50 protein-coding genes and 3 tRNA genes (2 of these 53 only partly in view) are annotated in these 57671 nt (G+C 59.7%); 29 read left to right on the top strand and 24 right to left on the bottom strand.

The features are described from left to right. The 9 genes from dapE to AB6Q56_RS05250 all read left to right on the top strand — a co-directional run. Nucleotides 1-203: the final stretch of a succinyl-diaminopimelate desuccinylase gene (dapE, locus tag AB6Q56_RS05290; protein WP_434516063.1), read on the top strand. 931 nt of this gene lie to the left of the window's left edge; only the last 203 of its 1134 coding nucleotides appear in the window; its start codon lies beyond the left edge, outside the window; its stop codon occupies nt 201-203. Further along, on the top strand, nt 200-1096 hold the full coding sequence (prmB, locus tag AB6Q56_RS05285) for a 50S ribosomal protein L3 N(5)-glutamine methyltransferase (RefSeq protein WP_434516062.1): 897 nt from the start codon (nt 200-202) through the stop codon (nt 1094-1096). The genes dapE and prmB overlap by 4 nt, the downstream gene beginning before the upstream one ends. Nucleotides 1097-1105: 9 nt before the next feature. Further along, on the top strand, nt 1106-1585 hold the full coding sequence (locus tag AB6Q56_RS05280) for a hypothetical protein (RefSeq protein WP_434516061.1): 480 nt from the start codon (nt 1106-1108) through the stop codon (nt 1583-1585). 287 nt (nt 1586-1872) lie between these two features. Further along, nucleotides 1873-2973 (top strand): hypothetical protein, encoded by a 1101-nt coding sequence (locus tag AB6Q56_RS05275; RefSeq protein ID WP_434513435.1) that lies wholly within the window; start codon nt 1873-1875, stop codon nt 2971-2973. Then, entirely contained in the window at nt 2970-5036 is a 2067-nt protein-coding gene (locus AB6Q56_RS05270; RefSeq protein ID WP_434513434.1) for a hypothetical protein, read from the top strand. The genes AB6Q56_RS05275 and AB6Q56_RS05270 overlap by 4 nt, the downstream gene beginning before the upstream one ends. Then, nucleotides 5033-7177, top strand: coding sequence for a hypothetical protein (locus tag AB6Q56_RS05265; RefSeq protein WP_434513433.1), 2145 nt, complete (start codon nt 5033-5035; stop codon nt 7175-7177). The genes AB6Q56_RS05270 and AB6Q56_RS05265 overlap by 4 nt, the downstream gene beginning before the upstream one ends. Then, nucleotides 7174-7683, top strand: coding sequence for a hypothetical protein (locus tag AB6Q56_RS05260; RefSeq protein ID WP_434516060.1), 510 nt, complete (start codon nt 7174-7176; stop codon nt 7681-7683). Before AB6Q56_RS05265 ends, AB6Q56_RS05260 begins: the two co-directional genes overlap by 4 nt. After that, nucleotides 7683-8174, top strand: a complete 492-nt coding sequence (locus AB6Q56_RS05255; protein WP_434513431.1) for a hypothetical protein — start codon at nt 7683-7685, stop codon at nt 8172-8174. Before AB6Q56_RS05260 ends, AB6Q56_RS05255 begins: the two co-directional genes overlap by 1 nt. Continuing rightward, a complete protein-coding gene (locus tag AB6Q56_RS05250) occupies nt 8171-10336 on the top strand; it encodes an ATP-dependent DNA helicase (protein ID WP_434513430.1) in 2166 nt (721 codons plus the stop codon). Before AB6Q56_RS05255 ends, AB6Q56_RS05250 begins: the two co-directional genes overlap by 4 nt. Before the next feature lie 95 nt (nt 10337-10431). Here the strand turns inward: AB6Q56_RS05250 and AB6Q56_RS05245 are convergent, their stop codons facing one another. The 5 genes from AB6Q56_RS05245 to AB6Q56_RS05225 all read right to left on the bottom strand — a co-directional run bounded on the left by AB6Q56_RS05245 (nt 10432) and on the right by AB6Q56_RS05225 (nt 15352). After that, on the bottom strand, nt 10432-12333 hold the full coding sequence (locus AB6Q56_RS05245) for an ATP-binding cassette domain-containing protein (RefSeq protein WP_434513429.1): 1902 nt from the start codon (nt 12331-12333) through the stop codon (nt 10432-10434). Between the two features lie 384 nt (nt 12334-12717). Beyond that, nucleotides 12718-13422 (bottom strand): cytochrome c biogenesis CcdA family protein, encoded by a 705-nt coding sequence (locus AB6Q56_RS05240; RefSeq protein ID WP_434513428.1) that lies wholly within the window; start codon nt 13420-13422, stop codon nt 12718-12720. A 3-nt stretch (nt 13423-13425) separates the two neighbouring features. After that, nucleotides 13426-13818 (bottom strand): thioredoxin family protein, encoded by a 393-nt coding sequence (locus tag AB6Q56_RS05235; protein ID WP_434513427.1) that lies wholly within the window; start codon nt 13816-13818, stop codon nt 13426-13428. 11 nt (nt 13819-13829) lie between these two features. Then, on the bottom strand, nt 13830-14972 hold the full coding sequence (locus AB6Q56_RS05230; RefSeq protein WP_434513426.1) for a tetrahydromethanopterin S-methyltransferase subunit A: 1143 nt from the start codon (nt 14970-14972) through the stop codon (nt 13830-13832). After that, entirely contained in the window at nt 14969-15352 is a 384-nt protein-coding gene (locus tag AB6Q56_RS05225) for an ArsR/SmtB family transcription factor (protein ID WP_434513425.1), read from the bottom strand. Before AB6Q56_RS05225 ends, AB6Q56_RS05230 begins: the two co-directional genes overlap by 4 nt. 264 nt (nt 15353-15616) lie before the next feature. Here AB6Q56_RS05225 and AB6Q56_RS05220 point away from each other — a divergent pair, with 264 nt between their 5' ends. After that, complete coding sequence (locus AB6Q56_RS05220) at nt 15617-16084, top strand: hypothetical protein (protein WP_434516059.1); 468 nt, start codon at nt 15617-15619, stop codon at nt 16082-16084. Nucleotides 16085-16091: 7 nt separating this feature from the next. Here the strand turns inward: AB6Q56_RS05220 and AB6Q56_RS05215 are convergent, their stop codons facing one another. Beyond that, entirely contained in the window at nt 16092-17561 is a 1470-nt protein-coding gene (locus tag AB6Q56_RS05215) for an aminoacyl-histidine dipeptidase (RefSeq protein ID WP_434516058.1), read from the bottom strand. Between the two features lie 57 nt (nt 17562-17618). Then, nucleotides 17619-17694, bottom strand: a tRNA-His gene (locus AB6Q56_RS05210). Between the two features lie 166 nt (nt 17695-17860). Here AB6Q56_RS05210 and tig point away from each other — a divergent pair. The 9 genes from tig to AB6Q56_RS05165 all read left to right on the top strand — a co-directional run bounded on the left by tig (nt 17861) and on the right by AB6Q56_RS05165 (nt 27648). After that, nucleotides 17861-19165, top strand: a complete 1305-nt coding sequence (tig, locus tag AB6Q56_RS05205; RefSeq protein WP_434516057.1) for a trigger factor — start codon at nt 17861-17863, stop codon at nt 19163-19165. A 67-nt stretch (nt 19166-19232) separates the two neighbouring features. Continuing rightward, the gene (clpP, locus tag AB6Q56_RS05200) at nt 19233-19862 is read left to right on the top strand and encodes an ATP-dependent Clp endopeptidase proteolytic subunit ClpP (protein ID WP_434516056.1); all 630 of its coding nucleotides are present in this window, start codon (nt 19233-19235) and stop codon (nt 19860-19862) included. Nucleotides 19863-19875: 13 nt separating this feature from the next. Then, nucleotides 19876-21138, top strand: coding sequence for an ATP-dependent Clp protease ATP-binding subunit ClpX (gene clpX, locus AB6Q56_RS05195; RefSeq protein WP_434516055.1), 1263 nt, complete (start codon nt 19876-19878; stop codon nt 21136-21138). 70 nt (nt 21139-21208) lie between these two features. Beyond that, nucleotides 21209-23623, top strand: coding sequence for an endopeptidase La (gene lon, locus AB6Q56_RS05190; RefSeq protein ID WP_434516054.1), 2415 nt, complete (start codon nt 21209-21211; stop codon nt 23621-23623). A gap of 167 nt (nt 23624-23790) precedes the next feature. Further along, complete coding sequence (locus tag AB6Q56_RS05185; protein WP_434516053.1) at nt 23791-24063, top strand: HU family DNA-binding protein; 273 nt, start codon at nt 23791-23793, stop codon at nt 24061-24063. Nucleotides 24064-24154: 91 nt separating this feature from the next. Then, nucleotides 24155-24230: transfer RNA gene (locus AB6Q56_RS05180), tRNA-Val, on the top strand. Nucleotides 24231-24424: 194 nt separating this feature from the next. Beyond that, nucleotides 24425-25552, top strand: coding sequence for an ABC transporter substrate-binding protein (locus AB6Q56_RS05175; RefSeq protein WP_434516052.1), 1128 nt, complete (start codon nt 24425-24427; stop codon nt 25550-25552). Nucleotides 25553-25564: 12 nt separating this feature from the next. Continuing rightward, complete coding sequence (locus AB6Q56_RS05170) at nt 25565-26605, top strand: hypothetical protein (RefSeq protein WP_434516051.1); 1041 nt, start codon at nt 25565-25567, stop codon at nt 26603-26605. 167 nt (nt 26606-26772) lie between these two features. After that, entirely contained in the window at nt 26773-27648 is an 876-nt protein-coding gene (locus tag AB6Q56_RS05165; RefSeq protein WP_434516050.1) for a hypothetical protein, read from the top strand. A gap of 45 nt (nt 27649-27693) precedes the next feature. Here AB6Q56_RS05165 and AB6Q56_RS05160 read toward each other — a convergent pair whose 3' ends face one another. The 4 genes from AB6Q56_RS05160 to istA form a co-directional block, all read right to left on the bottom strand. Continuing rightward, the gene (locus AB6Q56_RS05160; protein ID WP_434516049.1) at nt 27694-28917 is read right to left on the bottom strand and encodes a ligand-binding sensor domain-containing protein; all 1224 of its coding nucleotides are present in this window, start codon (nt 28915-28917) and stop codon (nt 27694-27696) included. 22 nt (nt 28918-28939) lie between these two features. Next, on the bottom strand, nt 28940-30004 hold the full coding sequence (locus tag AB6Q56_RS05155) for a ligand-binding sensor domain-containing protein (protein WP_434516048.1): 1065 nt from the start codon (nt 30002-30004) through the stop codon (nt 28940-28942). 259 nt (nt 30005-30263) lie between these two features. Next, entirely contained in the window at nt 30264-31064 is an 801-nt protein-coding gene (gene istB, locus AB6Q56_RS05150) for an IS21-like element helper ATPase IstB (protein WP_434517117.1), read from the bottom strand. After that, nucleotides 31054-32550, bottom strand: coding sequence for an IS21 family transposase (gene istA / locus AB6Q56_RS05145; RefSeq protein ID WP_434517118.1), 1497 nt, complete (start codon nt 32548-32550; stop codon nt 31054-31056). Before istA ends, istB begins: the two co-directional genes overlap by 11 nt. Before the next feature lie 230 nt (nt 32551-32780). On the opposite strand from istA, the gene AB6Q56_RS05140 reads away from it, so the two are divergent. From AB6Q56_RS05140 to AB6Q56_RS05100, 9 genes are all read left to right on the top strand, one after another. Further along, complete coding sequence (locus AB6Q56_RS05140; protein WP_434516047.1) at nt 32781-34931, top strand: MtrB/PioB family decaheme-associated outer membrane protein; 2151 nt, start codon at nt 32781-32783, stop codon at nt 34929-34931. 4 nt (nt 34932-34935) lie between these two features. Further along, nucleotides 34936-36597 (top strand): methyl-accepting chemotaxis protein, encoded by a 1662-nt coding sequence (locus tag AB6Q56_RS05135; protein ID WP_434516046.1) that lies wholly within the window; start codon nt 34936-34938, stop codon nt 36595-36597. 12 nt (nt 36598-36609) lie between these two features. After that, the gene (locus AB6Q56_RS05130; protein ID WP_434516045.1) at nt 36610-37401 is read left to right on the top strand and encodes a cytochrome b/b6 domain-containing protein; all 792 of its coding nucleotides are present in this window, start codon (nt 36610-36612) and stop codon (nt 37399-37401) included. Between the two features lie 322 nt (nt 37402-37723). After that, nucleotides 37724-38149, top strand: a complete 426-nt coding sequence (locus AB6Q56_RS05125) for a bacteriohemerythrin (protein WP_434516044.1) — start codon at nt 37724-37726, stop codon at nt 38147-38149. Beyond that, nucleotides 38149-38448 carry a hypothetical protein gene (locus tag AB6Q56_RS05120; protein ID WP_434516043.1) on the top strand — a complete coding sequence of 100 codons (300 nt, stop codon included), beginning with the start codon at nt 38149-38151 and terminating at the stop codon, nt 38446-38448. The genes AB6Q56_RS05125 and AB6Q56_RS05120 overlap by 1 nt, the downstream gene beginning before the upstream one ends. Then, a complete protein-coding gene (locus tag AB6Q56_RS05115; protein ID WP_434516042.1) occupies nt 38448-38810 on the top strand; it encodes an ArsR/SmtB family transcription factor in 363 nt (120 codons plus the stop codon). The genes AB6Q56_RS05120 and AB6Q56_RS05115 overlap by 1 nt, the downstream gene beginning before the upstream one ends. A 68-nt stretch (nt 38811-38878) precedes the next feature. Next, on the top strand, nt 38879-39853 hold the full coding sequence (gene bioB, locus AB6Q56_RS05110; RefSeq protein WP_434517133.1) for a biotin synthase BioB: 975 nt from the start codon (nt 38879-38881) through the stop codon (nt 39851-39853). A gap of 171 nt (nt 39854-40024) precedes the next feature. Further along, nucleotides 40025-42160, top strand: coding sequence for a TonB-dependent receptor (locus tag AB6Q56_RS05105; RefSeq protein WP_434516041.1), 2136 nt, complete (start codon nt 40025-40027; stop codon nt 42158-42160). 113 nt (nt 42161-42273) lie between these two features. Beyond that, nucleotides 42274-43152 (top strand): HDOD domain-containing protein, encoded by an 879-nt coding sequence (locus AB6Q56_RS05100; protein ID WP_434516040.1) that lies wholly within the window; start codon nt 42274-42276, stop codon nt 43150-43152. Between the two features lie 7 nt (nt 43153-43159). On the opposite strand, the gene AB6Q56_RS05095 is transcribed toward AB6Q56_RS05100, so the two are convergent. After that, a complete protein-coding gene (locus tag AB6Q56_RS05095; protein ID WP_434516039.1) occupies nt 43160-43921 on the bottom strand; it encodes an RNA methyltransferase in 762 nt (253 codons plus the stop codon). Between the two features lie 65 nt (nt 43922-43986). On the opposite strand from AB6Q56_RS05095, the gene AB6Q56_RS05090 reads away from it, so the two are divergent. Further along, nucleotides 43987-44790 carry an inositol monophosphatase family protein gene (locus tag AB6Q56_RS05090; protein WP_434516038.1) on the top strand — a complete coding sequence of 268 codons (804 nt, stop codon included), beginning with the start codon at nt 43987-43989 and terminating at the stop codon, nt 44788-44790. Between the two features lie 673 nt (nt 44791-45463). Here AB6Q56_RS05090 and AB6Q56_RS05085 read toward each other — a convergent pair. The 12 genes from AB6Q56_RS05085 to AB6Q56_RS05030 form a co-directional block, all read right to left on the bottom strand. Then, nucleotides 45464-45697: a hypothetical protein gene (locus AB6Q56_RS05085; protein WP_434516037.1), complete on the bottom strand. Its 234-nt coding sequence runs from the start codon at nt 45695-45697 to the stop codon at nt 45464-45466. A gap of 76 nt (nt 45698-45773) precedes the next feature. Beyond that, a tRNA-Ser gene (locus AB6Q56_RS05080) sits at nt 45774-45864 on the bottom strand. Nucleotides 45865-45900: 36 nt separating this feature from the next. Further along, complete coding sequence (locus AB6Q56_RS05075) at nt 45901-46167, bottom strand: hypothetical protein (protein WP_434516036.1); 267 nt, start codon at nt 46165-46167, stop codon at nt 45901-45903. 5 nt (nt 46168-46172) lie between these two features. Beyond that, nucleotides 46173-46424: a DUF4212 domain-containing protein gene (locus tag AB6Q56_RS05070; protein ID WP_434516035.1), complete on the bottom strand. Its 252-nt coding sequence runs from the start codon at nt 46422-46424 to the stop codon at nt 46173-46175. Next, on the bottom strand, nt 46424-48457 hold the full coding sequence (locus tag AB6Q56_RS05065; RefSeq protein WP_434516034.1) for a sodium:solute symporter family protein: 2034 nt from the start codon (nt 48455-48457) through the stop codon (nt 46424-46426). The genes AB6Q56_RS05070 and AB6Q56_RS05065 overlap by 1 nt, the downstream gene beginning before the upstream one ends. A 9-nt stretch (nt 48458-48466) precedes the next feature. After that, complete coding sequence (locus tag AB6Q56_RS05060; RefSeq protein WP_434516033.1) at nt 48467-49132, bottom strand: hypothetical protein; 666 nt, start codon at nt 49130-49132, stop codon at nt 48467-48469. A gap of 2 nt (nt 49133-49134) precedes the next feature. Continuing rightward, on the bottom strand, nt 49135-51075 hold the full coding sequence (locus AB6Q56_RS05055; protein WP_434517132.1) for a DUF294 nucleotidyltransferase-like domain-containing protein: 1941 nt from the start codon (nt 51073-51075) through the stop codon (nt 49135-49137). Nucleotides 51076-51122: 47 nt separating this feature from the next. Continuing rightward, nucleotides 51123-52178, bottom strand: a complete 1056-nt coding sequence (locus AB6Q56_RS05050; protein ID WP_434516032.1) for a DUF294 nucleotidyltransferase-like domain-containing protein — start codon at nt 52176-52178, stop codon at nt 51123-51125. A 5-nt stretch (nt 52179-52183) separates the two neighbouring features. Continuing rightward, a complete protein-coding gene (locus tag AB6Q56_RS05045) occupies nt 52184-54334 on the bottom strand; it encodes an exonuclease domain-containing protein (RefSeq protein ID WP_434516031.1) in 2151 nt (716 codons plus the stop codon). A gap of 69 nt (nt 54335-54403) precedes the next feature. After that, a complete protein-coding gene (locus AB6Q56_RS05040) occupies nt 54404-54775 on the bottom strand; it encodes a response regulator transcription factor (RefSeq protein ID WP_434516030.1) in 372 nt (123 codons plus the stop codon). Between the two features lie 18 nt (nt 54776-54793). Next, entirely contained in the window at nt 54794-57508 is a 2715-nt protein-coding gene (locus tag AB6Q56_RS05035; RefSeq protein WP_434516029.1) for an ATP-binding protein, read from the bottom strand. Further along, nucleotides 57509-57671 carry the 3' portion of a hypothetical protein gene (locus AB6Q56_RS05030; RefSeq protein ID WP_434516028.1) on the bottom strand. 32 nt of this gene lie beyond the right edge of the window, so the window shows 163 of its 195 coding nt (coding positions 33-195); the start codon falls outside the window, past its right edge — the gene reads right to left on this strand; it ends in the stop codon at nt 57509-57511.

Here is a 57671-nt window from a genome sequence, read left to right as displayed (position 1 = left end):
AAGTGTGCGGCATCGAAACCGAACTATCGACCACCGGCGGCACCTCCGACGGCCGTTTCATTGCCGACATCTGCAAACAGATGCTGGAAATCGGCCCGGTCAACGCCACCAGCCACAAGATAGACGAGTGCATCGCTGTCGACACCTTCCCCAAACTCTCCGCGATCTATCGCCGCATCCTCGAACAGACCCTGACCGCATGAGCACCACCGCTTCCGCCGAACTGATCACCGTCCGCGACTATCTCCGCTACGCAGTCAGTCGCTTCACCGCCGCCCGCCTTTTCTTCGGCCACGGCAGCGACAATGCCTGGGATGAAGCCGTTTACCTCACCCTGCATACGCTGAACCTGCCACTCGACCGCCTGGAGCCCTTTCTGGATGCGCGCCTGTTGCCGCATGAACGCGAAGCGCTGCTCGACATCTACCACCGTCGCTGCCAGGACCGCCTGCCGGCCGCCTATCTCACGCACGAAGCCTGGCTCGGTGAGCACCGTTTCTATGTCGACGATCGCGTCATCGTCCCGCGTTCCTTCATCGCCGAACTACTCGACGAACAATTAGCTCCGTGGGTCGACGACCCGTGGGCCATCGAGTCGGCGCTCGATCTGTGCACAGGCTCCGGCTGCTTGGCTATCCTGACCGCCCTCGCCTTCCCCAATGCCGAGGTCGCCGCAGTAGACCTGTCGCCCGAGGCCATCGCAGTGGCGGAGCGCAACGTGGCCGACTACAGTCTGTATGAGCGCATCGAACTGATCCGCTCCGATGCCTTCACCAAGCTCGAAGGCCGCAAATTCGACCTGATCGTCTCCAACCCACCCTACGTCAACGCCGAATCGGTCGCCGCGCTGCCGCCGGAATACCTGCATGAGCCGGAACTGGCGCTCGGCTCCGGCGAAGACGGTCTTGATTTCACGCGCATCATCCTGCGCGAGGCAAAAAAGCACCTAACCGACAACGGCATTTTGGTCGTCGAGATCGGCCACAACCGCGACGCCCTGGAAGCATCCTACCCGACGCTCCCCTTCACCTGGCTCGACACCGCAGCCGGCGACGAATACGTCTTCCTGCTTCACGCCGCCGATCTACCCGGCTAAGCCTGTCGCTTGGCCCTTCTGTACAAACTGCCCAGCCCGTTCGAGGTCGAAACGGGCACGGTGTTGATGCATGAGCCCCCCTGGGCGCGCGCTGGCGAGCTGCGCGCCCAATTGCTTGACGAGAGCTATCCCAAACCCTTCGTCATAGATAACGGGAAGTCGCGCTTCCTGTATTTCAATGTCCGCCTGATGCAGAGCGAAATGTCGCTCAAGGCGCCGAACGACCTAGCCATCCGCTATACGCAGAAAATGATGGCCTTCCTGCTCTTTCAGCCGCGCCCGAAACGCATCGCGCTGATCGGCCTGGGTGGCGGCTCGCTGGTCAAGTTCTGCTACCACCGCATGCCCGGCACACACATGACCGCCGTCGAGCTCGATCCTGAGGTCATTGCCTTTCGCGACATTTTACGGCAAATTGTATTTCGCTTGACGAGCGTTTTTTTTGCGGGACATAATAAGGTCTACAGCATAACGTATTGCATACTATGAATGTTGAGGAGAAGCGCTACAGCTACCAGGTGTACTACCCGAACGAAGACTCTCTCGTGAGGGCTGGGTTTGCACGGGTGGCTCACTTGCCCTGCATTCTTGACTCTCGTCTGCGTTACCACCGACTGGCATCTCGCTTCATTCAGGATCGCGCACTTGGCCTATGGGAACCGGTTAATCATGGTGAGGTGCCCCGCGCCCGTCCCCTTGCAGATAAGTCAGTTCGAGGTATTGCATTCGCACTTGCCAATTGCTTGGAATGGGGGGAGATCCGAGGAGTGGACTTCTTGACTGCCGAGTACGTCCAGGACCTCCTCGGACGCTACCAGCACGAAATGCTGAAGGGGAGTTGGTCTGCCACTGGGAAGGGCTTGGAGGCCTCTACGATCAACTTCAGGGTTGGCATCGGGACCCAATACTGTACTTGGCTCGCCGACAAAAAGTTGCGAGGTCCATTTGTAATTCCTACCGAAATCCGCAAGCTTCCTCCAAATGGTGGGCGCTTTGGCGCTCCCCCAAAACGTGACCAATACGAGACGCGCCAAGGTAAGGTGCAGGTGAAGAAGACTCGTCTCGCATTTCCTTCAGAGCAGGACATCGGCAGATGGCTCCATTCAGCCTATTCCAAACCAGAAGTTGGCTCGACCGTGGGCTTGATGGCCGAGACGGTACTGGATACGGCCCTGCGCGAGGCGGAGATATGCGGCCTGAGAATCGACACGCTTCCCTGGGAGCCTTCGGAGTGGAGGGTCGCCAGCCGTGATGTTCCTCTGGAACAACAGATGGTGCTTCTTGACGTCCGGTTCGGCGCCAAGGGTCCCCAGTACGGAACGGACCACGGCGACAAGATCGGGCCAGAGAAGCCCTTCAGGATACCAATGCCGCTCGCATTGAAGCTGCACGAGTACCGCGAAAAAATCCGCCCGAAGGTACTCGCCAAGGCGATCAAGAAGGGGAGAACCCTTGCTGCGCAGCAGCAGATTCGTGACGAGGCTGTCCAGCTCTTTCTCAACCCCAAGACCGGCCGTAAGTACACAACAAGCCAGTTTTACGATGAGTGGCGGCGTACCCCTGGCTGCCCGAAAGGCTGGTCGCCCCACAAGGGACGGCACTGGTGGGCGTGCCAGACCTTGTGGAAGAGGATGGAACAGCAGCGGGAAGCCTGGCTCGCCGCTGTCGGCAGGGGGCTGGAGGATACGGTCCGGCAGTCTGTTCATGCCAGTGTGATGTCTGTCATTCAGATAGAAATCAAGTCGCAGCTGCGCCATGTCAGCTGGGAAACCTCAATGATTTACCTTCAGTGGGTGTTTGATCGACTTGGAATTGCTCACAACGTACATGACAAGTATCTGCAGAGCATCGCTGACGATGAGGATGACTCGGATTGAGCCTGAGAGACGTCAACAAGGACCATCTTGCCGAACATATGGAGGAGCCCGGTCGGCTGACGCTTGTCTCGTCCGGGGCTGAATTACCCGATCATCAAGACCCGCTCAAATTCTGGACGCTTCATCCGAAGGAGAACACCTTCGTTGATCTGGCCATTTTCGCGCTGGGTCAGAATGAGCCAAGAGGAAATGGAGGCGGAACCTGGCATGGCGCTTTCTCGGGTCGCCCACAGTTGATCCATCAACTCGCTCCCGCCATACGTACGAACCTTCAAGGCAAGGCGAGCCGTACCGCCAAGGAGGCATTGATCAGCTTGCGCGAATGGTGGCGTGTGCTCGACACCGTCGAAAGGGACGCTGCACTGGCCGGGCAGCCGATGGATCGGGTGGAGGATGTACGTCAGCTTACGCGGGTACATTTCTTGTACGCCTCTGGCGAAAAACATGGGGCACGCGCGCTACAGCCAAACAAGCTTACTGCTTTTAGGTATTGGGTGAACCTGACCCTGAAGTCTATCAATGAGCGGCAGATCCATAACTGGGTAGTGCGCAAGAAAGCCGCCCCCCAACTGCCTCTACCGCCTGAGGATCAGTGTACCGACCTGCGCATTGCCCTGAAGCAGGAGTGGTACGCCGTCCTCAAGCAATGGGCGGTCATGGACCGAGTCATGGCTGACAGTCTCTGCCCGACCACCACCGAGGAGGAAGATTTCCTGAAGCATTGGCGTTGGTTACAGGACGCACAGCGACGCACTGGCAAGGTACTTCCCACACCTGTCGAATTGCGGAACGGGCTCGACGACAAATACTTCACTGCCCAGACTGGGCTCAGCCTCGTCACGATGCGCGCTGTTCAGTTTCCGAGCCGCTGGGAAGTTGACGCGGCCTTCCACCAATGCCTGGTGAATACCGGATGGAACCTAGCCACGCTATTCTCCCTGGACGCGCTTACGGATTTCCTCCGCGACAACGAATGGGACCCCGCTCGCTACTTGCTGATCGGGTCGAAGGCCCGTGCCGGTGGAAAGGAGCAAGTAGTAGATGGCCTCTGGAAAACTCGCTACGGTCCCGGCTACATCATTAAGACGCTACTGGACCGCAACGCACCTCTGCGCGCTCAACTTCAGAATAGGTTAGCAGCAGAGCGTGCCACGTACGAGCGGATGCTGCAGGAAGGGGCTGGTGCCGAAGTTCTGACGCAACAACTGATTGCTATTCAGACCCTTGAGGAAGGCTGTCGCAGCGTCTGGCTCTACGTTGATCATTACGGGGAGATCAATTGGCTGATTCATGGGCAGTCAAGTTACACAATAGATGGTACGCAACGACCGTTCCTCACTGCCTTCCTGAATCGCCTTAACCGAATCCGCGATGCCAATGGGAAGGTGGCGATTCCCCATGTCAGGCCGAAGGACTTCCGCAACATGTTCGCCCTCTACGTTTGGCGGATCAGTGGGGGCAACATCCTTGACGTCATGGCAGCTCTCAACCACGCTTGGCTGAAGACAACTGACGACTATCTCAATCAGAACATACTGAACGAGGAACGCGATGCCGCGATCCTGATGTTCCTCAATCTCCTCTTCGCCCAATTAGGCGATGGCCGCCTTGACCTGACGATCCTCGCCCACCAACTCCGCTATGGCACTGTAACGCCAGAAATGGATCGGCGTCTGGCTGAGTACCGCTCGCTGCCGCGTGCATGGCCAGGTATTGGCTGCAAGGATCCTCGCCACCCACCCGCAGAGATTCAAGGCACCTCCCTCGTGCCGGTTTGCCCAGGTGAGCGCTGCCTGCTGTGCAAGCCCAACGCCGTGATTCTTCCGGAGGCGCTGGACTTCGTGTCCCGGCGTGTCGAGGAACTGCTCGCATACCAGTCTGCCGTTCCGATCACGGCCTTCCAAGGCGTGCCTGCCGACGAGTTGGCCAACGCTCTCCTCGTTTTGCGGCTGTTCCCGCCAGAGGCGGTAGAGAAGGCGCGCACACGTTGGGCGACAGCTATCGAAAACGGACAACATCGCGTGCCCGGTCTACGGCCGCACGCAGAAAAGAGGATTGTATGAGCGAAGAAACCCTTCCCGTCATGCCTCCAGCCCCAGCAGCTTCCGGATTTGACAGTGGACGGATGCAAGTATCCTTGCTGTTTCCCGAAGAGTCACTGCAACACCTGTCCCGCGAAGATGCCGCACGCTGCCAAGCCCTTCTGGGGCACGGCGAGGTTTGTGGTGTTTGGGAAACATCCGAGGCAATGATTGGAGATCGCCGTCTGGCGGATCACGCAAAGCGAGTCCGTCTACGCGACCGGATCAACGCCTTTATTCCAGAGGACATCGAGTCGTCGGCAGAGCTCGATATTCTCCTTGATGAGGGCACCCTTCAGCTTACTCGCTATGCGCTGCTTTTGAGGCTCGCACCTTGTGGGATGCGCCATGGCAAGGGTCGCCCGCTCGACGCCACGGTTGTGTTGAACAGGGTGTACGCCGATGTTCCCCCTATTCTCGCCAGGGCTATCATCCGCAAGCTCGCAGCGGCCAATCCTGCCGCCACGGGACTTCTCGTCCACCTGGCTGCGGAGGACGTGATCGAGTTTCAAAAGGTCAGAAGCCGCCGGAATGAATTCGACCGGATGCGGATGATGATGGAAATGGGGCTTTGGCATGACGTCCCACCGAAGAATGATATTACCCGCACCACAAACCCCAAGGGGGAGCGCGAGACCCCCGTGCCCCTCGAAGATTCCTCTGAGTACCAGCCAATCCCCGACGATTACCTCGAAAAAATGGGGCCGCGGGTCCTCTGGGTCGTGGAGGAACTTGGTCCCAACCTGATTCACTTGCTAGAAGCCATCCCGGAACTCTTGGCAGGCAGCGCTCGCCATGGAAAACAGGTGCCCGGGAGAAATGTCGTAAGTAGTACGACGGGAGCAATGATCCGCCTCGCCAACTACTTCGAGCAAAACGTATGGCGCGACAGTAACGGCGATCCGCTCGCGGCCCCGTGTTTCCCGCTAAAGATTGGCGATGCCTACGGATTTGCGAAAAATTGCAATGTCTACGAATGGCCGCCTCGTACCTTGGCGCATGTGCATAACCTGTCCGTTACCCTCCAGGCGGCACACCTCTGGATCGCCCTGCTGGCCATGGCCGGCCGAGACAGCGAGGTCCAAACGCTAACACGTGACTGCGTTTCTTGGAACCGCAACTGCAAGCAGTACGTGAAAGGCAAAACCTACAAGTTAAGCCCGCTCCTGGCCGGCGAAGAGCGCGACTGGCCAGCGCCGGAGGCCCTGGTGCTCGCCTTGGGCCAGCAGCGGCGCCTAGTCGAAGCGTGGGAGCGAATTGCTCCCGTCTGGCCAAAGAAGACGAAAAAACGGGATTTCACAGTCATCGAGGGCGACCACCTCTGGGCGTCACTGGGGCGAAGCGGCAACGGCGTGGACGAGCCTCTCGTTGTTTCAACAGCGGCGCTTATGCAGTTAGCCAGGCGTGTCGGCCTGACGGACAGGCCGGGTGACATTAACCTTCACGCACATCGGTTTCGCAAGACTACCGCCCGGCTCGTAGCCATCGCCGCAGTCGATTCTCCTCGCATCCTCAAGAAGCTACTGGGCCATAAGGACATTGCGATGACGCTACATTACATCCTGGCCGACAAGGCCATCCAGGCGGAAATACTCAAGGTGGAGAACGAGCTACGCATCATGCGGGCCAAGGGTCTCATTGAGGACATCCATGCTTCCTTGCACAATCCTGGATCCACACCCTACGGTGGCCACGGCGGTGGCGCCATGCCTCGTCTCACGAAGATGGTCGCCGAGTATGAGCAGGAGTTGCACCGCCAGGGTAAGGAGTGGGATGCCGAAGACGCCTACGAACTGGCGCGCGTCATGACCGTCAATGGCCGCTACTGGCGCATCACGGCACCCGGCGTGATCTGCCTCAAACCCGCCGCTCGCAAATCTGGCCCCTGCACCTGCGATTCCAGCTGTGAGAACCGTGTGGAGGACGAAACCGCCCGGCGGGATGTCCTCGAAGTCATCGAGGTGCTGATCGACCATGGTCGGCGCGCTCTCGCAGAGAACGATCTGATCTTGCTGTCCCGCACAGTTACCGACCTGGACAGGGATCTGCAGCGTTTCGGGGACATCGCTGCCCAGTACAGCAACCATCACGACATTCGTAGCTTCCGGGAGGCGCTTGTATGACCAACCGATACGTGGAGGCGGCGCGCAAGCGCGGCGAGGCACGAACCGCCGAGGTGGAACGCAAGGTCAGGACGGCTATGGAAACCATCGTGGCCGAAATCCAAGACAACGATGGCATCTACCCCCATGCCAAAGGCAGACTAAGCAAGAACGAGTTTGCGCGCCGGGCCGGCATTAGCCTGACAACCTTGTTCACCCCGAAGCAGAAAGAACTCGCTGAAGAGGTTAACCTATGGCTCGAAAAGCTTCGGAAAACCGAGACGATAGGGACGAAACGTGTGCGCCGCGAGTACAAGGAGCGGGCGGCGGACTGGGAGGAGCGCTACAACCTGATTGCAGACAACCTCTGCAAGGCTGAGCTGGAAACCCAGGCGGCCGAGGCCGAGCGTGACAAGGCACTCGCCAAGGTGCAGGAACTCGAACAGCAGATTGCCGCCCTCCTCGAACAGTTGCGCCTCGCCGGTGCGTCGAATGTGAAGCCTTTCCCCAAGGGAGGAAAATCCTGATGCCACGCCCTTCCGTGATACCGGGCATCAAGGCTCGCCTTGAGGAATATCTCGACCAAAGAGAGGCCGAATTCCTCGCGCAAGGAGATGATGCCATGCCGACCCTGCCGGTGACGCCGGACGGCAAGGTCAATGTGCGGGCCTTGGCCGAAGCGATTGGCCTCAAGCAAACCCAGGAGAAATATCTCTACGAGCGCAAGGAACTGACCGATCTCATCAACTGCATCGCCGAGGGGCAGGGGGTGCTGACCATCGGGTCGCGGGTCAACCAGACGGATGCGGACAAGGCGATCAAGGAGCGCTTGATTCGGCAAGCGAAGAGTGTTCAAGAGTCATCCCAGGCGGCGGTGGAAGCCGTGGCTGCCCAGGAGGAGCTACTGGAGCGCATCCGCACACTTTCGGCCGAACTGGAGGCATCCAAGGCCGAAATCGGTCGGCTGCGTGCTCGATTGCAAGCCGTCGAAAACGGTATCTGGGTAGCCGTGCAATGACCGGCGGCTTTGCCTTCGACTCCGAAGTGACAGTCACGCGCGTGGTCTCCACGCTGGAGTACGGCACGATCTTCGTCGGAGAAACCCCTGTCGGCGAGAAGGTGCGCGTGCGTTACCTTGGGCGGCGTGAGATGCCCGTCGTGGGTGATACCTTCACCATTAAGGGGCAATGGGCAACCTTCACCGACAAGTATCGTCGTGTCCACCACCAGGTCGAAACCAAGGTGATGAAGCGCAGGGCGGTACTTGGAGACCTGCTCGCGCCTTTCCTCCAGCGTATCCCCAACGTTGGCCCACAGAGGGCGGAACGCTTGATGCGACGCTACGGTCATGATCTCATCGAGGTCCTGGACGACCCTGCGCGCATGGCCGAGGTCGCCGAGGTCCTGGAGCCGGGCAAGCCGGCGCTCGCAGCACGTATTGCCGCGCAACTGTTCTCCTCTATGGCCGAGAAGTCGGCGGCCGACCAGATCAAGCTCGCCGAGGCCGACTTCCTTGTCATGCTGGAGAAGGTCGGGCTGCGCGAACCACGTGTCGCCAACCAGCTCTGGCGCTTCTGTGCAGGCATCGACGCCATCGAGCGACTACTGCGCAACCCCTATCTTGCCGCTCATCTTACCTCCTGGAAGGTGGCGGATCGCGTGGGCAAGCTGCTGTTGCGCAAAGATCACCCGGATGCCGATCTCGACAATCATCCCGCACGCTTCATGGGTGCGCTGGCAAGCGTCTGGCGCGAATTGCTGGCCAATGGCGATAGCGCCGTCACCGAAGCAGCCTTGCGCGAGATGCTAGCCAAGCGCGGCGTAGATGCCGACTTGGCCCTTCGCCATGCCGAAGGGATCGGCAATCTCAGGCGTAGCGGCAAACTTGTCCGCGCGCCAGGTGCCGCTTGGATTGAGGACGAGGTCGCAAGGATGCTCCGGATCATCGAGGCGACCCCGGCCAGCCTGGCCATCCCTGACGAACAGCGGCTCGACCAATTGATCCGCGATGCCGAGATGGCATGCGAACTGCGCCTGACCGTCGAGCAGGCCGGCGCGTTGCGCCGGCTCATCTGCTTGCCGCTTGGAGTGCTGCAAGGCGGTGCCGGCGTCGGCAAGACCACGGTGATGAAGGTGCTGGCCTACATTTGGGAGCGGCAACGTGGCAACGTGGTGTTTGGCGCCTTGGCAGGCAAAGCAGCGCTGCAGCTTTCGCGCGGGGCTTCGACCCACGACGCCCCTCGTCTGGCGCATACGCTGGCGCGGCTGATCGGCATGCTGGAGCAGCAGGCCGCCTACGAGGAGAACCCGCAGAACGGGCGCCGACCCGACGTGGAGTTCAACAGCAGAACCCTGCTGGTTATCGATGAGGCGGGCATGATGGATACCCCCACCTTCTACCAGCTGCTAAAGCTCCTGCCCAAGGGCGTACGCATCCTGCTTGCCGGCGACGACGGTCAGTTGTTCCCTGTGGCATTTGGAAAGATATTCCACGACCTTGTCGCAGAGGGGTCGCGTGTTGCAACGCTGACCAAGGTGCTGCGCCAGGCGGAAGACAGCGCGATTCCTCTGGTTGCCTGGCAGGTCAGGAGCGGCCATGCCCCGGTCCTGCCGGCCTGGAATGGGGAAGCCAAGGGGGTATTCCTGATCGACTCCCAACGCCTGGCCAGGCTGGCGCGCACGGACGACTTCATGCTGATTGCAGCTCGCCGGCAGACCGTTGACGAATGGAACCACAGCGAGGCCATGAAGCGGCGGAATGATGCCACGCCAACCCGCCGGCTCGGGCCTCTGGCCACTGTGGCGGTGGGTGACCCAATCATCATCACGCAGAACAGGTACAGGCATGGTCTCTTCAATGGCCTGCTCGGCACGGTAATCGACATCGCCGGCGAGCGGGTCCAGATCCACTTTGACGGCGAAAACAGTCCGCGTGACTTGCCGGAGGAAGCGGAGGCAGATGTCGATCTGGCCTACGCTATTACCTGCCACAAGGCCCAGGGAAGCGCCGCTGCCACGGTTGTTCTGATGGCAGACGATGGTGCGCTGGTGACCCGGGAATGGCTGTACACGGGCATCACACGGGGCCGCGAGTTGATCCTGCTCAATGTCGAGGATCAGGGGAGGCTTGTCGAGGCGGTGGCACGGCGAACCGAGAGGACGACCGGGTTTGCTTTCTAAGAAGCGGAGGCGGGGTCAAGCGGCGTGGAATAAATGGGAGGGTATTGGGTCCGCTCCTGAATTATTGTTCTGAGTTCGCCAGACTTGGATCGTTCTTACGCAGAACGCATCCTCTCCAGCACTTCCCAGCGCTCCAGCAATTCCAGAAGTTCGAGCTCAATTGCATCGAGCCGAGCCTTCAACTCTGACACAATTTGCGGCGTCTCGCGGTAGAGGGCGGGGTCGGCGAGGCGCTCGTTTAGCCTGGCCTGCTCCAGCTCCAAGGTTTCGATGCGCTCCGGGATCGCCTCAAGTTCACGGCCTTCCTTGTAGGAGAGCTTGGTCTTCGGCTTATCCGCTTTCACGGCCGACACTGATGCTTCTTTTGGTTTCTCGGCCTTAGCTTTTGCAGGCGTGGCATGTCGGGCGCGATACCCCTGCCAGTCGGCGTAACCGCCGGCAATCCCGATCCATCGACCTTCGCCCTCGTAGCACAAGGACTGCGTGGCCACATTGTCCAGAAAGGCACGGTCGTGCGATACGAGGATCACCGTGCCAGTGTAGTCTTGTAGCAACTGTTCCAACAGTTCGAGCGTATCGATGTCGAGGTCGTTGGTGGGTTCGTCCAGCACCAGTAGATTCGCAGGCCGTGCGAAAAGCCGGGCCAGGAGCAAACGGTTGCGCTCGCCTCCAGACAGGGCGGAAACCTTAGCCCTTGCACGCTCGCTCGGGAACAGGAATCCCTCCAGATAGCTAATAACGTGTTGGCGGTGACCGGCAATTTCTACGTAATCTGAGCCCGGTGAAATGGTGTCGATCAGGCTCTTCTCGTCGTCGAGCTGGTTACGAAACTGGTCGAAGTAGGCCACCTCCAGTTGGGTGCCTTGGTGAATACGGCCGGAGTCGGCCTTGAGGTCACCGAGAATAAGGCGGATAAGCGTGGTCTTGCCGCAGCCGTTCGGGCCGATAAGGCCAAGCTTGTCGCCGCGCATGACGGTAAGCGAGAGGTCCTTGATGAGGTGGCGCCCGCCGAAACCGTGGCTCACCCCTTCCAACTCGGCAACCAGTTTGCCAGAGCGCTCACCGGCATCGAGGGCAAAGCCTACCTGGCCCACGCGCTCCAGACGCGCGGCGCGTTGCCGCCGCAGATCCTCAAGACGCCGCACGCGCCCCTCGTTGCGGGTGCGGCGCGCCTCGATGCCCTTGCGGATCCAGACTTCTTCCTGTTTCCAAAACTTGTCGAACTTGCGATTGTGAATGGCCTCAACCTCAAGCTGCTCCGCCTTCTTCTGCTGGTAGGCGCTGAAGTTGCCTTGGTACTCGCGTAACTGACCGCGATCCAACTCAATGATGCGGTTGGCGACGTTGTCGAGGAAGCGGCGGTCATGGGTGATGAAGAAGAGTGCACCGGTGAAGGCGACGAGCAGTTCTTCTAGCCAGGAGATTGCCTCGAAATCGAGGTGGTTGGTAGGTTCGTCGAGCAGCAGGAGTTCCGGCTCGCCAACCAAGGCCCGGGCCAGCGCCACGCGTTTCTTCTGACCACCGGAGAGGGCATCGACCTGTGCGTCGGCGGGCAAATCGAGGCGGCCCAGGGTCTCCTCCACCCGGCTGTTGAGACGCCAGGCGTCGGCGGTTTCCAGTTCGTGGCTGAGTCGATCCAGTTGTGCGAGATCGGCCGCCTCGGCTGCGTGGCCGACACGGTGGGCCACGGCGTGGTATTCGGTGAGCAATCGGTGAGCATCGCCGACGCCCTCGGCCACTGCCTCGAACACCGTGTGGCCGGGCTTGAATACGGGCTCCTGCGGCACGTAGGCCAGCCGTAGACCGGGCTGGCGCCAAACATCTCCCGCATCTGCATGAATCTCGCCTGCAACAATCCGCAGCATGCTAGATTTTCCCGTGCCATTACGGCCAATTAACCCGATTCGTTCCCCCTTCTCCAGGACCAGAGACGCACCATCCAGCAGGGGCCAGTGACCAAAAGCCAACTCTAGTTTGCTCAAAGTAATAAGAGGCATAAATGTCTATCCCTGCTACGCTGCCAAAACCATCGAAGGGCTGGATTTTACAGGCCATCTTGTGCCTCATCCCAATAACTGCCGACTCAGCCAGCCCTAACGCCGTATCGGTCGAGGTCACATCACCCTACCCACCTTGCTGAACGAAATCCGGCACTGAGCGGAGGGCTGTCAAGGGGACCGTGGAATAAATGGAGGGGACCCGCCCTGCGGGGAGGGGCCGTTTATGCCGCGAAAGCCCCTTTACAGGCCGTAGCGACCCCATGCTCTGTGGCAAGGGGTGGGGTTCGTTTCAATAACCCCACCCCCTGCCACGCGGCGAGCGCGGGGTATGGGGCGGAGCCCCATGGTTCTATGACCGCTCGTTTCCGGGCAGGGTGTCGGCTAGGCTTGCCAAACGAGGAAGAGGCCCAGGGCAACCAGCATGCCACCCAGGATCGCATTCATGACGCGACGGGCCCGGGATGAGATCAGCCGTTGCCCCAGAAGATGGGCGCCCCGCGCAATGGCGAGTAAGGGCAAACCGGCGCCAAGGCCGTACAGGAACATCAGCGCCGCCCCAAAACTGGGGCTGCCGTTCATGGCGACGGCACTTAGTATGCCGATGAGAATGGGCGTCGCACAGGGTGCGATTGCCAAGGTGAAGAGGAAGCCGACCATGAAAGCGCGACCCATCCGAGGGACGAATTGCTTCAGGGTCGAAGCGCGGGACAGCCAGGGGATGTACAAGGTAGGGTGCAGCCGGACCACACCGAGAAGGTCCAGTCCCATGATGAGCGGCACCGACGCGAGGAGCAGCCGCAGCGTCACCGGCATCTGCCCGAAGACCCAACCGAGCGAGGCTGTCACCGCTCCCATGGCCGTCGTGGCACTTGCCATGCCAGCGATGAAAGCGAAGGCGATCCGGCCGGAGCGGGAACCCCCTTCCGGGTGCAAGCCCGCCTGCCCCAGGTAGCCGAGGGCGGCTGGGTACATGGGCAGGCAACATGGATTGAGGGCAGTGGCCAAGCCCCCGAGTAGCACGAGGGGAATCAATAGCGGGGAACCGCTCTGGAGCCAAGGCGTCAGCCACTCGGCAATGCTATCCATCGCCTACTGGCGCAGCAGTGTTTCGGCTTGGGCCAGCGCTTGCCGAAGCTCGGCCTGCACGGCGTCGCTCTCGCCCACAATGCGCTTGCGCTCCCGGCCGGTACTATCCACGAACACCACGGTAGGCAGGAAGCGCACCTGGTACGCCTGGATCAGGGGATTCTCGGGGGACCAATCAACCTTGGTGACGCCAATACGTTCTCCGTAACGCGCCTCTGCCTCTTCCACAATCCGTAGGATCGCCCGGCAGCTTGCACTGTCGTCACCCTTGAAGAGGACGACCTGGGGGCCGCTAACGGCTGCGGTAGCGACCGCGGCGGGGTGGCTTTGAGGCCATTTTGCCCAGATGAGCGCGGCAACGGCGGTGAGAGCGATGATGAGGAGTGCACGGCGCATTCTTGTTCCTTTCAGTGGCAGGCGCCCGAGCAGCCACACTTGGCCTCGGGTGCGGGGGATTCTATTTCTCCAGGAGCCCGGTCCTGCACGTAGTCGTGCCCTTCCCGAAGCGCGGTCTCGGCCCGTGCCAGCTCCCTACCCAGGTAGGCAGCATGATCCAGGCGGCTGATGAGTCCTTCCGCAATGAACGTGCTGTAGAGCGCGGTTGGGGTGGCTCCCTCGACCACCCGGTCCAAAGTGCCATTATTGGCATAGTGTTCGAGCACGAGGCATTTCCGACGCCTGTCCGGATAGAGCACCAGGTAGCCGGCGGGGTCCGACACCAGGCGCGAAGGTTCCTGGGCCTGCTGGACCGGGATTGTGTTCCCATGGGCGAAGGTTGCTGTCGCCGGCCCTGGATCGTTGGCAGCCGCCTTGGCAATTTCACCGGCAATGGCCTCCAGGTCTGTCATGCCGATGCAGTCCATCACCTGTACTTGCCGGCGGAACGCTTCGACCTGCTCAAGGGAGACATTCTTGATGACGGGGCGTTTCCCCTCGGCGCCGCTTATCCGACCCCTGTCTTCCAGACCGTTCATCATGAGGGCAACGAGGGACTGCCCTGGCAGGTGGCCTATAGCCTTCTGGGTGTCTTCGCCGCAGACGATGAGGAAGCGGATGTGGGGATTGGGCAACAGGTTGCGGATCAGGTGCTCGATGCCCAGGTTCTCGGTGTGCAGGCTTCCGACGATGGCCAAGCCAGGCGCTTGGGTTCCGGCCAGGCGGGGCATCAGATCGTCGGAGTTGAGGGTGCAGACGGCGACCGGCGCCTGATAGCGCACCACGCGATAGTCACCGGGCAGCGGCGGCCAGCCCTCGCGCTCCTCCGGGTCGGCAGTCGCGCAGTGGGCCATTTCCGCTATGGCCGGGTCGATCTCGGCGGTAGCGTTGGTAGCGACCGCCGGCCAGCACACCTCGCAGCCCAGGCATTCGTAGCGCTTCGGCTCGAAGAGAGCCAGGGCCTCCTTGATGAGTTCCGGCAATAGCTCTCGAATAGGATGCGATTGCTCCAGCGCCTGCACGGTATCCTGGAAGCAGCCACAGCGGTGGCACTTGGTGGCGGCCATGGCGAGGCGTATCTGTTCCTCTGCTGCTTCAAGTCCCCGGGCGCTCATGCGATACGCTCCTCAAGTAGGCAAAGATCGCCCCTCAGGGCTTCAAGCAGCCCCGGGCTGTTCAGACGGTAGTAGACCATCTTGCCGTCGTTGCGCATGGCAAGCCAGCGCTGGTCGCGCAACAGCTTCAATTGATGCGACGTGGCGGCGACGGTAAGGCCCAGCACATGGGCTACGTCGCAGACGCACAATTCGCCCTGGGCCAGCGCCAGGAGGATCTTGAGGCGGGTGGCGTTGCCGAGCAACTTGTAGAGTTCGGCAAGTTGGGGCAGCGCCCCTTCATCCTTGGCCAGTTCCGCCTTGATGCGGGCAACCTTCTCCTGCTCGAAGCAGGTGACGTTGCATATCGGACTCTGGATGATATTGGAAGCCGCTTTCAAGGTCGCCCCTCATTTCGATGATTTCGAAAATGATAATGTGAGGCAGACAGGTTGGAAAGCGTCGCGTTCCTGAGAAGCCGCAGGAGGATTCTTCCTTCACTGTAAATCAAAGTGGCATGCAGTCATCCGTCCTGGCGCTCTACGGAAGTTGCGCATTTTATTTTCCGTAGAATGTATTGACGCTATATTAGCGACAGTCCCATGTGCAAAGCTGTTTTGGGATACTCATCGAGTGTTCCGCTCCGTATACTGGAGGCCTTTCTGGTGCCGCCGGACAACGAGCGCCTGCGGATCATTCACGGCGATGGCGCCGAGTTTCTCGAAACCACCGACAAGGGTCTCGACGTACTACTCGTCGATGCCTTCGACAAGACCGGCTTCGCGCCCTCCCTGGCCAACCGCGAGTTTTTCGAGAACGCTCATGCCAAACTGGCCGGCAACGGCATACTGGTTATCAACCTGGCCGGTGAGAAGGACAGCTATGCCGGCCTGATCGGCGAGGCGATGCACGTCTTCGACGACCAGGTGATCGTCATCTCGGTGCCCGACGACGGCAACCACGTGCTCTACGCCTTCAAGGAAACCTACTTCGAGCCGCGCTGGCGCTGGCTGCACAATTACGCCAAGGAACTACGCGCCAAGTTCGGCCTCGACTTCCCGGCCTTCGTGCAAAAAATGGAACGCTCCAGCAAACTCGGCCTCGCCCGTCGCGAGGCCATCCGCCGCCGCTGATCAGCGCTCAACGCAGTTCGGCCAGAATGGCCGTCAGCAGTTGCCAGCATTTGGCCACCGACGCCACTTCAACCCGCTCCCCGGGGGCATGAGCCCCACGTATAGTCGGCCCGAAGGAAACGATATCCAGGCCGGGATATTTGGCGCCGATGATGCCGCATTCGAGACCGGCATGAATTACCTGAACCATCGAGTCGGCCGCAAAATCGCGTGCATAGACCGCCTGACAGGTTTTCAGCAAGGCTGACGCCGGGTTCGGCGCCCAGCCGGGATAGTAGCCATTCGTTGCAGCCACGGTGCCGCTGAGCGCCCACAAGCTGACGATTTCGTCGGCCAACGCCGTGCTGCCGCTATCGAGCAGCGAGCGCACCATGAAATTGCACGAACCGCCGGCCGGCGCCAGATCGACCATGCCGAGATTGTTCGAAGTCTCGACCACGCCCGGCACCCGCCGGCTCATGCAACGCACGCCGTGCGGCGCCGCGTGCAGGCTGGCCAGCCACACCGCCTGCTCTTCCGATGCAAGCACCGAATCCACCGCACACGGCGAAACAGCAAGCACCAAGCCCTCGTCCACACCGCGCAATTCATTGCCCAAAAACACCTGGAGTTCCATCACTGCGGCAGCCAGGCGATCGCCCATACCCGCCGGCAGCGCAAACGAAGCCATGGCCTCACGCGGCAAGGCATTGCGCGCTGTTCCCCCCTTCAGTTCCGCCAGGCGCAGGGGAAAATCGCGTTCCAGATGGCGCAACGCACGCACCAACAACTTGATCGCGTTGCCGCGCCCTTCGTGGATATCGACACCCGAATGCCCGCCATGCAAGCCGTGCAGGACGAGTTGCCAGCCTTGATAGCCGTCGGGCACAGCGTCCGGCAGGCCGGAGCGCTCGATATTGACATCCAGCCCGCCGGCGCAGCCGAGATAGAACTCGCCCCACTCCTCGGTATCCAGATTCAACATCAGCCTGCCCTGCAAGGCCCCAGATGCCAGGCCGCGCGCCCCGCCCATGCCTGCCTCTTCATCCACGGTCAGCAAGGCTTCGATGGGACCGTGCGCGATGTCGTCGCTCTCCAGAAGGGCCAGGATCAACGCGACGCCGATCCCGTTATCGGCGCCCAAGGTCGTTTTCTCAGCCCGCAACCAGCCGCCATCCAGAACAGGAACGATCGAATCACGCAGGAAATCGTGATCGCTATCGCTGTTCTTCTGGCACACCATATCAAGGTGTGCCTGCAGAATCACGCCAGGCACATCCTCCCGCCCCTGTGTCGCCGGCTTGCGAATGAGCAGATTGCCCACCGCGTCGACCTCGGCTCCCAAGCCGCGCTTATCCGCCCAGGCCAGCAATTCGCTTCGAATTGCCGCCTCGTGTTTGGAGGCCCGTGGTATACGGCATAGCGTGGCAAAATGTGCCCATACGGCCACAGGCTGAAGGCCGGAAAACACAGTTGGTGTGGCAAGGGATGAGTGCATCGCCAAACTCCAAAGAGAAAACCCCCGAGAGTCTTTCGACTTTCGGGGGTTTAAATCTGGGGCGACATACCGGGATCGAACCGGTGACACCTGGAATCACAATCCAGTGCTCTACCGACTGAGCTAATGCCGCCGTCGAAGAAGGCCCGCATTCTACGACGGTCATTTGCTTCTGTCTACAGGCTTTTGCAGAAAATCGACATTTGTCTGAAGTGGCGCGGGCATCACGGCATTTGATCGACCGTGATATTATTATTGGCTTAATTTTTTTCTCGGCTCCGTAGTCACAAGGAATACTCATGGAAGCAACCACTGCACAAGCTAACGAACTCGAACGCCGCGTCGACCTCTCCATCGCTATCGCCGATGTCGAGAAGGAAATGGAACAACGCCTGAAGCGCATGGGCAAGAACATGAAAATGCCTGGCTTCCGTCCGGGCAAGGTGCCGTTCAATATCGTCAAGCAGCAGTATGGCGACCAGGCCCGCCATGAAGTGCTGTCCGAGGAACTCGACCGCGTCTTCGGCGAAACCGTCACTGCCCAGAAGACCCGCGTTGCCGGCTATCCGCGCATCGAGCCGAAGGTTACCGAAAGCACCACCCACCTCGAATTCACCGCCATTTTCGAAACCTACCCGGAGTTCGCCATTGGTGACCTCGCCGCCTCCGAAATCGAGCGCCCGACGCTGGACGTGAGCGACGCCGAAGTCGACAAGACCCTGGACATCCTGCGCAAGCAACGCGTCTCCTACGCCGACACCGACCGCGCAGCCGCCAAGGAAGACCGCGTCGTCATCGACTTCCTTGGCAAGAAGGACGGCGTACCGTTCCAGGGCGGCCAGGCCAACGACTACCCGTTCGTTCTCGGCCAGGGCATGATGCTGCCTGATTTTGAAAACGCCGTTGAAGGCGCCAAGGCTGGTGAATCCAAGACTTTCGACCTGACCTTCCCGGCCGACTACCACGCCAAGGATCTGGCTGGCCAGACGGTCCAGTTCGAGATCACTGTCAAGCAGATTCAGGCCCCGAAGCTCCCGGAAGTTGATGCCGAATTCGCCAAGGGCATGGGCATCGCCGACGGCGACGTCGCCAAGATGCGCGCTGAGATCGAAGCCAACCTGAAGCGTGAAGTGAAGCGCCGTATCGAAGGCAAGGTTAAAGATCAGGTCATGGAAGCCCTGCTCGCCACCAACCCGATCACTGTCCCGGTCGCCCTCGTCGACATGGAAGTCCAGCGCCTGATGCAGGCCGCACGCCAGGACATGGAGCAGCGCGGCATGAAGGTCAAGGATCTGCCGATCCAGCCGGAATGGTTCGCCGACCAAGCCAAGCGCCGCGTCACCCTCGGCCTGATCCTCGCCGAAGTCGTGAAAACGGAAAAGCTTCAGGCAACGCCGGAACAGGTTCGTGCGATGGTCGAGGAAACCGCTGCCTCCTACGAGCAGCCGGAAGAAGTCATCCGCTGGTACTACGCTCAACCGCAACGTCTGCAGGAAGTCGAAGGCGTAGCCATCGAGAACAACGTGGTCGCCTGGGTGCTGAGCAAGGCCAAGGTTTCCGACAAGGCTGCCGTTTTTGATGAATTGATGGGCCAAAAGCAGTAATCTCGGCCTTGTCGCCAAAACGACAACGGTCTTGAACGTAACCAACAAGCAACACACAAGGGCTGACATGAATATCGACAACGCAGGCAACTGGGATCCGCAGGCTTTGGGCCTCGTCCCGATGGTGGTGGAACAGAGCGGACGCGGTGAACGCGCGTACGACATCTATTCGCGCCTGTTGAAGGAGCGTGTGATCTTTCTTGTCGGCCCTGTGAACGACGCCAGCGCCAATCTGGTTGTTGCCCAGTTGCTGTTCCTTGAAGCGGAAAATCCGGACAAGGACATCTATTTCTACATCAACTCGCCAGGCGGCTCGGTGACGGCCGGGATGTCGATCTACGACACCATGCAGTTCATCAAGCCGGATGTGTCGACGCTGTGCATCGGCCAGGCTGCGTCGATGGGTGCCTTCCTGTTGTGTGCCGGCGCCAAGGGCAAGCGTTTCGCCCTGCCCAACTCGCGCGTGATGATCCACCAGCCGCTGGGTGGTTTCCAGGGCCAAGCCTCGGATATCGCCATCCACGCCAAGGAAATCCTCTCCATCAAGGACAAGCTGAACCGCATCATGGCCGAACATACCGGTCAACCGCTGGAACGCCTGGAAAAGGACACCGACCGCGACAATTTCATGTCGGCCGCCGAGGCAGCCGAATACGGCCTGATCGACAAGGTGCTCACCCGCCGCGACGCGGCCTAACGGAGAACGACAGATGACCAAAGGCAGCCAGGAAAAACTCCTCTACTGCTCCTTCTGCGGCAAGAGCCAGCACGAGGTCAAGAAGCTGATCGCCGGTCCGTCGGTGTTCATCTGTGACGAGTGCATCGCACTCTGCAACGACATCATTCGCGACGAGCTGCCGGAAGAAGCTGCCAAGGCCGGTCGTTCCGACTTGCCGACACCGCGCGAGATCAGCTCGATTCTCGATCAGTACGTGATCGGCCAGGAGGTCGCCAAGCGCATCCTGTCGGTGGCGGTCTACAACCATTACAAGCGCCTGCGCCATACCGCCAAGAATGCCGGCGATGTCGAGTTGTCGAAGAGCAACATCCTGCTCATCGGCCCGACCGGCTCGGGCAAGACCCTGCTCGCCCAAACCCTCGCCCGCCTGCTTAACGTCCCCTTCGTGATGGCCGATGCCACCACGCTGACCGAAGCCGGCTACGTCGGCGAGGACGTCGAGAACATCATCCAGAAGCTGCTGCAAAAATGCGACTACGATGTCGAAAAAGCGCAGCAGGGCATCGTCTACATCGACGAAATCGACAAGATCTCGCGCAAGTCGGACAACCCCTCGATCACCCGCGATGTGTCGGGTGAAGGCGTGCAGCAGGCCCTGCTCAAGCTGATCGAAGGCACCACCGCCTCGATCCCGCCGCAGGGTGGTCGCAAGCACCCGAACCAGGACTTCGTCCAGGTCGACACCACCAACATCCTGTTCATCTGCGGCGGCGCCTTCGCCGGCCTGGAGAAGGTCATACAGAATCGCTCGGAACGCGGCGGTATCGGTTTTGGCGCCGAAGTGAAGAGCAAGGACGATGGCAAGGCGGTCGGCAAGATTCTGCTCGACGCCGAGCCGGAAGACCTGATCAAGTTCGGCCTGATCCCGGAACTGATTGGCCGCCTGCCCGTCGTCGCCACGTTGCAGGAGCTGGAAGAATCTGCTCTCGTCCAAATCCTGACCGAGCCGAAGAATGCGCTGGTCAAGCAGTACCAGAAGCTGTTTTCGATGGAAGATGTCGAACTGGAAATTCGTCCGGCCGCCTTGTCCGCTATCGCCAAGAAAGCCCTGGAACGCAAGACTGGCGCACGCGGCCTGCGTTCGATCATCGAACACGCCCTGCTCGACACGATGTACGAACTCCCCGGTATGGAAAATGTCGAAAAGGTCGTCATCGACGAAAACATGATCAACGGCGAGACGCCGCCCCTGCTCATTTACGCCGACCAGCCCAAGGTTTCCGGCTCGAACTGAGCCGGGGGCTCTTGAAACCCGGTTTCCCGCCCCCATTTAGGGGGAACATACCTATTTCAAAGGCTTCGTAATGTCGAACCCCAACACCCTCCCGGAAACCGTCGAACTGCCGCTGCTGCCGTTGCGCGATGTCGTCGTGTTTCCGCACATGGTCATCCCGCTGTTCGTGGGCCGTCCAAAATCGATCAAGGCGCTCGAAATGGCCATGGAATCGGGCAAGAGCATCCTGCTGCTGGCCCAGAAATCTGCCGCCAAGGACGAGCCCGAACCTGACGACCTGTACCGCATTGGCTGCCTCGCCAACATACTGCAAATGCTCAAGCTGCCGGACGGCACGGTCAAGGTACTGGTCGAAGGCACACAGCGCGCCCACGTAGAGGCCATCGACGTCCAAGCCTCCGTCTTCATGGCCACCGCTACTCCGCTGGTCCAACCCGGCGTCGAGGACCACGAGATCGAGGCCATGCGCCGTGCCGTGGTCGCTCAGTTCGACCAGTTCGTCAAACTCAACAAGAAAATTCCGCCGGAGGTCCTGTCCTCCATCGCCGGTATCGAGGACGCCGGCCGCCTGGCCGACACCATTGCCGCCCACCTGCCGCTCAAACTTGAGCAGAAGCAGGAAGTACTGGAAATGGAAAGCATCCGCGACCGCATCGACCGCCTGCTCTCCCAGCTCGAAGCCGAAATCGACATCCTCCAGGTCGAAAAGCGCATCCGTGGCCGCGTCAAGCGCCAGATGGAAAAGAGCCAGCGCGAGTACTACCTGAACGAGCAGGTCAAGGCCATCCAGAAGGAACTTGGCGAAGGTGAAGAAGGTGCCGATCTCGAGGAACTGGACAAGAAGATCACGGCTGCCGGCATGAGCAAGGAAGGCCTGGCCAAGGCGCAGAGCGAACTCAAGAAGCTGCGCCTGATGTCGCCGATGTCGGCTGAAGCAACCGTCGTGCGCAACTTCATCGAAACACTGATCGGTCTGCCGTGGCGCAAGAAGACGCGTATCAGCAAGGACTTGCGCGCCGCCGAAAAGATCCTCGACCAGGACCACTACGGCCTCGACAAGGTCAAGGAACGCATCGTCGAATACCTCGCCGTCCAGCAGCGCGTCGACAAGGTAAAGGCCCCGATCCTGTGTCTGGTTGGCCCTCCGGGCGTCGGCAAGACCTCGCTCGGCCAGTCCATCGCCAAGGCGACCAACCGCAAGTTCGTCCGCATGGCTTTGGGCGGCGTGCGTGACGAGGCCGAAATCCGCGGTCACCGCCGTACCTATATCGGCTCAATGCCAGGCAAGATTCTACAGAGTCTGACCAAGATCGGTGTCCGCAACCCGCTGTTCCTGCTCGACGAAGTGGACAAGCTCGGCCAGGATTTCCGTGGCGACCCGTCGTCCGCCCTGCTCGAAGTGCTCGATCCGGAACAGAACAACACCTTCCAGGACCATTACGTTGAAGTCGATTTCGACCTCTCTGACGTGATGTTCGTAGCCACGGCCAATACGCTGAACATCCCGGCACCGCTGCTTGACCGCATGGAAGTAATCCGCCTGTCCGGCTATACGGAAGACGAGAAGGTCAATATCGCCATGCGCTACCTGCTGCCCAAGCAGTTGAAGAACAATGGCGTGAAGAAGACAGAAGCCTTGGTGGCTGAAAGCGCCATCCGCGACATCGTCCGCTATTACACCCGCGAAGCCGGTGTGCGTGCCCTCGAGCGCGAGATTTCCAAGATTTGCCGCAAGATCGTCAAGACGCTCGTTCTCAAAAAGCGCGACTCGAAGATTGCCGTCAACGCCAAGAACCTGGACAAGTTCCTCGGCGTCCGCCGCTACAGCTTCGGGATGGCCGAAAAGGAAAATCAGGTAGGCCAGGTTACCGGTCTGGCTTGGACCGAGGTCGGCGGCGAACTGCTGACCATCGAATGCGCCAACATGCCGGGCAAGGGCAACATCATCCGCACCGGCTCGCTGGGCGACGTGATGAAGGAATCGGTAGAGGCCGCCCGCTCCGTCGTGCGCGCCCGCTCGCGCCGCCTGGGGATCAAGGACGAGGCTTTCGAGAAAACCGATATCCACATCCACGTTCCCGAAGGCGCAACGCCGAAAGATGGGCCGTCAGCAGGCATTGCCATGACCACGGCCTTGGTTTCGTCCTACACCGGCATCCCGGTTCGCTGCGACGTCTGCATGACCGGTGAGATCACGCTGCGGGGCGAAGTGCTGGCCATCGGCGGTCTCAAGGAAAAGCTGCTGGCTGCCGTGCGCGGCGGTTTGAAGACGGCCCTGATCCCGGAAGAGAACGTCAAGGATCTCACCGAGATCCCGGACAACATCAAGAACAAGATCGAGATCGTTCCTGTCAAGTGGATCGACCAAGTGCTGGAACGGGCTTTGGAAAACAAGCCTGAAGCTCTTCCTGCCGAGAGCGACGCCAATTCAGAGGTACAGCCCGCAAGTGACATCGCGGCCGCCTCGACCGTCGTTACTCATTGATTTTGAAGGGAAGGATGCAGGTGGCGTAACCATCGGCTCCTTCCAGCCCCCTCACATCCAAGAAAAGCGGCCGAGAATCCGCTTGACACAAGGATTTCGCGAGAGATATAAATCCGTCCTCGCAAAGTTTTCACCACTCCAAATCCTACTTTTTAGGGGACTTCAATATGAACAAATCTGAACTGATCGATGCCATCGCTTCCCAAGCCGACATTTCCAAGGCTGCTGCTGGCCGCGCACTGGACGCCGCCGTCGAAGCCATTACCGGCGCACTGAAGAACGGCGACTCGGTCAGCCTGATCGGTTTCGGCACCTTCTACGTCGGCGAGCGCGCCGCCCGCACCGGTCGCAATCCGCGTACTGGCAAGACCCTGGAAATCAAGGCCGCCAAGTCGCCGAAATTCCGCGCTGGCAAGGGCCTGAAGGACGCCTGCAACTAATCTTCGTTGGCGCACACCAGACGTAACGATGAGCAGCAGTCGTTCTCCACGAACAACAAAGCGAAGTCGTAACGTAGTGCGCTGATGAACAGGGTGCTTAGCTCAGTTGGTAGAGCGTCGCCCTTACAAGGCGAATGTCGGCGGTTCGACCCCGTCAGCACCCACCAAATACAACCTGATGATATTCAGGAAAGTCAAAATAACCCCGCAATGCGGGGTTATTTTTGCCTGCACTATTCAGCCCCCCATCTCCAGCCTACGAAACGCCGAGCAACTGCCCCCCCTCATTAGGCAAATCTAATCACCCGCCCTCCCCTATCATTGGCATCGGGTGCCCGAGGTTACCAACAGGTTTCATGGCATGCCTGACGGCAGCATCGATGAATGGCATACAAGAGCCCACCAAAGGAAAGGCATCATGCGGCATAATCGTGCAATGCTCCCCTTCCAAGCATCTGCTCTGTATTCCGCACCGTTGGCACGATTTGCCAAGGCATTGTTATTAGCGATTACGCTACTTCCCGCATTAGTCAGCAGTGCCGAGCCATTGCGACTTGCCATCAGCGTTCCCGGCCCCAATGCGGCCTCTTACTACCCCGTTGAGTTGATTTCGAAAATTGGCGCCGACAAGGCCGAAGGCGCCGAAGTCAGGGTCGTCTTTTCCCCGGGAGGCCCGGCAGCCATCGATGACGTCATGCACAACAACGTGGATTTTGCAGTGGTCGGTCTGCCGGCTGCCATGTCGGTTCGTCTCAAAGACAAGCGTGTCGTTGCCTTGGCTGCGATCAACGACTTGCCGCTTTACGCCCTGCTTGTTCGCCAGGGGCTGAAAAACGAAGTCAAGAAAATTGCCGATCTCAAAGGGCGAACGATAGGGCTGCATAGCAACTCGACCGCCAACAAAAGTACTTCACAGCAGGTTCTGGAATTAATGTTTCGCCGTGGCGGCGTCCCCCCGGGAAGCTATCACATTGTAGGGATCGGGCGACGCTGGGAGTCTGAATCCCTGATGTTGAAATCGGGTGCAGTCGATGCGGTCATCGGTGATGAACCGCACGCTACCCACATGGTGACGAACAAAATTGCTTTTCCGCTGGTTCACCTCGGCGATACCCAGATGGCGCGTCAATATGCCGGTTCCGGGTTCCTTCGCGGAGCCCTGATCGGAAGATCGGACAAGCTGGAAAAAGACACGACCAAGGCCGAAACCATGGTCCGCATCATCAAGCGAACCTTGAACTGGATTGCCACACACACACCGGAAGAGTTCGTCAGTGCATTGGGGATATCCGATCCCGACGAACGCCAAAAGCTGATTGCCGTACTGAAGAAGTTTCCTCGCCAGTACAGTAAGGACGGTGCGTTTTCAAATCGGCAACTACGCGAAACCGAGATTTTTTTCATCGATTCCCAGGCCGGCAACCCTGCAGCCGAAAATTTCCGCATCGACACCATGGTCGACGCGCGCTGGGTAGGCACCAAGGACTGATCGAGCCAGGCCATGCTGCGCACATTGAACTCCCAACTTGCCTTTCGACTGACCAGTGTCCTGCTGCTAATTCTAGTCAGCCTGAGCATTCTGGGGATATGGACAAAAGAGCAGTTCAACGACAAATTCCGCTCGACCCAACTGGCGAACGCTCGGGAACATTACGCCGCCGTTCTGGCCGATCTGGACCGCCGTTGGGGGCGCGAGTCCTTTAATCTGAAAACTCGCCTCGAAGCACAGAAAATCCTGGCAGATACCGAGCAGAACAAGGAAAAACTCATGGTGTACCTGATTTCCCAGGGCAATAGCATCGAGTTTCCATCCCTCAGAATAGAAACCACGCAAGGCGAGAAAATTGCATCCTACGACTATGCCAGCCATGTCGATACCAGTGTCAGGTTTCTGCCCGGGCAGACCAATACCTGGGCTCAAAATCCCAAGGATGGCACACTGTATCTGGTAATTCGCCAATTTATCTGGCTAGGCAAGGAAAACGGCTACCTGGTGCTATTCAAGCCGATGGACCATGCCCTGCTAACCCATATGACCTATCCAGGTACCCGGCTGAGCCTGTGGTGGAAGGGCAAGGCAGTCGCCTCATCGGATGGCGAGGAAGGCCTGCGCAAAACGGCAGCCCGCTACCCCACCCTGGAATCCAAAGACTCCAATGCCTATCTGACCTGGTTCGGCCCGGAAAGTGAGTCTTCCCCGAAATTGCTGATTGAACCGCTTGGGAGCGAATTGATCAACATGGGAACTATCGCGCGACCGGTGATGCTGACCTTTTTCATTCTGCTCATTGCCATCACCATAGGCTTCTCGGGACTTTGGCTGAGAGCTTCGCGACAAATGGACGCCCTCCTGCAAGCCGAAAAGCGCCACAAAGCCCTCGATAGTATCGATGAACAGGTCATTGAGAGTCTTCGCACGGCGCAGACGGGTCCGGTCAAGACAGCACGGCTAATGGCGCTTTCCATGGAGGAAAGAATGCGAGGAAAAACTCCGGCATCTGCCAGGCACTTCGACACCACGACCACCGATCCAGCATCTTAAATCGTCCCTCCCTGCCCCAGATCGCTCGGCCCGATTCCTGCTTTATTTCTCTGACATCAGTAGATCGTTGCCTGCCAACTTTGCCCGGATTCCCTTCCTGATGACAAAGGCGCTCCGGCACACAAGGTCTTCATTGCGAAAATCAGAAAGTGATTGCAGAACACACGATGCGTCTCAGCATATACCGCCATGCTTTGAGGATAATTCTCGTTATCCTGACAATCCACTCAACACCGACAACCGCCGAAACCAATGAAAAATTGATTCTGGCCCAGCAAAAGGCCAAGTTGGTTGAAACGCTGATCAATGCGCCGGCGATCAGGGCTGCGCAGGATAGCCGGAACACTGAAGTCATTGCACTGATTGCACAAAGCCGACAACTACTCGCCCAAGCCGGAAGCGCAATCGCTCTTGCGAAGGCTGATGAAGCCATCGAGCAACTGGACGAAGCGTTGCGTAACCTCTCCAAGGCCAGCAGTCAGCTAACCGGCGACAAGCTGGGAGCTGGCGGCGCACTGAAGAAACAGTTCGACGAACACGCCCAGCAGATCGAAAGCTACAGGCGAACGCTTCAAGACATGACCAATACGCCGCAAACGGCGGCGGCTGCCCGCCAGTTGATTGTCCGTCTCGACGGCATGACGGCCGAAGCCCGAAAACTGTTCGACAACGGCCAGCAAGACGAAGCCAACAAGCGGATGGCGGCGAGCTACAAACTGGCCGTCGAGGAAATTTCACGCCTGCGCAACGGGCAGGAAGTGATCATGCGCCTTCAGTTCGCGTCGCCCCGCGAAGAATTCGACTACGAACAAAAGCGCTTCTACTCGAACGAAATCCTGGTCGGCATGATGATTCGCGAAGAACGCGCCAGTGGCGAGAGCAGAAAGCAGGTCGACGCCTACCTGCAAGGAGCCAACGCGATCAAGGCTGACGCCTCGAACCGGGCGAGTACCGGAGACTACGCGTCGGCCGTGAAGGAGATGGAGAAGGCCAACCTGCAGTTGAACCGCGCCCTGCAAATGATGGGCGTACCGGTTTTCTGACCGACGGACGGTCAGCCTGAGGCTGTCCGTCCGCTGGCCGAATCGCTACTTCTGCGGCGTGCGAAGATGGGCCACGCCGCCAAAGCTACCCACCCACAGATCGCCCTTCGCCGACGAACCCATGGCAAACACGTTGTTGGCGAACAGGCCATCGGCCGTTGTCAGGGCCTTCGAGAACTTCCCGGTTTCCGGCACGTAGGTGGTCAGGCCGTTGTTGGTGCCAATCCACAGCTTGCCCGAGGCGTCGGTATGCAGCATGAAGACGTGATTGCCGGGCAGACCTTCGGCCGTGGTGTAGTTGACCCAGCGTTTGCCATCGAATCGCGACAAGCCACCGCCCCATGTTCCCGCCCACACCGTACCCTGCTTATCCACTTCGAGCGACACGACATAGTTCGGGTTGTACGCGACATCGACGCCCTGCAGACCCATTTCCTGCTTCTGCTTGGCGTGGTGGGTGGACTGCTTGCCCGGGTCATTCTTGAAGGCGATGGCATCCTTGACCTTGGCGTAAGGCGCCCCGAGGCCCTTGGCGTGATTCCAGTTTTCCCACTTGTTGTTGGCGAAGCGGGCCATGCCCCCTTCGGTCGCTAGCCAGATATCGCCGTTCTTGCCTTCCGCCAGCCCGTAAATCCAATCATTCGGAACGCCGCCCTTGGTGTTCTCCACGGTATAGAGATCCCATTTGCTGCGGTCGTCCAGGTTACCGCCGCGAATACGATTGACGCCTGACCAGGTAGCGATCCAGATATCGCCATTCGACGCGGTAATTACGTCGTAGACGAAGGCGTCGCCGAGCCCTTCGGGAATATTGTAGTTCTTCCACTTGCCGGTTTTTTCTTCGAGCAGCGACAGCCCGCCACCATAGGTGCCAACGGCCAGCATGCCCTTGACCCTGCCGACATAGAACATGCCGTTCGACAACAATCCGTTCCGCGCATCGAAGAGCTTGAAACTATCGTCCTTGGTGTCATAGCGAACCACGCCGCCCGAGGTTCCTACCCAGACTACAGAACCATCGAGATAGATCGACTTGACGTTCTTGTTGCCGACGCGGAAGTGGGTGAACTTGGCTGCCGGGTCGACAGTCACCTTGCCTTCACGCTCCACAGGTTGCTGCGGGATGGCAGGATGAGCCGTGGCGCCGTTAATCGGGGGATGCACGGGCGCCGGCGTATTGGGACCGGCCACCACCACGCCAGCCTGGACGAGGATGGTGATACCGGCGGCGATTGGGCCGAGCTTTTTCAATGGATGGAACATGTTCATTCGTTGCCTTTCTGCTGCATGATCATTGCGGGGCCACGCGAACCACACCGCGTTTCGTACCGGCCCAGATATCTCCGTTCGGAGCGACCGTCACGGCATAAACGTGCGTATCGAACAGGCCATCGGCCTTGCCCAGCGTTTTCCAGGTCTTGCCGTCGTAGCGCGACAACCCCTTGTCGGTGCCGAACCAGAAGACCCCCTTGTCGTCCTGCACCATGGAATAAACGATGTTGCCTGCCAGGCCGTCCTGGGTAGTCAGGTTGGTCCAGCGCTTGCCGTCGTAGCGCGATACGCCGCCCCCCCAGGTACCGGCCCAGATGACGCCATCGGGTGCCGCATGAATGGAGAACACATAGTTCGGGTTGTACGACGACAAACCTTCAACCTGCGTCGTCAGATCGTGCCGCGAACGTGTCCCGAGCCCCGTATTTGCGCTCGCCTGCAGGTTGTTCACGTTCTCGGCACCCAGCCCGTCCTTGTGCGTCCAGGAACGCCAGCGCTTGCCGTCATACATGCTGACGCCGCCTTCGGTTCCAAACCAGACACGCCCATCCTTGTCGACCGACAGGCCATAAACCCACTCGTTGATCAACTCCTTGACGTAGGTTTTCATCTTGCCGGTTTTCACATTGAAGTGATTGACCCCGGCCCAGGTACCGATCCACAGGTTGCCTGCCTTGTCGTTCTCAAAGGAATAAATCCAGTAATCGGCCAATCCGTGCATCGGAAAGTAGGTTTTCCACTTGCCGTCCTTGTAGCGTGATGCACCGCCGGCATTGGTGCCAAACCATTTGTAACCCTCGCTATCGATACCGATGGCGAAAACGTATTCGTTGGCCAGGCCATGCTGACGGGTAAATGTATTACGCGGCTTGCTCGATTTCAGATCAATCTCGTGCGCACCAACGGACGTACCGACCCACAGGCTGTTGGCAGCCTTCTCAACCGTCAATGCCCGGACGTAGACGTTGTCACCGACTTCAAAAGAATCGACAACCCGCACACCGCTCTTTTCCGCCGCCAGCGCCGGCAGGAATGCGCCTTGCACCAGCACCGCAGCAGCACACAACCATAGTTTCAATTTCATCGTAGCGTTCTCACATAAGCCAATACACTCAGAATCTGCGCATCTTGCAGAATTCCAAAAAATGGCGGCATGGTTGTCGGCGCGCGTTTAAATTTGACCACCTGTGCGCGTTGAATTTTGACCAGGTGTGATAGCCACCTGACATAGGTGGGCTTGTGGATAAGTGTAGCTCAGAACAACTGATTTCCGAGCCACGACGAATGCGTTGGGAAAGCCGTGGAGGACGGAGTCCGGAACGGATTTCCCAACGCGGCCTCGATCAGAACGGATCTGCTTCGGGTGGATTTCCCCGCTTGCTCTGCTCCCGCGCCTTGATCCTCGACTTGGCCGTTGCCGTGCTGTGCCGGAAGCGAAACGACTCATTCCCGGTCTCGACGATATGGCAGTGATGCGTCAGCCGGTCGAGCAAGGCAGTGGTCATCTTGGCATCGCCAAAGACGCTCGGCCATTCGGCGAAGGTCAGATTGGTCGTGATCATCACACTGGTGTGCTCGTAGAGTTTCGACAGCAAGTGGAACAGCAAGGCGCCACCGGCCTGACTGAACGGCAAATAGCCCAACTCATCGAGGATGACCAGATCCATGCGCAGCAGCCCCAAGGCAATCCGCCCGGCTTTGCCAGCAGCCTTCTCCTGTTCCAGCGCATTGACCAGATCAACCGTCGAGAAGAAACGCACCCGCTTGCTGTGATGGGTAATGCCCGAGACACCCAGCGCCGTCGCGAGGTGGGTCTTGCCAGTGCCCGTGCCACCAATGAACACGACGTTCTGGGCTTCCTCGGCAAAGGAGAGGTCGGCCAGTTGCCGGATCAGCTTCTGATCCACCTTCGATTGTTCGAAGTCGAATCCGGCCAGATCACGATGTACCGGGAAGCGGGCCGCATGCATCTGATAGCCAATCGAACGCATCACTCGATCAGTATGCTCGGCTTGCAGTAGATGTTCGATCAGCCAACGTGAGGCTTCGACACGGCTGCTACCGTTGGCTGTCAGCTCCTCCCAGGCACCGGCCATGCCGTGCAAACGCAGTTCCTTGAACTCGCTCATCAGCTCACGCATGATCAGTCACCTCGGTACGCAAGCGGTCATAGCGGCCGGTATCGGCAATCGGTACTTCGCTGAGGGTGAGTGGCGTTTCCACCGGTGGCGGCATGGGACCCGACTTCAGGCGGTTGAGCATGTTCTCGATGTGCTCGGCACTGGGTAGGCCGGACTCCAGCACCAGATCGACGGCAACCAGCACCGCTTCCAGATCAAACTGCGAAATTGCCGATAGCACTTTGGCCATCACCCGATCACCACCTTCCCGGCGCAGGAGCAAGCTGCGTAATCGTTGCAATGGCTCCGGCATGTCGGCAAACGGCGCGCCATTTCTCAAGGCCCCTGGCTTGCGTTCGATCAGCGGGATGTAGTGCTGCCAGTCGTAGAGGGTTTGCTGCCGACTGAAGTTGCGGGGATGACTGGCCACCCGAGTATCGTGCGCCACAATGTCGATCCGTTCCGGATAAAGACGCAGGCTGACGGCTTGGCCCACCAGTTCGCACGGTACCGAGTAGCGGTTGCGATCCAGCGTCACCAGGCAGGTGCTCGATACCTTGCCCAAGGTTTCGACGTAGCCATCGAAGGATGCGACCATCGGCATCAGGCTCGGTTGTTCGTGTTCGAGCATCTCGGCCACTGTCAGGTCAGCGTACTCGGGATGACGCAATTCCTGCCACAGCCCCCGGCAGCGCTCGAGCAGCCAGACGTTCAGTTCGGTGAATGAACTGAATCGCTCCTTGCCGGCATCCTGCCAGAGACGGAGCCGACTATCCTGGACGTTCTTCTCGACGACGCCTTTCTCCCAGCCGCTGGCGACATTGCAGAAATCCGGATCAAACAGGTAGTGGGAGGCCATCGCCGAGAAGCGCGAATTGACGATGCGGGATTTGCCTTTCTGCACCTTATCCACGGCCGTCTTCATATTGTCGTAGATGCCGCGCCGGGGAATGCCACCCAGCGCCGCAAACGAGCGGGTATGGGCATCGAACAGCATCTCGTGACCTTGCGTCGGATAGGCTTGAACGACAAAGGCCCGACTGGCGCAGAGTTTCAGATGTGAGGCGAGAATCTTGCGCCAGACCCCGCCAATGACCAGATGCTCTTCGCTCCAGTCGAACTGGAAGGCTTCGCCCAACTCGAAGTGGAGCGGAACGAAGGCTTTACTGACGGCTGCACCGCCATCGGCCCGCCAGCGCCGGATGAATTCGGTGACCCGGCAGTAGGTACCGGTGAATCCGGCGGCCTGCAATTCGCCAAACAGTTTCAGTGCTGTGCGCCGATCCCGTTTCGGACGGCGGGCATCCGCCTCCAGTGCCTTGATCAGGCGCGCCGCATACGGGGCAATCTTGATGTTCGGGTTCTGCCGTTCGTACTTCGGCTCCGCCCCTTCCGGTGTCCGTAACCAACGTTTGACGGTGTTCCGGCTATACCCCGTCTTCCGCGAAATCTCGGACAGCGATAGGCCATCCCGATAAAACAACCGCCGAATCCTTCCCAGATCCTTCATGGTGATCATCTCCTAAAATCCTGCTCAAAAAATGAGCGGACGAGTTAATCACCCTGGTCAATTTTCAGCGCGCACACCCCCACTTTTCTGGTCAGTTTTCAACGAGCGTCAACACAAGGGCATCACCATGGGGCGCGCCTGCCTGAATTGCCATACCAACATCCATGGCTCGAACAACCCGGCCAACGTGGGCAACGAACGGACTTTCCGCCGCTAAACGAGAGACAGACATGAATCACTATCATCGGAAAGCCCCCCTGGCGCTGAAGGCCAGCGTCGCAGCCATGCTGATCGCCTTCTCGAGCGGCATCCTTGCCGCCGACGAAGACCTCGATCCCGAAGTCCTTCGCCTGATCAAGCCGGAAAGCTCGGTCAGCATCGGCCTCGGCTCGGTCAGCGGCGATAGCCAGCGCTACGGGATGTACAACGGGCAACACGACTCAGGGGTATTCGGCATCGGCGCGTTTTCCTTTGTTCGCCGCGACGACACTACCGGCACCTGGCTCCGCGCCATGGGGCGCAACCTCGGCATCCCGCAAGCCGAACTGCGCGTCGAACACGAGCGGCAAGGCCATTGGCAGTACTTCGCCGAGTACGACCAATCGACCCGCTACTCACCCTATACCTTCTATAGCAAGCTGCAGGGCGTCGGGAGCAATTCGCTGACCTACCCGAACACCACGGGCGCACAGGCAGCGAGCAACATCAAGCTGGCCGATATGAACATCGAGCGGCAGAACGTACGCTTGGGAGCCAATTACCTGTTCAGTCCCGAACTGGAGCTCCGGGTCAATTTCCAGAATACCGAAAAGAAAGGGCAGCGCCCCTTCGGACGCGGCACTCCCAGCGTCCAGGAGTTTCTGGTCGAACCCATCGACTGGGCTACCCGCCAGCTCGACCTGGTGCTGAACTACACCGGAAACAAACTGCAGCTTTCCGGCGGCTACTACGGCTCCCTGTTTCAGAACACAAACAACCAGCTGAATATCGCCGGCGGCGATACGGCTCTGCGCTCGGCGGCCAGCCCGAACATTCCGTTTTCCGTCATGTCACTACCGCCGGACAACATTGCTCACCAGATTCATCTGACCGGCGCCTACCAGTTCACCGACAAGACACGCGGCAGCTTCAAGGTGGCGCGGACGCTGGCTTCGCAACGGGATGCCTTTGTGGCCGTCCCCTCCCCGACCGGCGCACCGCCGACAGGAGGGCTCAATATGTCCGGACGCAGCGAACTGGGCGGACGTGTCGACACAACCCAGGTCAATCTCGGCCTGACCTCGCGCCCGACCAGCAACCTCTCCTTGCTAGCCAATGTGCGCTACGAGAATCGCAAGGACAACACGGCGGTTGCCCGTTACATCAATATCACCAGCACGACCTCATCCACCGACGGGTACAACGAACCGCGCTCGCTGAGCACGCTGAATGGGAAATTCGAAGCCAGCTATCGCTTGCCGGCCGGCTATCGCCTTACCGGCGGCATCGACTACGAAGAGAAGGAGCGCTCGGTCAATGGCGTACGTGTCGTCGGTTACCGGGGACGCACCGAGGAAATTTCCGAACGCATCGAAGTGAAGAAGTCGCTTTCCGAAGATCTCAACGGCTCCATCGCCTACATCCACAGCGACCGCAGCGGTTCCAACTACGGCACGCTACAAACCTGGAACGCGACCACCGGTAATTTCAACCCTGGCATCTCCTACTCCAACGGCATGCAACCGATCTACATGGCTGACCGTATCCGCAACAAGGTGCGCCTGTTTGCTGACTGGACACCACTGGAGCCGCTCAACCTCCAACTGGCGGTTGAAGGCGCCGAAGATAACTATGGTACTGGCCGCAACAACCTGGACATCGGCGTTCGCCGAGGCAACGCGCAACTGGTCTCGCTGGATGCCTCATGGACGATCAGCGACCGCTGGCGCCTCAATGGCTGGCTATCGCGCAGCGTAACGCGCATGGACCAGGCCGATGGTACCAGCGTCGCCAACTTGTGGACCGCCTCGCTGACCAACCGCACCGATACCGTCGGTGTCGGTCTGCGCGGCCAGTTAACCGGGACCATCGATATCGGAGCCGATGCCATACTCGGTCGCGACACCAGCGAGTACAAGCAAGGTGCTGCGGCGGCCAATTCACAGATTCCCGACATCCGCTACGACCAGACGACGCTCAAGCTCTTCGGTCGCTACGCACTTGACAGGGATAGCAATGTCCGGCTCGACCTCGTCCTCGACCACCGCAAGACGAACGACTGGACCTGGAATGGCACGGGCTCGTCCGGAGCCTACATTTACACCGATGGTAGCTGGATCTACCAGGACCCGAACCAGAAGATCCACTTCGTCGGCCTGACCTACAACTTCGCCTTCCGTTAATTCAATGAACCCTTTCAACGCCATGGCTGAGTACCCCCCCTTACGCAGCCTGTACAACGTCAAGATCTGGATACGCCTGGTTGTCTCGATCGCCGCTATGCTCAGCCTGGCGTGGGGCAGCATCATCCATTGGACAGCCTATCAGCAGCGCAACATGGTGATCCATCAGGCACGCGACCTGGCGACGAGCGTCAATCAGATGACCATGGCCAACCTGCTGTTCATGAAGGTAACCAAGACCATCAAGAAACGCCATATCTACTACGATCAGGTTCGCCAATCGGAAGCGATCAAGGATCTGCGTGTCCTGCGCGGCGAGCTGGTCATTCACGAGATGGGCGATGGCGACGAAATCGCCATGAATCCGAATGAACTGGAAAAACAGGTCATGGCGAGCGGGAAAACCCTGTTCCAGGAAGCTCACGACCCCAAGCACGGTCATGTCCTGATCGCCATCTTCCCGGCCATCGCATCAAAGAATTATCTCGGACGCGACTGCATGGAGTGTCACGAAGAGGTCAAGGATGGCAACATTCTCGGCGCGGTATCGATGAAGGTGTCGCTGGAGGATCTTGACGAGTCTGTCGCCGAATCCCGCATGGGCATGCTCATGGCGACGCTGATGATCTCGGTTCCGCTGCTGCTGTTCGTGTTCATCTTCGTGCGCAGCTTCGTCACCATTCCGCTGGCGGCCATGGCACATAACCTGAAAGGCATCGCCAGCGGCGAGGGCGATCTGCGCAGCCGCCTGCCGATCAAGGGCAAGGATGAAGTCGGCGAAGCATCAACCGCCTTCAATGCAATGATGGAAAAACTGCAGACCCTGATTGCACAGATCAACTGCATCGCATCGCGGGTGGCGAATTCGGCCGGTGAATTGCGCTCACGGACCGACAATGTGGCCAAGGGTTCGGAAGCCCAGGCCCGTGAGTCGGAAAATGCCGCCTCGGCACTTGATGAGATTGCCACTGCCGTGGTCAGTGTCAACCAGTCCTGCGCCCAGGTGCATCAACTGACGCTGGAGAGCCAGAAGCAGACGCACGAGGGACAAGCCAGCCTGCAACAACTTCAACACCAGATTAAGCTGGTCGAGAACGCAGTCGGCAACATCGCCGAGAAAGTCGAAAGCTTCGTCACCAGCACCCACTCCATTACCAAGATGACACAGGAGGTCAAGGACATTGCCGACCAGACCAACCTGCTCGCCCTCAATGCAGCCATCGAAGCGGCGCGTGCCGGAGAGACGGGGCGTGGCTTCGCTGTCGTCGCCGATGAAGTCCGCAAGCTGGCAGAAAAATCGAACCGCTCCGCTGTCGAGATCGACAAGCTGACCACCGCGCTGGGCAACGAATCGGGGCAGGTGCGCAATGCCCTCGCCAGTGGGCTGGAAGTGCTGGCAGCCAGCCATGGCTCCATGTCTGCGGTGGCCAACGTCCTCGACAACGCCGCGGCCACCGTCAATCAGGTCGCCAAGGGTATGACAGAGGTAAACGATGCAACCGAGCAGCAACAACAGGCCTCCGGCCTCGTTTCCGCCCAGGTGGACGCGATTGCCAGCCTGGCGCGGGAAAACGGCAACGCCATCCAGGCCATGAACGAATCGATGCAGGAACTCAACCAGCTTGCCCATACGCTCGAACACGAGCTCAGCCGCTTCAAAATCTGATCAGGATCTCCTTTGACCAACAAACTGGAGCCCATCGAACGACGCAAGCGCCGCGACCCCGAAATCAAGGTCTGGGACCGTTTCGTTCGCGTACATCATTGGTTGCTCGTTCTTGCCTTTGCGACGGCCTATCTCGAATACAAGAAGTTCCCTCTGCATCCCTATGCGGGCTACCTGATCAGCATCCTGATCACCGCCCGCATCGTGTGGGGTTTTGTCAGCAAGGGTGCCGCACGCTTTTCAGCCTTTTCGTACCGGCCAGACGAAATGCTTGCTTACTGTCGCGATGCCCTGGCCGGCAAGGCCAGCTATTACTACAGCCACAATCCGATGGGGGCAGCCATGGTGTACGCCCTCCTCGCCACGCTCTTCGTTACCTGCCTTCTCGGCTTGCTCTCCTACAGCGCCAGCCAACAACTCGGGCCTTTCGGCGCGCTGATTCCCGATACCTGGGAAGACAAGCTGATCGGCGCCCACACCTTGGGTGGGCATCTCCTTGCCATTCTGGTTGCCTGCCACCTCGGCGGCGTCATCTGGGCTGCATGGCTGCATCGAGAGAACTACGTGCTCGCCATGTTGACCGGGCTCCGTCGGATTCCCCGGGCGATTCCGCTCCCCCCCGGCGCCAAGCACCCCGAAAAGCCGGGAACGGCGCCGGCCTTCATCAGGACTCTGGTCGTCTGGCTCAATTTCAAGCGGCCATTCGTCGGCACGCTGCTCCTGATGTTGCTCATCATCTGCTTACTGGTACTGCCGGTCATTCACTTTCTCGTCGGCATCAACAAGATGCTGCCTGCCTACTGAGCATCATTTTCCGGGTGGCCTACGTCTTGCTATTACTTTAGTTATGGCAACCGAATTGGGAAATCCGATGCACAATCCACAGAGCACTCCCGCCAACTCAAATGTTGATCACCTTGGCGACTACGTCGCAAATGTCAGCAAACTACACGGGAAGCTAGCCGTCATCGCGGCCAACCAACGCAGCGCCGAACGCAGCCTCGGGCGCGCCGCAGCCGCGCTTCGTTCAATCGGTGCGTTGCACCGCCACCAACAAGACTCAGCTTCGGGAAACGGGCGTCCCATCATTGGGAATACCGACAAGGTGCCCCGCTAAGGAATTCCCATGACCGAACATGACAGCAACACCCCAATCTTTTGGAACGAATCCCTGAGTGTCGGCGAACCGACACTCGACAAGCATCATCAACACCTTGCCCACCTGATCAATCAGTTGGGCGGCAGAGACTCCGACAATCTGAAATCCGAACAGATGGTCGACATCCTCTCGGCACTCGTCAAATACGCCGAATATCACTTCAAACATGAAGAAGAACTGATGGCGGAAGCGGCCTACGACCATCTCGAATCCCATCGCCAGGAGCACCTCCACTTCTGCGAAGTGGTCGCTGAAATCTGCTATGGCGCGACACTGGGCGTCATCAGTGCCAAGGAACTGTTCAGCTACCTGACCCGCTGGTGGCGCAACCACATCCTGCTTGAAGACATGAAATACAAGCCCAGCCTACAAGCACTCTTCGAGGTCAGCTGATGATCCGGAATACCCTGCTCGGCCTCCTCGTCTGCTGCATGGCATTTACCGCCACCGCCCAAACCATGGTTCCCAAACTCGACCAGGAAGGGCGCAAGGGAGAGGTTGCCAGACTAGCCCGGCAAAAGGCGCAGGAGCGCTTCAACGCGGCGGATTCCGACAAGGATGGCCGCCTATCCCCACAGGAAGCCGCCAACGACTCCCACTATCTGGCCGAAAAATTCTCCGAACGCGACACCAACCACGACGGTTTTCTGAGCTGGGAAGAATACGTCGGTCATAACCGCTGGGAAAAGTGATGTACCGCAGAGCGCCACCCAAAACCAGAATCAAAGTCTCACTGCAGACCCGGGGACATACACCTGCCGATGTTCAGGGCACATGGAGCAATGCCGACATCGAACAGACTGCCCACGCCATCTCGGCACTTGCCCATCCTCTCAGGCTGTCGATCGTCGCTCTGCTCGCCCAAGGCGAACGCTCGGTAAGTGAGCTCTGCGAACAACTCTGGAGTTCCCAGCCCAACATTTCGCACCATCTGTGGATCCTGCACAGCCGCAACCTCATCTCCGCCCGCAAGGACGCCAGCCGCATGTTCTACGCTCTGACCGACAGACGCCTGGGCGCGCTGGCCACGATGATTCCCATGCAAGGCAGCTAACATCGGGGCTGGGGGTGTCCCCTTCGCGCACCACCAATCCATTTCCTGTTTCCAAGACCCTCATCATCATGCACACGCACGCCACGGCAGCCGCCATCTCCCTCTATGCCCCCAAACTATGGTCCGTCGAGGAAACGCTGGAATTGTTCGAAAAACCGTTCATGGATCTGCTCTGGCACGCCCAGCAGGTGCATCGCGAACACTTTGACGCCAATCGCGTACAACGCTCAGCCCTCTTTTCGATCAAGACCGGCGGCTGCTCGGAAGACTGCAAATACTGCTCGCAATCAGCGCGGCACGATACCGTCGTCGAACGCGAACCGCTCAAGCCGCTCCCCGTCGTACTCGCCGCCGCCCGCGCCGCCAAGGAAAAAGGCGCATCGCGCTTCTGCATGGGCGCCGCCTGGCGCAACCCGAAAGACAAGGATCTCGATGCCGTGATCGAGATGGTGTCCGCGGTCAAGGCGCTGGGGCTGGAAACCTGCCTCACCCTCGGCATGCTCAAGCCCGGCCAGGCCGAGCGCCTCAAGGAAGCCGGGCTCGACTTCTACAACCACAACCTGGATACCGCACCCGAGTACTACGCGGAAATCGTATCGACTCACTGTTACCAAGACCGCCTGGACACCATCGACCAGGTTCGCGCAGCCGGCATCAGGATCTGCTCTGGCGGCATCGTCGGCATGGGGGAAACACGCCGCCATCGTGCCGGCCTGCTGGTGCAATTCGCCAACATGCTGACTCCGCCCGCCTCCCTCCCGATCAACCACCTGGTCGCCATTCCGGGCAGCCCTTTTGCGCAATTACCCAAACTCGACAATTTCGAATTCATCCGGACCATTGCCGTCGCCCGCATCCTGATGCCGAAATCCTTCGTCCGCCTCTCGGCAGGCCGCCAGGAAATGAGCGACGAACAGCAGGCGCTGTGCTTCCTGGCCGGCGCCAATTCGGTTTTCTACGGTGACGAAATGCTGACGACAGAGAACAGCGCTCCAGCCCGCGACGACGCCCTTTTCGCGCGGCTCGGGATCAGCGCGAACTAAGCCGCGCCGCAAATCAGTCAACTCAACTTGCGCCCCCCTCATCAACGCTCATTCTTAAGCATGAGAATCGCGCTCACATAGATTTACACGCGTCCCACGCCGGGAACAATCTTTTCATTCGGCAAGCCAGGTGATTTTCCCAGCCAGCCACATACCGGGAGAAATCACACGATGGCTTGCCATGTCAAACTCAGACTATCCACACTGGCCGTACTGGCGGCCGTAGGCGCACCCACCGCCCAGGCCGATGACCAGCTGTTGAAACCGATCACGGTCCACGAGCAGGCCGAACGGGCTGACGGGCCAATAACGGGGTACCGCGCCACCCGCTCGGCCACCTTCACAAAGACCGACACGCCGCTCAAGGAAGTCCCCGCTTCCGTCACCGTCGTGCCTGCCGACCTGATCAAGGACCAAGCGATGCAGAGCATGGCCGACGTCCTGCGCTACGTTCCCGGCGCCAGCGTCCACCAGGGCGAAGGCAACCGCGATCAGGTCGTTCTGCGCGGCAACAGCACGACCGCCGATTTCTTCATCGATGGCATCCGCGACGATGCCCAGATTTTCCGCGACCTCTACAACCTCGAGCGCGTCGAAATCCTCAAGGGTCCGGGCGGCATGGCCTTCGGCCGCGGCGGTGCCGGCGGCGTCGTTAACCGCGTGACCAAGAAACCGGTCTTCGGCCATGTCGGCGAGTTCGCCCTGACGCTCGGCAGCTACAACCAGCGCCGCACCACCCTTGATGTCGGCGAGAAAGTGGCTGACGGCGCAGCCGTGCGCATGAACGCGATGTTCGAAGAAGCCGGCAGCTTCCGCCACGACGCCGATCTGCGCCGCTACGCCATCAACCCAACGCTCACCCTGCTCCTCGGGCCGGCCACCTCACTGACGCTCTCCTATGAACACGTGAAGGATGATCGCACGGCCGACCGCGGGCTTCCCTCGCAATTCGGCATGCCCTTCCAGACAGACAACGCGCGTTTCTTCGGCAATGCCGAGCAGAGCACTGCACGTTCGACGGTAGACAGCTTCGCCGCCACGCTGGAGCACAATCTGGGCGACGGCGCCCAGCTCAGGAACAGCTTCCGCGTTACCCATTACGACAAGTTCTATCAGAACATCTATCCCGGCAGCGCCGTCAGCGGCAGCAATACGATGTCGATTTCGGCCTACAACAATTCGAATGACCGGAGCAATATCTTCAACCAAACCGACCTGACGACGAGCTTCACCACCGGCGGCCTGCAGCACACCCTGCTCACCGGCCTGGAGGTCGGTCACCAGGACAGCTGGAACCAGCGCAAGACTGGCTATTTTGGTGCCGCAGCCGGCACCATCGGCAGCATTTCCGCGACCAACCCGACGGCTACGGCCACCCGTTTCGATTTCCGCACCACCGATGCCAACAACTACGTCAGCTCCGATACCGCGGCAGTCTACGTACAGGACCAGATCAGCCTCTCCGCCAACTGGAAGGTGCTCGCCGGCCTGCGCTACGACTACTTTAAGGTAGGTTTCGACGATCGCCGCACCACCACCGCCCAAACCGACCTGCAGCGCACGGACAAGCAGATCAGCCCTCGCCTCGGCCTGATCTGGAGCCCGACTCGCTGGTCGACCTACTACGCCAGCTACAGCTACGCATTTCTCCCCTCCGGGGAACAGCTCGGCCTCGCCACATCGACCGCCGACCTGGCTCCCGAAAAGTCGACCAATTACGAACTTGGCGCACGCTGGGACCTGATGCCGAGGCTGTCCATGTCGCTGGGCGCCTTCCAGCTCGACAAGGATGACGTCCGTTCGAAAGACCCGTCCGGCAGCGGCCGCTTCGTGAAGACGGGCCAGCAGCGGACGACCGGCGTCGAAATCGGCCTGCAGGGCGATGTGACCCGAAACTGGCAGGTTTATGCCGGTTACGCCAACCTCAACGCCCGTGTGACCAAGGCACTGAGCACCGGAACCGATGCCGGTGCCGACGCAATCCCTGTCGGGCGCAAGATCGGCCTGGTCCCCGAAAACATGTTCTCGCTGTGGAACCGCATCAATCTGAGCGAACAGTGGGGTGCCGGCCTGGGCATCATCCACCAGTCGTCGTCGTACGCTTCGATCAGCAACAGCGTCAAGCTGCCCGGCTTCACCCGGGTCGATGGGGCGCTGTACTACACCGTCAAGGAACTGAAGAGCCGCCTCGCACTCAACGTGGAGAACCTGTTCGACAAGAACTACTACCCCACCGCCGACGGCGACAACAACATCTCCCCGGGCGCCCCGCGTACCGTTCGCCTGACCATGAACACCAGCTTCTAAGCGACCTTTCATTTCCAGGTCTGCGCCCGACTGCCGCTTCATCCGAAGCGATTTTCCCCGGGAAAAATCCTGAACCCCGCCCACCCGGCGGGGTTTTGCTTGATAATCCTGTCATGAACATCTCAGCCGCCACCACCGATCCGGACAAGACCGGAAACGAACTCAAGGCTCAGCGCTTCCAGATGTTGGCGGATATCGCCAGGGAGCTGTCCGGCGAAGTCGTATTCCCGACCTATTTCGATGCGGTTCTTCGCTTGCGCAAGGTATTGAACGACCCTAACCAGAGCGTCGCCAACATCGCGCACGCCGTGTTGGCCGAGCCGCTGATTTCCGCCAAACTGCTCCATCTTGCCAATTCAGTCGCCTACAATCCTGAAGGCAAGAACATCGTCGACCTTAAATCGGCCATTGTCCGTCTCGGCCTGAGCGTCGTCCATACGGCAGCACTCTCCATCGTCATGACCCAGCTGATGCGCGCCAAGGGCATGGCCGAGTTTGCCGACACGACCCATTCTTTATGGGAACATTCGATACAGACTGCCGCCGCCGCCCACGTGCTGGCTCGGGAAAACAGCCGGATCAACTGTGACGAGGCCATGCTGGCCGGCCTGATCCACGACTTGGGCGCGTTCTACATGCTTTATCGGGCATCGCAATACGACGAATTACGCCATCGCCCGGACACCATCAAGTACCTGATTGTGCAATGGCATGAAAGCATCGGCGTTTCGCTTCTCAACGCCCTGGGTTTGCCGGAAGAAATCGTCGAGGCGACGATAGACCATGACCACCTGCGTAACCAACCATCGACCATCCGCACGCTGTCGGACGTCATCTACGTCGCCAATATGCTGAGCGGCGGACATATCGAATGGGTGATGCAAGATCAATCAGGAACATCGGACGCCATCACCCAGCTGGAACAACAGTACTGCAACCTCCGGCCGGCAATCGACGCCCTGGCCACCGAACTGCGCGGCAGCCTCAAATAAACGGGGCTCAGCCCTTTCGCCCGTGACCGGTCTTGACCTGGGTCGACGCCAGAATACCGCGCAGGATGTTGATTTCGTCGCGTTCCAGCCGGGCGCGCCCGAACAAACGACGCAGCTTGGGCAACAGCCTGCCCGGCTGCTCCGGGTTGAAGAACCCCGTATCGGTCATGACGCGCTCGAGGTGCGCGTACAAGCCTTCGATCTCGTCGTTGGTCGCCGCCGGCGAAGCAAACGGCGTCGCAACCTGGGCGCTCACAGGCGGCTTCTCACCGAAGGCGGCCATGCGGCATTCGTAACACAACACCTGAACGGCCGACCCCAGATTCAATGAACTGAAGCCCGGGTTGGTCGGGATCGTGACGGCCGCCTGGCAATGCAGGATTTCCTCGTTGGACAGGCCGACCGTCTCGTTGCCGAAGACCAGCGCCACATCGCCCTCCGCAGCCTCGGCCAGCAAACGCCCCACGGTTTCCCGAGGCGCGCCCAGCACAGGGCCGATATCGCGTTGACGCGCCGAAAGCGCAACGGCAAACGACGCACCAGCCAAGGCTTCGCCCAGCGACGAAAGCACGTTCGCTGCCGCCAGTACGTCGATTGCACCTGTCGCCCGCGTATCCGCCTCAGGATCGGGAAACTGCTTCGGCTCGACCAGATAGAGGCGCGACAGCCCCATGGTTTTCATCGCCCGCGCTGCCGCGCCGATATTTCCGGGATGGCTGGGGCGACAAAGCACGACTCTGATGCGGGAAAGCAGGACTTCCGGGTTCATGGTGTAAAATTCGTTCTTTCAAAATATTTCGGGTAGCCTCGGCTGCCCGTTAGCTCTTTAAGCCCATGCATCCAGCCCTGAATATCGCCATCAAGGCGGCGCGTCGCGCCGGCCAGATCATCAATCGTGCGTCGAACGACATCGACCTGCTCAAGGTCGCCTCGAAGCAGCCCAACGACTTTGTGACCGAAGTCGACAAAGCCGCCGAGAAAGCCATCATCGAAACACTGCAGGAGGCATACCCAGGGTACGGCATTCTAGCAGAGGAGTCCGGCATCACCGCAGGCCAGGACTCCGAGTACCAATGGATCATCGACCCGCTCGACGGGACGACCAACTTCATCCACGGCATGCCGCAATATGCGGTCTCCATCGCCCTCGCCAAGTCCGGCATCGTCGAGCAAGCCGTTGTTTTCGACCCGAATCGCAACGAACTGTTCACCGCCAGCAAGGGCGCCGGCGCCTTCCTCAACGAACGGCGCATCCGCGTATCCCGCCGCACTCGCCTCGGCGAGGCACTGATCGGCACCGGCTTCCCCTACCGCATGTTCGACAAGATCGATCTCTACCTGGCCATCTTCAAGGAACTGGCCGAGAAAACCGCCGGCCAGCGCCGCCCCGGTGCCGCCTCGCTCGACCTCGCCTATGTCGCCTGCGGCCGTTACGACGGCTTCTGGGAATTCGGCCTCTCCCCCTGGGACATGGCAGCAGGCGCCCTGCTCATCTCGGAAGCTGGCGGCCTGGTCAGCGACTTGCGCGGTGATGCCAACTATCTCGAAACCGGCAACCTGATCGCCGGCACCCCCAAGGTATTTGCCCCCTTGCTGAAACTGATCGACGGACACCTTCCCGAAACGGTTCGCGGCTAAACCGAGTCCGCGCAAAAACAAAAAAGCGCCTGACGGCGCTTTTTTTGCTTCGACACCCAAGTTCGGGCGCAGCCGCCAATTCGAGTAACGCGAAGGCTAATCCAAATCATCATCCTCATCAGAGGCCTGCAACCACCACAACAAATCACCTGCCTGCAGGGGCATGGGAACCATCTGATTCCGCCGCCACTGAAATACCGGCCCATAGAGAACGTATCGGGCCATGACATCACCTTTCGACGTCACACCGAAAAACGGCCACCCCGATCGGATGAAATCCCTGATCTGCCTATCGGTCATCGCGCACCACAGGACCCCGTTCAACAACCATCACGCGCCCTGGCCAAAACATCTGCCGCTTCGTCAAATTGACTCGATTGACCGGTGTGTCCCTGGGAAAACGAGCCAAAGTAGCTCGCAAACTCCTCGTCGGAAAGCGCCGCATCCTCGGCATACGAAAGACGACGCTCGGCACACCGACGCCGCTCAAAACTCCCACCAGGGGGACCAATATCCCTCACCCGACGATCAACACGTGCTCTGCGCTCCATGTCCTTAGCACCCATACGTCATGACACGACTCGACCTTAGCGCCCAACCATGACAAATGCAAGCAACATCTGCCTCTCCAGAGGCAAACTATCGGCAGAGATAGTGCTTGTTTCTCATTTCGTCACTCATTTTCGACCTTGCGCCAACCGCGACGTTCCATGCATCCATGGATGCGGCGGACACTGGCATTGGTTACCGTGCCATCAATCGCCTGATCAGTCTGTGATTTACAGAACCGGATATCAACCTCGTAATCCGCTTCCGATGCCCCCGGTCTTGACCAATGCCAAGCAGGCTGGAAAAGCGAGCATCCTGCCATAGCCAACGAAATGGTCATCAAGGCAATGGTTTTCATGACATTCCCCGACAAAGTATTTTTCAGGAACGATACCAACAAAAAAGCGCCCCGGAGGGCGCTTTTCAAATGATCCTGGCGGAGAGGGCGGGATTCGAACCCGCGGTGGGCTATTAACCCACACACGCTTTCCAGGCGTGCGACTTAAACCGCTCATCCACCTCTCCGGGAAGCCGTGCATTCTAGCAGAATCGCCGAAATGGTCAAACAATCTTTCTGAGAAAAGCGAGTCCAACCCAGAGCAGAAGCAGGATTACGAAACAGGCAACCCCCATGGCCCTATCTGAGATACCTGGCATGATCATGGCCACAAGCTGCCTTGGCGCGCGGGTAATCAGGTCGAACAGCTGATAGATCCTGTTGCCCTCCCTCCCCCGCCCGGCCAGGATATACAGCATCCCCTGGCCGATCAGGCAAAGACCCAGCATCTCGATGATGGCGCGAACCGCGCTGATCAGAAACAGCAACATCCGCTTTATTCGTCTTCCAGACCGAATTCGATATCAATTTTCTTCATCTGCCGGTTGTACCACCAGATGATCACCAGGAAGAGTACCAATCCGCCCTGTGCGGCCATGTAAAAGCCCAGCGGAAAACCAAAGATGACGATCTGGTTGATATCCCGTGCAAACCAGGTCGTGCCAAAAGTCACGCTGATCCAGAGCACAAGCAGGGCAAAGGTCAGGCGCCTGGTCTTCCTCCAATAAAGATGGCGTTTACCTTTCATTAGTCCTTGCCGTTTGACAAACGAATCTTGATGAGGAAATCTTCGGCCCCCGACTCGGGTTGCGTCATCAGCGACACCACGACGATGGTGACGAAGCCTGCGATCACGCCGAACAAGCCAGCCGCCGTGGGTTGCACGTGGAACCAGGGATCCATTCCGAAACCGCTGATACCGAGCCAGGGAATGCTGTCGAACTCGACGCGAAGGATGTAGTAGAGCGACAAGGACACGCCAACAAGCATGCCGGCAAGCGCCCCCTTTCGGGTCGCTCGCTCCCAGAAAATACCGAGCACCAATGCCGGAAAGAAGGCTGACCCTGCAATCGAAAATGCCCAGGCAACCATGGAAAGGATGGTTCCCGGCTTTTCGGCTGCCACGGTTGCCGCAAGCACCGCCACCACCAGCAGCAAGGATTTGGAGATGACAAGGCGGAACTGTGTCGAGGCGTCGGGGCGGATGATGCGGTAGTAGACATCGTGAGACAGGGCACTGGTAATGGTGAGCAACAAGCCGTCAGCGGTGGAAAGCGCCGCCGCCAGTCCGCCGGCCGCAACCAGCCCTGAGATGACATAGGGCATGCCGGCAATTTCGGGGGTCGCCAGAACAATTACGTCCGGATTGAGCGAAAGCTCCGCCAATTGAAGTACCCCATCGAGATTGATGTCCTCGATACTGACCAAACCAACCTTGGCCCACGCTGTTACCCAGCCGGGTAGCTTGGCGATGGGGATTTCCGCCAGATGAGATAAAACCTCGTGCTTGGCGAACACGGCATAAGCGGGAGCCGTGATGTAAAGCAAAAGGATGAAGAGCAGCGACCAGAATACCGATTCGCGTGCTTCGTGCACGGTAGGCGTCGTGTAATAACGAACCAGCACATGCGGTAACGCAGCGGTACCGACGGTCAAGCAGAAAATCAGGGCCAGGAAGTTGATCCGCTGGATGTTCTGCTCCGCCTCTGTGTCACCGGGGAATGCCTCCGCATGATGGATCGGTTTGCGGCTTTGCTCGAGCGCTGCAAACATGGCTGTTTCCCAGCGCGCCTTGGCCTGCTCCGGATCGTGCGGCAACTCCCGGCGCTGACGCTCGAGAGCAACGATATCGCGCATTTGCGCGTCGCTGGCCTTGAGTTGATTGATCTGGGTCGACAGCTGCTCGCGCTCGTTGTTCAGCGACTGAGGCAGCTGCATGATTTTCTGGGCATAGACGTCGGCGCGCTCGTGAAACAGTTTACGCACTTGAATCTCGGCCGGCGAGTCGAACAGCCGGTTCTCCAGATGCGTGACTTTTTGTAGCACTTCGCCATAAACCAGTTGTGGAATCGGGTTACCCGTGACGTTGTACGACAGGATGGCGACCGGTGTGATGTAGGCGACGATCAGGATCAGGTACTGGGCGACCTGGGTCCAGGTCACTGCGCGCATACCGCCCAGGAATGAGCAGACGAGAATCCCCGCCAGCCCGACGAAAACACCGATTTCAAACTGTAAGCTGACAAAGCGGCTGGTAATGACGCCGACACCATAAATCTGCGCCACCACGTAAACGAAAGAAGCAAGGATGGCCGCCCCCACGGCAACGAGGCGGATCGAATTGCCGCCATAGCGAGCCCCGAGAAAATCCGGAATGGTGTACTGTTCGCAGCGCCGCAAATACGGTGCCAACAGCAGCGCCACCAGAACAAAACCACCGGTCCAGCCAATAACGTAAGCCAGGCCTTGAAAGCCAGACAGATAGAGGGTTCCCGCCATGCCGATGAACGAGGCGGCACTCATCCAATCGGCACCGGTTGCCATGCCGTTGAAGAAGGCCGGCACCCGCCGGCCAGCCACATAGTATTCCGACACATCTGAAGTGCGGCTGATGACCCCGATCAACGCATACATCGCGATGGTAAACATCAGGAATGCGTAACCGATCCACCGTGGCGGCATGCCATGCTGCTCGAGAACGGCCAGCGCCCCGATGAACAAGAGAAAACCGCCTGTGTAATACAGGTAATAGCGCTGCAGGCGGGTCAACGACCTCAGCATTGGGGAATACTAGTGCGTACGCCGCAGGAAGCTGCTGGCACGCGATTCATCGACCAGCCGGGCAGCCGTATCAATCTGCTTGCCAACCGCCCGTACCAGCAACATCTGGAAAAGACGGCCGAGGAGGAGTGTATTCGCCATCGCGTCACGCCGCCCTTCCCCGCCTCCCATCCCGAATATCTCTAGCCATTGATCAAGCGGCATCACCGTATGACCCTTGTCCTCGAACATCGATGGCATGAGCCAGGCCATATCCACCCATTGCGGCTGGAAATCGAGGCCAAGACGCTCCTTGTAGGCACGTTGCAGAAAGCCACCCACGTACGGAACGTGGTAGGTCACCATCGGCGCTTTGGCAGCAAAGAGCAGGAAAGCCATCAATTGGCGGTCGACGGCCGCCCCCTCACCATCGAGCGTCGAGAAATTGACATAAAAAGTATCATCCGGCTGGATTGCTCCCTGCCAGACACTGCCGGCGGCGATGCCCAGCAGTTGATCCTTTTCAGGATCGAGACCACTGCTGACGATATCGACGACCAGATAGCGGGTATGGAAATGAAGATCCTCGAGCGCCGGGGCATGGCTGCCGCGCCAGGCATCCAGCGACGCCCTGACGTCCTCCGACAATCCGCTCGGCGCGCCGCCGCGAAACAGGAATTTTTTGAGGCCGAGCATAATCAGTTCACCTGGTAATCAAGTTTGAGACGGGTCTGTATCTTGCGCGCCTGACGGAAGGATTCCTTGAGGATGCGGCGATCCAGTTCGTTCAAGGTTTCCGGATCGATCAGATTGTCGCCCTGCTTGCCCGGTTCGCCCTCCAGGTACTGGTGCTGCAAGCGTAGCAACTGGATGAAATTGAGCCCTTCGAGCACGGCGTTAATTTCATCGGCGCGGATGTTCAAGCGCTGCGCTGCCAGACGCAAACGCTGAATCGAATTGGTATTGTGCACGCCGCTGGCCATGGCATAGATACGCGCCACATCGACGAAAATCCGCGAACCGTATTTCTTAAGGTCGATCTTGCCGGGATGATCCGGCTCGAGATCGGTCAGGAAATCGCGAATCTTGCCGAGCGGCGGTTCGACATCGAGCGCGTTCTTGGCCATGGCGCGCAGGAACATGGGGTTGGAGGCTGTCAGGGCCAGCAAATGGCGGCGCATGGCCTCGGCCAACTCTGCTTTGCCGAACAAGGGCCGGAAATCGAAGAAGATCGTTGCGTTGAGCAAGGCGTCGGGATGCGGCTGGCGAATCCAGTTGCCGAACTGCTCCTTCCACTCGTCGAGCGTCAGGCACCACTGCGGATTGCTGGCCATGATGTTGCCCTTGCACAACGGGAAACCGCAACGATCAAGATCCTTGTTCACATCCAGGGCATAGGCCAGGAAGCGCTGCTTCAGCGCATCGACCGATGCACCTTCAGGCGGCTGGAAAACGATGCCGTTATCCTGATCCGTGCTGAAGGTCTGTTCGTCGCGCCCTTCCGAACCGAAAGCCAGCCACGCCCAGTCGATACCATCGAAAGCATGCTTTTCCAGATTGAGCTGGATGACGCGCCGGGTCAGCGCATCGTTGAGCGCCGAAATGAACTGGGTCAGTTGCTCCGACCCCACACCCTGGGCCAGCATATTGAAGGCCAGTTGGCGCACGTCGGCGGCAGCCTGTTGCAAGGCTTCGACATTGTGCGCGCCATCGATGGCCTGTCGAATCTGGCGCAAGCCGACACGCTGCAACGAGAAGAGGTCGCGCTCCGAGACCACGCCCGTCAGGCGACCTTCCGCGTCCGTCACCAGCACATGGCGGATACCATGCGTGGCCATGGCAAACATGGCATCGTACGCCGTGGCGTGCTCTTCGAGCATGAACGGACTCGGCGTCATCGCCTCGCCGACTGGCGTACTCAACGGCAATTCGGCCAACACCACGCGGTCGAGCAGATCGGTACGCGTGAACACGCCAACCGCCTTGCGATCCTCGCCGGCCACGACCAGCGAACCGACACCGGCTTGCGACATGGTTTCCAACGCGGCCCGCAGCGGCGTATCCGGCGTCACGGTAATCGGCGAACGCGAGCCGATGCCGGCCAGCGGCGAATTCAGCGTCTGCTGTTCGCTGGCGCGCTGGGCGAACTGGAGTTGCAACTGCCGACGCGACTGGTCGAGCAGGCTGGCGATGTACTGGGTGCAAAACAGGTTGAATTCCGGACTGGAGGCGACCAGCGCCAGAAAATCCTCGGCCGGCAACTGGTAGCAGAAGCTGTCCTCGACGGCCAGATAGACATTGGTGGACGGCCGCCCGGCGGTGACCGCACCGATTGGGAAGCCTTCCCCGGCGCCCAGGCTGAGGATGGAATACTCGGTCACCGTCACCTCGCCCGCTTGCCGCGCCTGAACCTTGCCGGACTCGATCAGATAGAAGTAACGGACGTTACCTGCGTCGGGGCCGATGATCTCGCTGCCGGCAGGATAAAACGCAATCTGCGCCTTTTCTGCGAATCGCTGCAGCGCATCGGGCTGCATTTTGTTGAACGGCGCATGATTGCGAAGAAATGCAATGGTATTGCCAGCCATGCGGGTGCGCCCCTTTTCGCGCAGCGTCATTTCCACCTGACCAACGACCATTTCCTGCCCTGTTTGCTGTTGCGTATTCACGACAACCTCGTTTTTCTTCAGAGTGCGTAGTTTAACTTGAGACGTTGTTGCAGGCGTTTGGCCTGCTTGAGCGCCTCACGGAGTATGGCCTGATCCATGTCGTTCAATGCAGCGGGCTTCAGACCGGAACCCGCCGTCACTCCGGCAGCTGCGGCAGCAATCTGCTGCGTCAGCCGCAGCCGCAGGATGTGGGAAAAAGCCGCGTCGAGACTGGCAAGCTCGATTTCCGGCAAACCGACCGCCTTGCCGGCCTGGTGCAGACGTTCCGAGGTATTAACGCTCGGTGTTCCGGCGGTCAGCGCGAAGATGCGGGCTGCGTCGACGAATATCCGACTGCCGAACTTCTTGAGGTCGACTTCCCCTGCCCCATTCACCGCGACCTCGCCACGGAAATTCAAGGGCGCTTCGGCATGCAGCGCATTCGCCGCCATCAGATGCTGGAAAGCCGGCGTACTGCTCGTCAGCGACAGCAACAAGGTGCGCAGTTGCTCGCCCAGGGCGAGATTTCCATGCAGCGGGCGCAGGTCGAAGAAGATGCAGGCGTTGAGCAAGGCTTCGGGCTCGGGACGACGCACCCACTCGATGAACTGCTCCCGCCACTCGTCGAGCGACAGGCACCAGGCTGGATTACCGGCCATGATCTTGCCCCGGCACAACGCAAAGCCGCAGTCGGCCAGGTGCTGATTCGCTTCCTGCGCGAAAGGCAGGAACAGGTCGCGCAAGGCGCCGGCTTCCTGCTCGCTGCTGGCATGGAAAAGCAGACCGTTGTCCTGGTCGGTAACGAAGGTCTGCTCGTGCCGCCCCTCGGAGCCGAGGGCCAGCCAGCACCAGGCCACTTGCGGCAGCCTATGGTTGCGCGCTGTCAGGTCGACAACCCGTGAAGACAGGCGATCGTTGAACAGCGAAATCAGACGAGTCGCCGCCACGCCATCCATGCCGCCGGCCAGCGCCCCCAACAGGTGCGCACGAACAGCATCAGCCAAGGCCGGCGCCTCGTCCAGAGTGGGCAGCGCATCAATCGCTGCAAAGAGATCGATACGCTGTTGGCAAAGCAGCAAAGGCGCAGTGCTCACGGCAATCAGTATTTCACCCGGGCGAAATAGGTCTTCTCGGCCGCTTCCAGCGCCTGACGCACTGTAACGATGCCCTTGTCTTCCAGCAGCTTGACCAGCTTGAGGAATACTTCGCCAGTCGCCAGTGCATCCTCCAGCGCGTTATGACGCGCGCCGATGGTGATACCGAGGCGCTCCAGGATCACGTCCAGCTTGTGCGACTCCTGGTTCGGATGCACCACGGCCGACAGCAGCAGCGTATCGAGTACCGGCTGCGTAAAGCGGATGCCGGTGCGCTCTTCCTTCAATTGCAGGAAACGCATGTCGAAAGCAGCGTTGTGGGCGATCAGCACCGTGTCTTCGCAAAACTCATGGAAGGCAGGCAGTACAACGTCGATGTTGGGCTGGCCGCGCACCATGTCCTCCGTGATGCCATGGATGGGAATGGATTCCGGCTTGAGGGGAATTTCCGGATCGACGATCTGATTGAAGGTTTCCTGGCGTAGCAATCGGTTGTTGACGATGCGCGCTGCGCCGATCTGGATGATCTCGTCGCCGTTGGACGGCTCCAGGCCGGTCGTCTCGGTATCGAACACCGTATAGGTCAGCTCGGACAGCTTGCGATCGAGGTCGATGGACTTGTCCTCGAACTTGAACAGGTCGAAATCGTAGTACTCCGGACGGCCGGTGACATGGCGCTCCTCGATCACCTGCTCGGCTTCCGGGATGGCTACCGGCAGCACGAAGCGGAAGAAGGCCCGGTGCGCGGCCTTCTCGCGCTCGTACCAGATTTCGCCGCCATGGCGGTCGATGACCTCGCGCAGGGTCAGCGGCGAGCTTTCGCTGCCGATCTGCATCGACTCCATTTCCCAGGTGTAGAAAGTCTCCGACGACATCGCCGGGCCGGCCCAGATCAGGTCGAGATAGGCCAACTTGCCATTGGAGGTCAGCCGGAAGCGCAGTTCGCGCGGTGCATAGTGATCCTGCAGCTTGGACGCCAGCGAGACCAGGGCGAAAACCAGCGAGAAACTGTCTGCCTTGATCCACAGATTGTCATCCATTTCCTCTGTCTTGGTCGGCAGCTTGAGCTTATCGTCGATGCGACGCTGGGCAGCGGCGACGATATCGATGCCCAGCACATCTTCCAACGGCCAGCGCGTCTTGATGGCATCGGAAAACTGGTTCATGGTCTGATCGATAACCTGGCTGCGCTTGGCGACCTCGTCGTCGATGACGTGCAGGAAGCGCTGGCGCAACTCCGGCTCCATGTCCGGATAGTCGATCAGGTTGGCCACCGCCGCCCGGATGTTACCGATCGCCGAGCGGCTGCCCTGAGTCAGCGTGTGCAACGCCCGATCGCGGCGCTCTTCTTCCTCGATGCTGCGCGTGATGTTCTCGACGGTCAGCACGTAGCCCGACATCGACGCCTCGCCCGCCCCACCGAGCACCGGCACCATCTGGATACGCAGCAGCTGGCCGCCGCGCGTGGTGGTGATGAAATTGGCGATTGCCGTCTTGCCGTTGGCCAGACGCTGGTGAATGACCTCGCGGGCATGCTCGACCTGGCTCTTTTCCAGAATCGAGAAGATCGAACGCCCCAACCCGATCAGCGCCCCGCCGGCCACCGAGGTCGGCCCTTGGGACAGCGCCTTGAACTGCAGCCGGGCACGGTTGTTGTAGAGCAGGATGCGACCGTCGAGGTTGCAGACGACGACAGCCTGCGCCAGTTCCGACATCAGCGCCGCCAGCCGGTTTTTTTCCTCCTCGACCGAGGCCTTGGCGCGGGCGATCTGCGAATCGACGTCGTCCATCAACGCATCGCGCTGCTGCGCCAGGTCGTTGGCGGCCTGCGCCAACTGCTGAACCTCGGGAGGTCCTTCCGGCGCCACGCGGAAATTGCGGTTGGCCCCGAGCATCAGGCGCAGCGTTTCTGCCATACGCAGCAGACCTTCGACGTATTGCTTGAACAACCTGTGCAACACCAGCACGCCGATCACGAAACCGAACAGCGTCATCATGGTGCCGACCGGCAGGCGGGAAACCAGCAGCTCGGTCAGCATGTTGCGCTCCGCCTCCTTCATGTCCAGCCAGACGAGCAGCGAGGTGACGACGAACGGGCCGGTCATGAGCAGACCGAGCACGACCACGGCGAGGATGAAACGATGTTTTGCCTTCATGGCAGGCATCCCGGAATGGTTGGTTATTGTTGCGAACAGCCTCCGGCAGCAAACCGGAAAGTGTCGGAATCAGGCCATGCCGAGCATGCCCTTGACCTTGACCACCAGATCCTTGGTCGAGAACGGCTTGGTCACGTAGGCGTCGGCGCCGATGGCCAAGCCCTTGGCCACCTCGGTCTCCCGCCCCTTGGCGGTGAGCATGACGACCTGCAGCCCGGCCTTCTCCGGATCGGCGCGCAAGGCTTCGCAAACCTCGAAGCCGGATTTCTTCGGCATCATGACGTCGAGCAGCACGAGATCGGGCCGGAAGCTATCGACCTTGGCGAGCGCTTCTTCGCCGTCGACGGCGACGGCAACCTCGAAACCTTCCTTTTTCATCAGGAATTCGAGCGAGATGACAATGTTGGGTTCGTCATCGACGATAAGGATTTTTTTGGTCATGCGTTCAGTCTCCCTTTGTTATTCCTCCGATGCCGGCAACGGCACCGTGAAAATGAAATTCGCACCCGCTCCCGGGTGGCTTTCAACCCACAGCTTACCACCGAAATATTCGATGATCTGCCGGCTGATCGGCAGCCCGAGCCCGGTGCCTTGCGGCTTGTCGGTCAGGGTATTTCCACCCTGACGGAATTTCTCGAAAATGACATCGCATTCCTCGCTGGTCAGGCCCGGACCATTGTCGGCCACCTCGACCCGAACCATGCGCCCGTCGACGCCAACACTGACATGCACCCGACCGCTTTCGGCCGGCACAAACTTCACCGCATTGGACAACAGGTTGATCAGCACCTGAGTCAGGCGGTCGCTGTCAGCCAGCACCACCGGACCGACAGCCGGAATATCGCCATCCAGGGCCACGCCCTTCTCGCGGAACAATTGCTCGAGCGAGCCCATCGTTTCACGGGCGATCGATCCAATATCGACCTCGCCGGTCGTCCACTCGGCCCGCCCAGACTCCAGCTTGGCGAGGTCGAGAATCTGGTTGATCAAGCGTGTCAGGCGCTCCGTTTCATGAACGATGATACCGAGGAAACGCCGTCGGTTAGCCAGGTCGATGCGCGGGTCTTCATGCAGCATTTCCGACAGTGCCCGAATCGAGGTGAGCGGCGTGCGCAATTCGTGGGTCACCGTGGAGATGAAGTCATCCTTCATGCGATCGACTTCGCGCAGACGTTCGTTCGCCTCGCGCAATTCGCCGGTCGCGGCCTCAAGTGCCTTCTGCTTGACCTCCAGTTCTCGACTATAGGCCCGGACCTGGGTAGCCTCGTCGAGGATGTCGAGGACCTCATCCAATCCGAGGTCCTCTTCCTCGGCTACCGACGCGACCATCACGCGAGCACTCGCCGAACCGATTGCACCGGCTAGTTCAGCCTCGGCGAAATGAACAAACTCGGCATCGGCCGGCAGCTTGCGCCAATCGCCTACCCCCCGGCCCTGAGCGTAGAGCGCCAGCTGCTGCCGCGCCCGGCCGGCGCCGAGAAAACGCTCAAGTAGACGAACCAGGGCATCCAACGACGCCTTGCCACGCCACAGCCGCGCTTCAGCATTCCGGCGATCGAAGCGGAAGACATCGACGAAGCGCTCGGCCTGGCTGGCCTCGACCGCATCCGGCCGCGAATTGAGCGAAACAGCGACGTAGCAGCCTATATTGGCCAGCATGCTCCACCACAGGCAATGCGAAATCTCATCCATGCCGCCCAGCCCAAAGAGCATCTGCGCCTTGAGCCAGGAAATTCCGAACAGCCCTTGATCGACGAAGCCGCTGGAAATCCATCCCGATTTGGCAAACGACGGCAGCAACAGGGTATACAACCAGACGACGAAGCCTGCCGACAGCCCGGCCACGGCACCGGCACGTGTCCCCTGCTTCCAGTACATGCCGCCGAACATGGCCGGGGCGAACTGGGCAACGGCGGCAAACGAAATCAGTCCGATGCCGACCAGCGCGTAGGCCTCGCCGGCCGCCCGGAAATAGATGTAGCCGAGCAGCACGATCAGGGCGATGGCAACCCGCCGGATGCCGATCAGCAAGCCCGACAGATCCAGTTGCTGCCTGGTCTGGAGCCAGGCCGAACGCAGCAACCAGGGCATGACCAGATCGTTGCAGACCATGGTCGACAGCGCGATGGTCTCGACGATGACCATCCCGGTGGCAGCCGACAGGCCGCCGATGAAGGCGAGCAGCGCCAGCGCCTCGGCACCGCGAGCAAGCGGCAGGGTCAGCACAAAGGTGTCCGGGTTGATGCCCTGGCCGTCGAAATGCAGCAAACCACCAAGCGCCAGCGGCAAGACGAAGATATTGATCAGCAGCAGGTAGAGCGGAAACAGCCAGACCGCCCGCTTGACGTGCGACTCGTCCACATTCTCGACAACGATGATCTGGAACTGGCGCGGCAGGAAAACGATCGCCAATCCGGAGAGCACGATCAAGGCGGTCCACGTCCCGGCGCGTGACGAATCAAGCTGCAGCAACCGGTCGAAATCGGCAGTCGCCGCAGCGCGCTGAAAGAGATCGCCAAGGCCACCATACATGCCGTAGGTGACAAAGATACCGACCGCCAGGAAGGCCAGCAGCTTGACCACCGACTCGAAGGCCACGGCCGCCACCATACCCTCGTGGCGCTCGGTGGCATCGAGGTGGCGGGTTCCGAACAAGATGGAAAACAGCGCCAGGATTGCGGCGATCAGGAAGGTCGAATCCAACCCAAGCCAGACACCGCTACGTCCGGAATGTGCAAGCAGGACATCGACACTGGCCGCCATGGCCTTGAGTTGCAAAGCGATGTAAGGCACCACCCCGATCACCGCGATGACCGTCACCATGCCCGCCAGCAGTTGGCTCTTGCCGTAACGTGAGGCGATGAAGTCGGCAATCGATGTGATGCGCTGCGCCTTGCTGATGCGAATCATCTTGACGATGACGCTGACGAACAGCAGCATCAGCGTCGGTCCCAGATAGATGGTGAGGAAGGAAAGGCCACCCGATGTCGCGCGACCGACGCTGCCGTAGAAAGTCCAGGAAGTGCAATAGACGGCCAGAGATAACGCGTAAACGTTGGCCGAGATGATCGACTTGCCGGCATCCGCCCGCGCATCGCCGAAGCGGGCGACTGCGAACAGCAGGCCGAGATAGGCCACCGACAATAGCGCGATGAACCAGCCGGAAAGCGCCACTTACTTGCTCCGCCCTTCGGCAACCCTGGCTGCCAGGGCGATCAGCCCGGCCCATACGCCAAAAAGATACAGGTAGCCGGCTGGAATTCCTCCCAAGCTACCGCCGGGCAAACTGAGCAAGGGATAGGTCAGCAATGGAATGCCAAGCAGCGCGAGGGCAGCC

This window comes from Dechloromonas sp. ARDL1 (genome assembly GCF_051122455.1).
Taxonomy (GTDB): domain Bacteria; phylum Pseudomonadota; class Gammaproteobacteria; order Burkholderiales; family Rhodocyclaceae; genus Azonexus.
This window is presented reverse-complemented; position numbering and strand designations above follow the sequence as displayed.

Coding starts and splice junctions, on each gene's coding strand:
- prmB (WP_434516062.1), top strand. CDS start 200: ATGAGCACCACCGCTTCCGCCGAACTGATCACCGTCCGCGACTATCTC.
- AB6Q56_RS05265 (WP_434513433.1), top strand. CDS start 5,033: ATGAGCGAAGAAACCCTTCCCGTCATGCCTCCAGCCCCAGCAGCTTCC.
- AB6Q56_RS05260 (WP_434516060.1), top strand. CDS start 7,174: ATGACCAACCGATACGTGGAGGCGGCGCGCAAGCGCGGCGAGGCACGA.
- AB6Q56_RS05255 (WP_434513431.1), top strand. CDS start 7,683: ATGCCACGCCCTTCCGTGATACCGGGCATCAAGGCTCGCCTTGAGGAA.
- AB6Q56_RS05250 (WP_434513430.1), top strand. CDS start 8,171: ATGACCGGCGGCTTTGCCTTCGACTCCGAAGTGACAGTCACGCGCGTG.
- AB6Q56_RS05245 (WP_434513429.1), bottom strand. CDS start 12,333: ATGCCTCTTATTACTTTGAGCAAACTAGAGTTGGCTTTTGGTCACTGG.
- AB6Q56_RS05240 (WP_434513428.1), bottom strand. CDS start 13,422: ATGGATAGCATTGCCGAGTGGCTGACGCCTTGGCTCCAGAGCGGTTCC.
- AB6Q56_RS05235 (WP_434513427.1), bottom strand. CDS start 13,818: ATGCGCCGTGCACTCCTCATCATCGCTCTCACCGCCGTTGCCGCGCTC.
- AB6Q56_RS05230 (WP_434513426.1), bottom strand. CDS start 14,972: ATGAGCGCCCGGGGACTTGAAGCAGCAGAGGAACAGATACGCCTCGCC.
- AB6Q56_RS05215 (WP_434516058.1), bottom strand. CDS start 17,561: ATGCACTCATCCCTTGCCACACCAACTGTGTTTTCCGGCCTTCAGCCT.
- tig (WP_434516057.1), top strand. CDS start 17,861: ATGGAAGCAACCACTGCACAAGCTAACGAACTCGAACGCCGCGTCGAC.
- clpP (WP_434516056.1), top strand. CDS start 19,233: ATGAATATCGACAACGCAGGCAACTGGGATCCGCAGGCTTTGGGCCTC.
- clpX (WP_434516055.1), top strand. CDS start 19,876: ATGACCAAAGGCAGCCAGGAAAAACTCCTCTACTGCTCCTTCTGCGGC.
- lon (WP_434516054.1), top strand. CDS start 21,209: ATGTCGAACCCCAACACCCTCCCGGAAACCGTCGAACTGCCGCTGCTG.
- AB6Q56_RS05185 (WP_434516053.1), top strand. CDS start 23,791: ATGAACAAATCTGAACTGATCGATGCCATCGCTTCCCAAGCCGACATT.
- AB6Q56_RS05175 (WP_434516052.1), top strand. CDS start 24,425: ATGCCTGACGGCAGCATCGATGAATGGCATACAAGAGCCCACCAAAGG.
- AB6Q56_RS05170 (WP_434516051.1), top strand. CDS start 25,565: ATGCTGCGCACATTGAACTCCCAACTTGCCTTTCGACTGACCAGTGTC.
- AB6Q56_RS05165 (WP_434516050.1), top strand. CDS start 26,773: ATGCGTCTCAGCATATACCGCCATGCTTTGAGGATAATTCTCGTTATC.
- AB6Q56_RS05160 (WP_434516049.1), bottom strand. CDS start 28,917: ATGAACATGTTCCATCCATTGAAAAAGCTCGGCCCAATCGCCGCCGGT.
- AB6Q56_RS05155 (WP_434516048.1), bottom strand. CDS start 30,004: ATGAAATTGAAACTATGGTTGTGTGCTGCTGCGGTGCTGGTGCAAGGC.
- istA (WP_434517118.1), bottom strand. CDS start 32,550: ATGAAGGATCTGGGAAGGATTCGGCGGTTGTTTTATCGGGATGGCCTA.
- AB6Q56_RS05140 (WP_434516047.1), top strand. CDS start 32,781: ATGAATCACTATCATCGGAAAGCCCCCCTGGCGCTGAAGGCCAGCGTC.
- AB6Q56_RS05135 (WP_434516046.1), top strand. CDS start 34,936: ATGAACCCTTTCAACGCCATGGCTGAGTACCCCCCCTTACGCAGCCTG.
- AB6Q56_RS05125 (WP_434516044.1), top strand. CDS start 37,724: ATGACCGAACATGACAGCAACACCCCAATCTTTTGGAACGAATCCCTG.
- AB6Q56_RS05120 (WP_434516043.1), top strand. CDS start 38,149: ATGATCCGGAATACCCTGCTCGGCCTCCTCGTCTGCTGCATGGCATTT.
- AB6Q56_RS05115 (WP_434516042.1), top strand. CDS start 38,448: ATGTACCGCAGAGCGCCACCCAAAACCAGAATCAAAGTCTCACTGCAG.
- bioB (WP_434517133.1), top strand. CDS start 38,879: ATGCACACGCACGCCACGGCAGCCGCCATCTCCCTCTATGCCCCCAAA.
- AB6Q56_RS05105 (WP_434516041.1), top strand. CDS start 40,025: ATGGCTTGCCATGTCAAACTCAGACTATCCACACTGGCCGTACTGGCG.
- AB6Q56_RS05100 (WP_434516040.1), top strand. CDS start 42,274: ATGAACATCTCAGCCGCCACCACCGATCCGGACAAGACCGGAAACGAA.
- AB6Q56_RS05095 (WP_434516039.1), bottom strand. CDS start 43,921: ATGAACCCGGAAGTCCTGCTTTCCCGCATCAGAGTCGTGCTTTGTCGC.
- AB6Q56_RS05090 (WP_434516038.1), top strand. CDS start 43,987: ATGCATCCAGCCCTGAATATCGCCATCAAGGCGGCGCGTCGCGCCGGC.
- AB6Q56_RS05085 (WP_434516037.1), bottom strand. CDS start 45,697: ATGAAAACCATTGCCTTGATGACCATTTCGTTGGCTATGGCAGGATGC.
- AB6Q56_RS05075 (WP_434516036.1), bottom strand. CDS start 46,167: ATGTTGCTGTTTCTGATCAGCGCGGTTCGCGCCATCATCGAGATGCTG.
- AB6Q56_RS05070 (WP_434516035.1), bottom strand. CDS start 46,424: ATGAAAGGTAAACGCCATCTTTATTGGAGGAAGACCAGGCGCCTGACC.
- AB6Q56_RS05065 (WP_434516034.1), bottom strand. CDS start 48,457: ATGCTGAGGTCGTTGACCCGCCTGCAGCGCTATTACCTGTATTACACA.
- AB6Q56_RS05060 (WP_434516033.1), bottom strand. CDS start 49,132: ATGCTCGGCCTCAAAAAATTCCTGTTTCGCGGCGGCGCGCCGAGCGGA.
- AB6Q56_RS05055 (WP_434517132.1), bottom strand. CDS start 51,075: ATGGTCGTTGGTCAGGTGGAAATGACGCTGCGCGAAAAGGGGCGCACC.
- AB6Q56_RS05045 (WP_434516031.1), bottom strand. CDS start 54,334: ATGAAGGCAAAACATCGTTTCATCCTCGCCGTGGTCGTGCTCGGTCTG.
- AB6Q56_RS05040 (WP_434516030.1), bottom strand. CDS start 54,775: ATGACCAAAAAAATCCTTATCGTCGATGACGAACCCAACATTGTCATC.